This is a genomic window from Mesorhizobium hunchu (assembly GCF_040081975.1).
Classification (GTDB): Bacteria; Pseudomonadota; Alphaproteobacteria; order Rhizobiales; family Rhizobiaceae; genus Mesorhizobium; species Mesorhizobium hunchu.
Window position 1 is genome coordinate 57,672 of sequence record NZ_JBEBMG010000004.1, and the last position, 57,671, is coordinate 115,342.

At 64.6% G+C, this 57,671-nt stretch carries 47 protein-coding genes and 1 tRNA gene (2 of these 48 cut by a window edge); 28 read left to right on the forward strand and 20 right to left on the reverse strand.

The features are described from left to right. Positions 1 to 134, reverse strand: partial view of a sugar ABC transporter ATP-binding protein gene (locus ABMA46_RS08800; RefSeq protein ID WP_348998969.1) — the beginning only. 1,462 nt of this gene lie to the left of the window's left edge; the window shows 134 of its 1,596 coding nt (coding positions 1-134); its start codon is at positions 132 to 134; its stop codon lies off the left edge, out of view. A 16-nt stretch (positions 135 to 150) separates the two neighbouring features. Next, positions 151 to 1,191, reverse strand: coding sequence for a sugar ABC transporter substrate-binding protein (locus ABMA46_RS08805; protein ID WP_348998970.1), 1,041 nt, complete (start codon positions 1,189 to 1,191; stop codon positions 151 to 153). Between the two features lie 350 nt (positions 1,192 to 1,541). On the opposite strand from ABMA46_RS08805, the gene ABMA46_RS08810 reads away from it, so the two are divergent. The 4 genes from ABMA46_RS08810 (at position 1,542) to ABMA46_RS08825 (ending at position 6,188) form a co-directional block, all read left to right on the forward strand. Beyond that, positions 1,542 to 2,426 (forward strand): sugar phosphate isomerase/epimerase family protein, encoded by an 885-nt coding sequence (locus tag ABMA46_RS08810; protein ID WP_348998971.1) that lies wholly within the window; start codon positions 1,542 to 1,544, stop codon positions 2,424 to 2,426. 205 nt (positions 2,427 to 2,631) lie between these two features. Continuing rightward, positions 2,632 to 3,834 (forward strand): ROK family transcriptional regulator, encoded by a 1,203-nt coding sequence (locus tag ABMA46_RS08815; RefSeq protein WP_348998972.1) that lies wholly within the window; start codon positions 2,632 to 2,634, stop codon positions 3,832 to 3,834. Positions 3,835 to 3,924: 90 nt separating this feature from the next. Continuing rightward, complete coding sequence (locus tag ABMA46_RS08820) at positions 3,925 to 4,920, forward strand: tagatose kinase (protein WP_348998973.1); 996 nt, start codon at positions 3,925 to 3,927, stop codon at positions 4,918 to 4,920. After that, a complete protein-coding gene (locus ABMA46_RS08825) occupies positions 4,920 to 6,188 on the forward strand; it encodes a D-tagatose-bisphosphate aldolase, class II, non-catalytic subunit (RefSeq protein ID WP_348998974.1) in 1,269 nt (422 codons plus the stop codon). Before ABMA46_RS08820 ends, ABMA46_RS08825 begins: the two co-directional genes overlap by 1 nt. 30 nt (positions 6,189 to 6,218) lie before the next feature. On the opposite strand, the gene ABMA46_RS08830 is transcribed toward ABMA46_RS08825, so the two are convergent. Then, the gene (locus ABMA46_RS08830) at positions 6,219 to 6,575 is read right to left on the reverse strand and encodes a hypothetical protein (RefSeq protein WP_348998975.1); all 357 of its coding nucleotides are present in this window, start codon (positions 6,573 to 6,575) and stop codon (positions 6,219 to 6,221) included. 175 nt (positions 6,576 to 6,750) lie between these two features. Here ABMA46_RS08830 and ABMA46_RS08835 point away from each other — a divergent pair, with 175 nt between their 5' ends. Together ABMA46_RS08835 and ABMA46_RS08840 are read left to right on the forward strand one after the other, a co-directional pair. Beyond that, positions 6,751 to 8,379 (forward strand): long-chain-fatty-acid--CoA ligase, encoded by a 1,629-nt coding sequence (locus ABMA46_RS08835; RefSeq protein ID WP_348998976.1) that lies wholly within the window; start codon positions 6,751 to 6,753, stop codon positions 8,377 to 8,379. Between the two features lie 79 nt (positions 8,380 to 8,458). Continuing rightward, positions 8,459 to 9,247, forward strand: a complete 789-nt coding sequence (locus ABMA46_RS08840; protein WP_348998977.1) for a DUF1499 domain-containing protein — start codon at positions 8,459 to 8,461, stop codon at positions 9,245 to 9,247. A 16-nt stretch (positions 9,248 to 9,263) separates the two neighbouring features. On the opposite strand, the gene ABMA46_RS08845 is transcribed toward ABMA46_RS08840, so the two are convergent. Continuing rightward, a complete protein-coding gene (locus tag ABMA46_RS08845) occupies positions 9,264 to 10,172 on the reverse strand; it encodes an MBL fold metallo-hydrolase (protein ID WP_348998978.1) in 909 nt (302 codons plus the stop codon). Between the two features lie 112 nt (positions 10,173 to 10,284). On the opposite strand from ABMA46_RS08845, the gene ABMA46_RS08850 reads away from it, so the two are divergent. Beyond that, the gene (locus tag ABMA46_RS08850; protein ID WP_348998979.1) at positions 10,285 to 10,881 is read left to right on the forward strand and encodes a biotin transporter BioY; all 597 of its coding nucleotides are present in this window, start codon (positions 10,285 to 10,287) and stop codon (positions 10,879 to 10,881) included. 90 nt (positions 10,882 to 10,971) lie between these two features. Then, on the forward strand, positions 10,972 to 12,006 hold the full coding sequence (locus tag ABMA46_RS08855; protein WP_348998980.1) for an NAD-dependent epimerase: 1,035 nt from the start codon (positions 10,972 to 10,974) through the stop codon (positions 12,004 to 12,006). Positions 12,007 to 12,036: 30 nt separating this feature from the next. Here the strand turns inward: ABMA46_RS08855 and ABMA46_RS08860 are convergent, their stop codons facing one another. From ABMA46_RS08860 to ABMA46_RS08870, 3 genes are all read right to left on the reverse strand, one after another. Then, complete coding sequence (locus tag ABMA46_RS08860) at positions 12,037 to 13,176, reverse strand: DegT/DnrJ/EryC1/StrS family aminotransferase (protein WP_348998981.1); 1,140 nt, start codon at positions 13,174 to 13,176, stop codon at positions 12,037 to 12,039. A 242-nt stretch (positions 13,177 to 13,418) separates the two neighbouring features. Then, complete coding sequence (locus tag ABMA46_RS08865; protein ID WP_348998982.1) at positions 13,419 to 14,342, reverse strand: carbohydrate kinase family protein; 924 nt, start codon at positions 14,340 to 14,342, stop codon at positions 13,419 to 13,421. A 165-nt stretch (positions 14,343 to 14,507) separates the two neighbouring features. Further along, the gene (locus tag ABMA46_RS08870; protein ID WP_348998983.1) at positions 14,508 to 15,656 is read right to left on the reverse strand and encodes an ROK family transcriptional regulator; all 1,149 of its coding nucleotides are present in this window, start codon (positions 15,654 to 15,656) and stop codon (positions 14,508 to 14,510) included. Between the two features lie 283 nt (positions 15,657 to 15,939). Here ABMA46_RS08870 and ABMA46_RS08875 point away from each other — a divergent pair, with 283 nt between their 5' ends. From ABMA46_RS08875 to bglA, 10 genes are all read left to right on the forward strand, one after another. Then, positions 15,940 to 16,968: a sugar ABC transporter substrate-binding protein gene (locus ABMA46_RS08875; RefSeq protein WP_348998984.1), complete on the forward strand. Its 1,029-nt coding sequence runs from the start codon at positions 15,940 to 15,942 to the stop codon at positions 16,966 to 16,968. Positions 16,969 to 17,373: 405 nt separating this feature from the next. Further along, positions 17,374 to 18,450, forward strand: coding sequence for an ABC transporter permease (locus ABMA46_RS08880; protein ID WP_348998985.1), 1,077 nt, complete (start codon positions 17,374 to 17,376; stop codon positions 18,448 to 18,450). Continuing rightward, a complete protein-coding gene (locus ABMA46_RS08885; protein WP_348998986.1) occupies positions 18,447 to 19,229 on the forward strand; it encodes an ATP-binding cassette domain-containing protein in 783 nt (260 codons plus the stop codon). Before ABMA46_RS08880 ends, ABMA46_RS08885 begins: the two co-directional genes overlap by 4 nt. A gap of 159 nt (positions 19,230 to 19,388) precedes the next feature. Beyond that, the gene (locus tag ABMA46_RS08890) at positions 19,389 to 21,857 is read left to right on the forward strand and encodes a glycogen/starch/alpha-glucan phosphorylase (RefSeq protein ID WP_348998987.1); all 2,469 of its coding nucleotides are present in this window, start codon (positions 19,389 to 19,391) and stop codon (positions 21,855 to 21,857) included. A 52-nt stretch (positions 21,858 to 21,909) separates the two neighbouring features. Next, a complete protein-coding gene (glgB, locus tag ABMA46_RS08895; RefSeq protein ID WP_348998988.1) occupies positions 21,910 to 24,123 on the forward strand; it encodes a 1,4-alpha-glucan branching protein GlgB in 2,214 nt (737 codons plus the stop codon). 27 nt (positions 24,124 to 24,150) lie between these two features. Further along, positions 24,151 to 25,416, forward strand: a complete 1,266-nt coding sequence (glgC, locus tag ABMA46_RS08900) for a glucose-1-phosphate adenylyltransferase (RefSeq protein ID WP_348998989.1) — start codon at positions 24,151 to 24,153, stop codon at positions 25,414 to 25,416. Positions 25,417 to 25,593: 177 nt separating this feature from the next. Further along, positions 25,594 to 27,042: a glycogen synthase GlgA gene (gene glgA, locus ABMA46_RS08905; protein ID WP_348998990.1), complete on the forward strand. Its 1,449-nt coding sequence runs from the start codon at positions 25,594 to 25,596 to the stop codon at positions 27,040 to 27,042. A 3-nt stretch (positions 27,043 to 27,045) separates the two neighbouring features. Continuing rightward, a complete protein-coding gene (locus ABMA46_RS08910) occupies positions 27,046 to 28,674 on the forward strand; it encodes an alpha-D-glucose phosphate-specific phosphoglucomutase (protein ID WP_348998991.1) in 1,629 nt (542 codons plus the stop codon). Between the two features lie 215 nt (positions 28,675 to 28,889). Continuing rightward, on the forward strand, positions 28,890 to 30,881 hold the full coding sequence (gene glgX / locus ABMA46_RS08915; RefSeq protein WP_348998992.1) for a glycogen debranching protein GlgX: 1,992 nt from the start codon (positions 28,890 to 28,892) through the stop codon (positions 30,879 to 30,881). Between the two features lie 3 nt (positions 30,882 to 30,884). Then, complete coding sequence (bglA, locus tag ABMA46_RS08920) at positions 30,885 to 32,516, forward strand: beta-galactosidase BglA (RefSeq protein ID WP_348998993.1); 1,632 nt, start codon at positions 30,885 to 30,887, stop codon at positions 32,514 to 32,516. Positions 32,517 to 32,525: 9 nt separating this feature from the next. Here the strand turns inward: bglA and ABMA46_RS08925 are convergent, their stop codons facing one another. Beyond that, the gene (locus ABMA46_RS08925; protein ID WP_348998994.1) at positions 32,526 to 34,289 is read right to left on the reverse strand and encodes a pilus assembly protein TadG-related protein; all 1,764 of its coding nucleotides are present in this window, start codon (positions 34,287 to 34,289) and stop codon (positions 32,526 to 32,528) included. Beyond that, complete coding sequence (locus tag ABMA46_RS08930) at positions 34,289 to 34,744, reverse strand: TadE/TadG family type IV pilus assembly protein (RefSeq protein ID WP_348999270.1); 456 nt, start codon at positions 34,742 to 34,744, stop codon at positions 34,289 to 34,291. Before ABMA46_RS08930 ends, ABMA46_RS08925 begins: the two co-directional genes overlap by 1 nt. A gap of 297 nt (positions 34,745 to 35,041) precedes the next feature. Here ABMA46_RS08930 and ABMA46_RS08935 point away from each other — a divergent pair, with 297 nt between their 5' ends. The 6 genes from ABMA46_RS08935 to ABMA46_RS08960 all read left to right on the forward strand — a co-directional run bounded on the left by ABMA46_RS08935 (position 35,042) and on the right by ABMA46_RS08960 (position 41,380). Continuing rightward, positions 35,042 to 36,634, forward strand: coding sequence for a peptide ABC transporter substrate-binding protein (locus ABMA46_RS08935; RefSeq protein ID WP_348998995.1), 1,593 nt, complete (start codon positions 35,042 to 35,044; stop codon positions 36,632 to 36,634). 57 nt (positions 36,635 to 36,691) lie between these two features. Then, positions 36,692 to 37,615, forward strand: coding sequence for an oligopeptide ABC transporter permease OppB (oppB, locus tag ABMA46_RS08940; protein ID WP_348998996.1), 924 nt, complete (start codon positions 36,692 to 36,694; stop codon positions 37,613 to 37,615). Beyond that, positions 37,608 to 38,741, forward strand: coding sequence for an ABC transporter permease (locus tag ABMA46_RS08945; protein WP_348998997.1), 1,134 nt, complete (start codon positions 37,608 to 37,610; stop codon positions 38,739 to 38,741). Before oppB ends, ABMA46_RS08945 begins: the two co-directional genes overlap by 8 nt. Before the next feature lies 1 nt (position 38,742). Next, positions 38,743 to 40,389 carry an ABC transporter ATP-binding protein gene (locus tag ABMA46_RS08950; protein WP_348998998.1) on the forward strand — a complete coding sequence of 549 codons (1,647 nt, stop codon included), beginning with the start codon at positions 38,743 to 38,745 and terminating at the stop codon, positions 40,387 to 40,389. Positions 40,390 to 40,713: 324 nt separating this feature from the next. Continuing rightward, positions 40,714 to 41,184 (forward strand): hypothetical protein, encoded by a 471-nt coding sequence (locus ABMA46_RS08955; RefSeq protein WP_348998999.1) that lies wholly within the window; start codon positions 40,714 to 40,716, stop codon positions 41,182 to 41,184. 119 nt (positions 41,185 to 41,303) lie between these two features. Then, positions 41,304 to 41,380 (forward strand) — tRNA-Pro (locus ABMA46_RS08960). A 72-nt stretch (positions 41,381 to 41,452) separates the two neighbouring features. Here the strand turns inward: ABMA46_RS08960 and betB are convergent. Genes betB through betI form a run of 4 tightly spaced genes read right to left on the reverse strand, consistent with a single transcriptional unit; the run spans position 41,453 to position 46,748 of the window. Next, complete coding sequence (gene betB / locus ABMA46_RS08965) at positions 41,453 to 42,916, reverse strand: betaine-aldehyde dehydrogenase (protein WP_348999000.1); 1,464 nt, start codon at positions 42,914 to 42,916, stop codon at positions 41,453 to 41,455. 52 nt (positions 42,917 to 42,968) lie between these two features. Beyond that, a complete protein-coding gene (gene betA / locus ABMA46_RS08970; RefSeq protein WP_348999001.1) occupies positions 42,969 to 44,630 on the reverse strand; it encodes a choline dehydrogenase in 1,662 nt (553 codons plus the stop codon). Between the two features lies 1 nt (position 44,631). Beyond that, positions 44,632 to 46,158 (reverse strand): choline-sulfatase, encoded by a 1,527-nt coding sequence (gene betC, locus ABMA46_RS08975; RefSeq protein ID WP_348999002.1) that lies wholly within the window; start codon positions 46,156 to 46,158, stop codon positions 44,632 to 44,634. Continuing rightward, positions 46,155 to 46,748 carry a transcriptional regulator BetI gene (gene betI / locus ABMA46_RS08980; protein WP_348999003.1) on the reverse strand — a complete coding sequence of 198 codons (594 nt, stop codon included), beginning with the start codon at positions 46,746 to 46,748 and terminating at the stop codon, positions 46,155 to 46,157. Before betI ends, betC begins: the two co-directional genes overlap by 4 nt. Positions 46,749 to 46,937: 189 nt before the next feature. Between betI and ABMA46_RS08985 the strand changes: the two genes are divergently transcribed. Then, complete coding sequence (locus tag ABMA46_RS08985; RefSeq protein WP_348999004.1) at positions 46,938 to 48,104, forward strand: acetyl-CoA acetyltransferase; 1,167 nt, start codon at positions 46,938 to 46,940, stop codon at positions 48,102 to 48,104. Positions 48,105 to 48,199: 95 nt separating this feature from the next. Next, the gene (locus ABMA46_RS08990) at positions 48,200 to 49,204 is read left to right on the forward strand and encodes an asparaginase (protein ID WP_348999005.1); all 1,005 of its coding nucleotides are present in this window, start codon (positions 48,200 to 48,202) and stop codon (positions 49,202 to 49,204) included. A gap of 2 nt (positions 49,205 to 49,206) precedes the next feature. On the opposite strand, the gene ABMA46_RS08995 is transcribed toward ABMA46_RS08990, so the two are convergent. Continuing rightward, positions 49,207 to 50,625 (reverse strand): TIGR03808 family TAT-translocated repetitive protein, encoded by a 1,419-nt coding sequence (locus ABMA46_RS08995; protein ID WP_348999006.1) that lies wholly within the window; start codon positions 50,623 to 50,625, stop codon positions 49,207 to 49,209. Positions 50,626 to 50,695: 70 nt separating this feature from the next. On the opposite strand from ABMA46_RS08995, the gene greA reads away from it, so the two are divergent. Next, a complete protein-coding gene (gene greA, locus ABMA46_RS09000; protein WP_348999007.1) occupies positions 50,696 to 51,160 on the forward strand; it encodes a transcription elongation factor GreA in 465 nt (154 codons plus the stop codon). Here the strand turns inward: greA and ABMA46_RS09005 are convergent, their stop codons facing one another. The 6 genes from ABMA46_RS09005 to ABMA46_RS09030 form a co-directional block, all read right to left on the reverse strand. Continuing rightward, the gene (locus ABMA46_RS09005) at positions 51,161 to 51,547 is read right to left on the reverse strand and encodes a type II toxin-antitoxin system death-on-curing family toxin (protein WP_348999008.1); all 387 of its coding nucleotides are present in this window, start codon (positions 51,545 to 51,547) and stop codon (positions 51,161 to 51,163) included. Beyond that, positions 51,544 to 51,774 (reverse strand): AbrB/MazE/SpoVT family DNA-binding domain-containing protein, encoded by a 231-nt coding sequence (locus tag ABMA46_RS09010; RefSeq protein ID WP_348999009.1) that lies wholly within the window; start codon positions 51,772 to 51,774, stop codon positions 51,544 to 51,546. Before ABMA46_RS09010 ends, ABMA46_RS09005 begins: the two co-directional genes overlap by 4 nt. 65 nt (positions 51,775 to 51,839) lie before the next feature. Continuing rightward, on the reverse strand, positions 51,840 to 53,960 hold the full coding sequence (scpA, locus tag ABMA46_RS09015) for a methylmalonyl-CoA mutase (RefSeq protein WP_348999010.1): 2,121 nt from the start codon (positions 53,958 to 53,960) through the stop codon (positions 51,840 to 51,842). Then, positions 53,957 to 55,399 (reverse strand): methylmalonyl-CoA mutase family protein, encoded by a 1,443-nt coding sequence (locus tag ABMA46_RS09020; protein WP_348999011.1) that lies wholly within the window; start codon positions 55,397 to 55,399, stop codon positions 53,957 to 53,959. The genes scpA and ABMA46_RS09020 overlap by 4 nt, the downstream gene beginning before the upstream one ends. A 266-nt stretch (positions 55,400 to 55,665) precedes the next feature. Further along, positions 55,666 to 56,469: a L,D-transpeptidase gene (locus tag ABMA46_RS09025; RefSeq protein ID WP_348999012.1), complete on the reverse strand. Its 804-nt coding sequence runs from the start codon at positions 56,467 to 56,469 to the stop codon at positions 55,666 to 55,668. A gap of 163 nt (positions 56,470 to 56,632) precedes the next feature. Beyond that, positions 56,633 to 57,286 carry a haloacid dehalogenase type II gene (locus tag ABMA46_RS09030; RefSeq protein WP_348999013.1) on the reverse strand — a complete coding sequence of 218 codons (654 nt, stop codon included), beginning with the start codon at positions 57,284 to 57,286 and terminating at the stop codon, positions 56,633 to 56,635. 134 nt (positions 57,287 to 57,420) lie between these two features. Between ABMA46_RS09030 and ABMA46_RS09035 the strand changes: the two genes are divergently transcribed. Further along, positions 57,421 to 57,671 carry the 5' portion of a branched-chain amino acid aminotransferase gene (locus tag ABMA46_RS09035; protein WP_348999014.1) on the forward strand. The gene runs 628 nt beyond the window's last position, so 251 of the gene's 879 nt are visible here — the first part of the coding sequence; the start codon lies at positions 57,421 to 57,423; its stop codon lies beyond the right edge, outside the window.

The window sequence follows — 57,671 nt, forward strand, 5'->3', positions numbered from 1 at the left end:
AGCGCCGTCACTTCGCCATAGCGGAACGACAGGGTCACGTCCTTCAGCGCCTGCACGGCGCCGAAGGATTTGCCGAGATCCGCGACCGACAGGGCGTCGGTCGTGGAAGGCGAGGGACTTGTTCCGCCCGTCATCGAGCCAGACCGGCGATCAGAGTTTCGGCACGGCGCCGATCGGCAGCTTGGCCGGATCGAGCTTGTCGACATTGTCCTTGGTCATGAACGGGCTGATCGCCGGCTGCAGCACCTTTTCAGGCTTCTGCTTTGCGACGACGGCGTTGAACAGCGTGATCGCCACATTGTAGCCCTGGCCGAATTCGTCCTGGCCGGTCGCACCATACATGCTGCCGTCCCGGATCGCCGCGATGTTCTCGGGCGTGAAGTCGTAGCCGATGACCTTGATGCTGTCCTGCTTGCCGGCGGCCTTGACCGCCTGCGCCGCGCCGAAGGGGCCACCCGCCGTGGCGTAGAGGGCGACGAGATCGGGCGTCGAGGTGATGAAATCCTTGGCCGCGGCAAAGGTCGCGCCGGCCGAATCCTTGGCTTCGACGCCTTCGTTGACCGGCGTAAGCTTGCTGCCCTTCAGGCCTTCGACGAAGCCCTTGCGGCGCTGCTCGGAGCCCGGGGCGGTGAACTGGCTGACGATGATGCCGACCTTGCCTTCCTTGTCGCCGACCGCCTTGATCAGTTCCGCGGCGGCGTTCTTGCCGGCGGCGACCTGGTCCTGGGCGTAATCGATCACGCCGCCCGAGGCCTCGACGCAGGGGAACAGCGTGTTGTAGGCGCCCATGGCGACGTCCTTGGCGACCATCTGTTTGACGAGGGTGCAGTTGCCTTCGCCGGCGATGAAGAAGCCGATGCCGTTGTAGCCCTGGGTGGCTGCGGCGCGGATCGCCTGGTCGACCGTGGGCACGTCGATGTTGGCGCCGGCCACGATCCACTTCACCTCGCCGCCGCGCGAGGACAGCACCTCGTTGGCGGTATCGACGCCTTTCTGCACCGAGACCCAGTAAGGATTGTTGGCGAAGCCGATCATGGCGATCCTGGCTTTCGTGCCGTTGGCATTGTCCACCGGCTGCGGGCGATCGGCGATGGGATCCATCGCATAGGCCTGGCCGACGCCGAAGGCGGCAGCCATGGCGATGAGCGAAATGCGGGCGGTCGAGCCTGCCCAGCGAGCGAGATTGGTCATGCGTTCCTCCAGATGTCGGACCTCCGGGGCCGCGTCTGCCCTTCGGTCGGATTGGTTTCCTGCCCTGAACGGCGCGCCAAGCTCCGGTTCTGTTCCTCCGGCCGGCAGCTCCTCCAAGCGATTATGTAGTTATAGTACCAATATTGGTCTAGCAAGCTCCTCAGCGGATCGTTATCGTGTGAAAACTAGCCGTTTTCAACCATATTCCTGACTTTCATTTTGCCAAGGCCGATACATGATGTAGCAAAGATACAAAATAGAGTGCTTTCTGTCGTCAGCGCTTGACAGAGGGCACTTTGAGGCATTTTGTTGCGACAGTCAACATTTGTCGTGACGCCAAGGAGGATCTCTTGAAAAAACTCGGCATTCATTCATTCGTCTGGACCGACGGCGCCACCGAATCCGGCATCGAGCAGGCGATGGAAAAATCCAGCGCCTGCGGCTATCGCCTGATCGAACTCGCCTATCTGCGGCCGGAGAAGTTCAATCTCGACAGGCTGGCGAAAAAGGCGAAGTCGCTTGACCTCGATATCGCCGTCACCATGGGGCTGTCGCCCGACGCGGACGTGTCCAGCGAGGACGCCGCGGTGGTGAAGAAGGGCGAGGAGACTCTTGCCAACGCCGTCAAGGCCGTGCGTGACATCGGCGGCAGCAAGCTGGGCGGCATCCTTTATTCCGCCCATACCAAATATTCGACCATGCCGACCGATCGCGGCCGCAAGAACAGCATCGCGGCTATCGCCCGGACCGCCGATATCGCCAAGGCGGCCGGCGTCGACCTTGTCCTCGAAATCGTCAACCGCTTCGAGAGCAATCTGCTCAACACCACCGCGCAGGGACTGGATTTCATCGAAGCGACGGGGTCGGACCATGTGCGCCTGCACCTCGATACCTTCCACATGAACATCGAGGAAGCGAATCCCGCCGCCGCCCTGCGTCTCGCCGGCGACAAGGTCGGCTACTTCCATATCGGCGAAAGCAATCGCGGCTATCTGGGGGACGGCGTCATCGATTTCGACCTGATGTTCGATGCGCTGCTCGACATCGGCTACCAGCGCGACATCACCTTCGAATCCTTCTCGACCAAGGTCGTCGACCAGGCGCTCTCGCTCGCCTGCGCGATCTGGCGCGATACCTGGAACGACAGCGTTCCGCTGGCCGAGCACGCCAAGCTGTTCATCGAGACCAAAATGGCCGAGGCCAGGCGTCGCCGCGCCACCAACGCGCGGCCTTGATCAGTCACTTCGGGTCGGAGACTGTCCGGTCTCCGATCTGCCCGGACCGCGCAGCATGCCGGACACGCCAACTGGCCGTTTACCGGTCCCTGCGCGCTCCTGCTGGTGGACGAAAGATTCCGGTAAATTCATTCCCTGGCTGAAAAGGATTACGCTGACTGCGAATCGGATTCCACTGTTTGCCCCATAAAAACGAGATATCCTCGTGAACGACGCCTTGCAGACCGCCAGTTCGCCTCGCCGGATCCGGCAGCGCAATGAGATCGCGGTCCTGCAGGCGCTTCACCATTTCGGTTCTCTGACACGGGCCGACCTGGCCCGCCGTCTGCGCGTCAACCGCTCGTCGTCTGGCCATATCATCGAAGCCCTTGCAGGCGACGGCCTGGTGCGGGAGGTTGAAAGCGCCGGGCGCGGCACGGCAAATCGTGCCGGCCGGCCAGGCGTCCATCTCGAACTGGTTCCCGACGCGCTCGGCTTCGTCGGGATCGAAATCGGCGTCGAGCACATGGGCGTGGTCGAGATAGACCTCGCCGCCAATGTGGTCGCCAGCGAAATCCGTCCGTTCGCGGGCGCATCGAGCGATGTCAGGGTCGCTGCAAGCGAGGCCGTCAGGCTCGTTCTCGACGTCGTGCCGCCGGAGCGGCTGCGGCGGTGCGAGGGCGTCGGCGTGGCCACGCCCTCGCAGATGGACGGGCAGGGCAGGGTGCGCCTGGCGCCTTTGCTCGGATGGCGCGAGGTCGATCTCGCCGATCTCGTGCGGGCGCAGCTTCCGGTCCGGGTGCCTGTATTGGCGGACAACGATGCGAACGCCTTCGCCATCGGCGCGACCTACCATGGACAGGAGCCGCCTTCCGGCGTCACCCTGTTCCTCGTCATGGAGAGCGGCGTCGGCGGCGGTATCGTTTTTGACGGCAAACTGTTCCGTGGCGGCAATGGCGTTGCGGGCGAGGTCGGGCATCTGCTCGTCCCCGACACCGACGGCGAATACCGGGCGCTGGAGCGGATCGTCGGGCTGGAGGTGCTGCTCGACCGCTACTGTCGGCTCGCCGGCGGAAACCCCTTGCTGCCCGACCTCCTTTCCGACGTCGCCGCCGGCAAGCTGGCCGCGCTTGGCGTTGCCCGGGACTGGGCGCGGGCGCTGGCCTTCGGTCTCGTTCAGGCCTGCCGCATCATCGACCCCGACCGCATCGTGCTTGGCGGTTCGGTGGCCGCTCTTTACGCGCCGATGGCCGGCCATGTCGTCGATGCGATGGCCGCCCTGCAGGACAGCGCCTTCCTGCTGCCGGAGATCGTCGTGACGGAACTGGAGGGAAGCGGGCCGGCGTTCGGTGCGGCCTGCATGATGCACCAGCGCTATCTTTCGCTCGAAAGCCAGCGCCTTTCGGAAGCGGCTGACGACGACGGCTGATATGCTGCGGCGCGGCGTTCAATAATATGTTGCACAAACATACAATTCAATTTATGCCGGTTCTCATCGTTGTCTGACGGTCGGTTCGGGATGCCAGCCAGATCCTCCTCCCAAGCTCTAGCTCCGGATAGTCTCGGCCCGACCATCACGGTCGGCGAAATCCTCGTCGAGATCATGGCCACTACCCGCGGTGAGGGTTTTCTCGAACCGATCGACCTGACGGGTCCCTATCCGAGCGGTGCGCCGGCGATCTTCATCGACCAGTGCGCCAGGATCGGCGGCAGCGCAGGGATCGTCGCCTGTGTCGGCAATGACGACTTCGGCCGCATCAATGTCGAGCGATTGCGCCGCGACGGCGCCGACGTCTCGGCCGTCGCCGTCAGCCCCGATTACCCGACGGGCAGCGCCTTTGTCCGCTACCGTGACGACGGGTCGCGCGACTTTGTCTACAACATCGCCAAATCCGCGTCCGGGCTGGTCAGTCTCACGCGCGAGGCCAAGACGCTGATCGGCAGGGCCGGACATCTGCATGTGATGGGCACCGCGCTCTCCATCGCCGAGATATGGACGATCCTCGAATACGCCGTCGAAGTGATCCGGGGCCGGGGCGGGAGCATCTCCGTCGATCCGAACATGCGCAAGGAACTGCTAGGTGAAGGCACGGTCGGCGAGCGTTTCGCGCGGATGCTGGACATATCGGACCTGGTCCTGCCTTCCGGCGAGGAACTGTTCACCGCGACGGGAACGACGACGGAACAAGACGCGCTTGCCTCGCTGTTTTCGCGCGGCGCTGGCGAGGTGGTGGTGAAGCGCGGCGCGCAAGGCGCCAGCTTCTTTTCCGCTGCCGGGGAGCGGGCCGACGTGCCTGCTTTCGCCGTCGAGGAGGTCGATCCCACGGGCGCGGGCGACTGTTTCGGGGGCGCCTATATCGCCTGCCGGCGGCTCGGCATGCCGCCGCAGACGGCTCTGGATTACGCCAACGCCGCCGGCGCGCGCAACGTCACCCGGCTGGGGCCGATGGAAGGTGCCGGCACAAGGGCCGAACTCGACCGCTTCATGGCCGATACGCCGAGGAGGCCAGCCTGATGGACCCACTGCTCGATCTCGCGCCGTCTCTGCGCGCCGGCAAGCCGAAAGGTATCGTTTCGGTGTGCTCCTCGCATCCGCTGGTCATCAGGGCGGCGATCCGCGACGGCGTCCGGCACGACCATCCGGTCCTCGTCGAGGCGACCTGCAACCAGGTCAACCAGTTCGGCGGTTACACCGGCATGCGCCCGGCCGATTTCCTGGCGATGACGCTCGACATCGCGCGCCGCGAAGGCCTGCCGGCCGACCGTGTGATCTTCGGCGGCGACCATCTGGGACCGAACCCGTGGCGCGCCGAGAGCGCGGAGGTTGCCTTGGCCAAGGCGGAAGACATGGTCGCCGCCTATGTCGAGGCTGGGTTCCGCAAGATCCATCTGGATGCGTCGATGGGATGCGCGGGCGAGCCTGCCGCGCTGAACGACGCCACCATCGCGCGGCGCGCGGCCCGGCTCGCAAGGCGCGCGGAGCAGGCGGCTTCGGCTGCGGGGGCAAAGCCGCTGCTCTACGTGATCGGCACGGAGGTTCCGCCGCCGGGCGGCGCGGATCACGTCATCGACGCGATCGAGCCGACCAGGCTCGAGGCGGTTCGGCGGACTTGGGAAATCCATCGCGAGGTCTTCGAGGAAGCGGGGTTGAAGGACGCCTTCTCGCGCGTGATCGCCATCGTGGTGCAGCCGGGCGTTGAGTTCGGCAACGAGAACGTCGTCTACTACGACCGCGGCAAGGCGCGGCATCTCGCCGGGCTGCTCGATCAGGAAAAGGCTCTCGTCTATGAGGCCCATTCGACCGATTACCAGACCGCCGCGGCACTGCGCGAACTGGTCGAGGATGGTTTTCCCATTCTGAAGGTCGGCCCGCAACTGACATTCGATCTGCGTCAGGCGCTCTACGGCCTGGACCTGATCGCGTCGGACATGCTCGCGGACTACGGGTCGCGCCCGCTCTATGAGGCGATGGAGGCGCTGATGGTCGAGGAGCCGAAATGGTGGAGCAGCCACTACCACGGAACCGCGGCGCAGCAGCGCGTTCAGCGGCACTACTCGTTGTCAGACCGGATACGGTACTACTGGAACCATCCCGCCGCCGCCGCTGCCGTCGAAAGGCTCGTTGCCGCCCTGTCCGGCAGGACGGTACCCGCGCCGTTGTTACGCCAGCACCTGCCCGCATTCGAATCCTTCGCGGGAGCGCCGCTGGATCCCGAGAAACTGCTCATCCGTGCAGTCGAAGCCAGCCTGGAAGGCTATCGGTCGGCGGCGGGCTTGCGCTAGTTCGCCTCGAACTGGTTTAGCGCCGTTCGTTCAGGCGGCGACCTTCAGCACGTCCATCAGGCCGGCATAGGCCGCCGTGATCCCCGCAACGGGATTCTGGCTGCTGGTCGCCGTTTCGACCTTGAGCGAACCGCCTTCGACCGGCAGGGTCAGGAGTAGGAACTGGCGGCTTTCGCCTTCGCCCAGCGAGGCCGCGGCGACATGCAGCCGCTCGCCCTCCGGCCCGGTCTGCATCTTGAACAGCAGCCGGCCGCCGACGGCGTCCAGCGCGCCTTCGACCACTTCGGCGAATTCTTCCTGGGATACGGTCCTGTCCTCGGGCACGAGGTCGGCCAGTCCTTCGGCCAATGAGTCTTCAAGCGCCTTTTCATCGAGTTGCGTGTCCATGCGAACCTCATCACACTCGCTTGCACGCCCTGCCCGGAGAAAACGTTAACATATCTGATGGCCGGATTATGGCATTTTCGACTTCTACCTTCGTCGCATCCTCCCGGCGCTGTCGCGTTCATGCTGGACAAGGCGCATGTTCCTTACAAAATGTGCAAAAAAGGGGAGGAACACCATGCTCGGATTGATGCAGGAGTGGCCGCTGCTTTGCCACAAGCTGCTGGACCATGCGGCCGCCCAGCACGGTGCGCGCGAGATCGTGTCGCGTTCGGTGGAAGGACCCGTCGTCCGCACGACATACGCGGACATGCGCCGGCGGGCGCTCAAGCTGGCAAGCCGGCTGGAGGCCGACGGCTTCGGTGCAGGCGACCGCATCGCCACGCTCGCCTGGAACACCGCGCGCCACCTGGAGGCCTGGTACGGCATCATGGGCATCGGGGCCGTCTACCACACGCTCAATCCGCGCCTGTTCCCCGACCAGATCGCCTGGATCATGAACCATGCCGAGGACAAGGCCGTCTTCGTCGACCTCACCTTCGTTCCGCTCCTGGAAAAGATCGCCGGCTCGGTGAAATCCCTCAGGCGCGTCGTTGTCCTGACCGACAGCGAACATATGCCGGAGACCCCGTTACCCGGCGCGGTCTCTTACGAAGAGTGGCTGGCCGAAGGCAGCTATGATTTCCGCTGGAGAAGCTTCGACGAGAACACGGCGGCCGGCATGTGCTACACGTCCGGCACGACCGGCGATCCGAAGGGGGTGCTCTACAGCCACCGTTCGAATGTGCTCCACGCCGTGATCGCGGCCATGCCGGACGCGATGGGCCTTTCGGCGCGCGATGTCGTCATGCCGGTGGTGCCGATGTTCCACGCCAATGCCTGGGGGTTGGGGCAGGCCTGTCCGATGGTCGGGGCGACGCTGGTGATGCCCGGACCGAAGCTCGACGGCGCTTCGATCTACGAACTCCTCGATACCGAAAGGGTGACCTTCACGGCGGCCGTGCCGACGGTATGGCTGATGCTTTTGCGGCATCTGGAGGAAACCGGCGGGAAGCTGCCGCATCTCAGGAAAGTGGTGATCGGTGGGTCGGCCTGCCCGCGCTCCATGATCGCCAGGTTCCAGGACGACTACGGCGTGGAGGTGGTCCACGCCTGGGGCATGACGGAGATGTCCCCGCTCGGTTCGCTGTGCACGCTCAAGCCGGAATATGCGGCGCGTGCCGGTGACGCACGGCTGGATGTCCTCCAGACCCAAGGCTACGCGCCGTTCGGCGTCGAGATGAAGATAACCGACGACGAGAACAATGCGCATCCGTGGGACGGCAGGACCTTCGGGCGACTGAAGGTCCGCGGCCCGGCTGTGGCGCGCGCCTATTACGGTGGCGCCGGCGCCGAGCAGTTCGATGCGGAAGAATGGTTCGACACCGGCGACGTCGCCCATATCGATCCCAACGGCTACATGCAGATCACCGACCGCGCCAAGGATGTCATCAAGTCCGGCGGCGAGTGGATTTCCACCATCGAGCTTGAAAACATGGCCGTCGGCCATCCCGACGTGGCGGAAGCGGCGGTGATCGGGGCACGGCATTCCAAATGGGGCGAAAGGCCCTTGCTGGTGGTTGTGCGAAAGCCTGACCGCGACCCGTCAAAGCAGGATGTCCTGGCTTTCCTCGACGGCAAGATTGCCAAATGGTGGATGCCCGACGACGTGGTCTTCGTGACGGACATTCCCCATACCGCTACGGGCAAGATCCAGAAGTCGGTCTTGCGCAAGCAGTTCAGGGACTATCGACTGCCGACCGACTGACGGGTAAGGAAACACCGGGAAGGGAACTCGAAGGGGACCGGGCCGGCCGTATGCAACCGGCGCCGACGGCAGCGTGACGATGACCGAAACTCCCGAACAGCGCAGGTCGCGCGCGACAGGCTGGTGCCGACGCATGGCGGGCTTCGCCGTGGTCCTGCTCGCGGTCGTGTGGGTGGGGCACCACTACGGTCTCGTCGAGTCGCAGGGCTATCTGTGGGTGCTTGCGCTGGTTCCCGTGTTTGCGGCGCTCGCCCTGGTCTTCGGCGCTTTTGGGTTTTCGCGCATATGGACCTACGGCGATCTGGGCGGTCGCGACCTGACCGCCGGTTTGCTGATGGCTTTGCTGGTCCTCGCTCCCTATGGCGTGGCGGCCAGCCTCATGATCCTCGATCCGCCGCTTCGCGATGTCTCGACCGACCTGGATACGCCGCCCGCCCTGCCCACAGCGACCAGCCGTACCGCCCGGATGAACGACCTGATACCGCAGAGCCCCGGGGAGCAGCGGCTGCAGGTTGAGAATTATCCGCTGGTGACGGGGCGGCGCTACCAGTCTTCGATGGACGAGACCATCGCGGCGGTCGAGGCGGTTCTGGCCAAACAGGGCTGGCAACTCGCAGCTTCTCCCGATCCGCAGGATATCGCGGCGGGCGAGGTGACCATCGGCGCGCTGGCCCGCAGCTTCGTCCTCGACCTGCCGGTCGATGTCGCCGTCCGCATCACGGCGGACGAGGATTCGACATTGGTCGACATGCGTTCGGCCTCGCGCTACGGGCGTCATGATCTCGGCGACAACGCCCGGCGCATCGCGGCGTTTCTGGCCGCTCTCGATGCCGAGGTGGCCGGTCAGGCCGGAGCGGCGGCGCAGTAGGCCGGGCCGGGTGCCTTCAGGCGGCAGGCCTGTAGATGCCGTCGATCGCCGGCATGCCGTCCGTTTCGACGACGCCTCGCTCCACCAGGTCCTCGAGATGCGCCAGCACGGACAGGCCGGCGGCTGCGTGGAGACGCGGATCGGTGTCGCGATAGATCGCCTCGACCATCGCCCTGATGGTGCGGTCGCCCTTGCGCACCCGCTCCAGCACCGCGCGCTCGCGCATCTTGCGGTGCGTTTTGAGGCCCCGCATGAAGGTCTGCGGCGTCGTCACCGGGCCGCCGTGACCGGGCAGGAGCAATCGGTCGCCGCGCGCGATCAGCTTGTCCAGCGAGCGCATATAGTCGGCCATGTTGCCGTCGGGCGGCCCGACGATCGTTGTCGCCCAGCCCATGACGTGATCGGCCGAGAACAGGATCCCCGTCCCCTTGAGGGCGAAGGCGGCGTGATTGGCGGCGTGGCCCGGCGTCAGCACCGTTTCGATCGCCCATCCTTCACCCTTGACGATCTCGCCGTCGGCCAGTGTCCTGTCGGGCCGGAAGTCGATGTCGCCGCTGGCGTCCAGCACCCCTGCCTTGCCGCCGACAGAAGGCTTTGCGGGCCGGTGCGGCCCCTCGGCCAGCACCGTGGCGCCCGTTTCCGCCTTCAGGTGCGCGGCCAGCGGCGAGTGGTCGCGGTGGGTGTGGCTGACGAAGATATGGCTGACCGGACGGCCGGCAATGGCTTTCAGCAAGGCGCCGAGATGCGCATCGTCCTCCGGTCCGGGATCGATCACCGCCAGCGAATCGCGGCCGACGATGTAGCTGTTGGTGCCGTGGAAGGTGAACGGCGAGGGGTTCGGCGCGGTGAGCCGTAGGACATCCGGGGCGATTTCCACCGCCTCGCCGTAGCGCGGGTCGAAATCGACATTGAATTTCAGCGCCATCGAGAACCCAGACCTGTCAGTTCGGCCAAAACCGATTGCCGCTTAGCACGGAAGCCAATATAGGAAAAACGCCGGCGCGATCTTCGCGCTTCGAACCGAAATGGGGAAAACCATGGCAACTGCTACCACGATGCGCCCGCTGATCTCGCTCGCCCTGCCTGAGAAAGGCGCCATGCGTCTGGCCTCGCAGATATTCCTGGCGATTGCGGGCACGCTGATCCTGACGGTGTCGGCGAAAACCAAGGTGGTGCTGGGGCCGGTGGATATCTCCCTGCAGACGCTGGCCGTCATGCTGATCGCAGCCGCTTTCGGCCTGCGCCTCGGACTGGCGACGCTCCTGCTCTATATGGCCGAGGGCGCGGCCGGCCTGCCCGTCTTCCAGAGCACACCCGAAAAGGGCATCGGCATCGCCTACATGCTGGGCACGACAGGTGGCTATCTGGCGGGCTTCGTGGTCATGGCGGCAATCGTCGGCTGGGCGGCGGATCGCGGCTGGGACCGCAATGTCTTCAAGATGCTGGGCGCGACGCTGACCGCCGAGATCGTGATGATGGCGATGGGCTTCGCCTGGCTCGCCGCGCTGATAGGCGCCGACAAGGCCTGGCAGTTCGGCGTGCTGCCTTTCGTCGTCGGCGACCTGATCAAGGTCGCTCTCGCGGCCAGCCTTGTCCCGGCGGTGTGGAGCCTCGGCCTGTTCCGCGGCAAGTAGGCCCTTCGAGCACCCCATCGGAACGGCCGCAACTGCGGCCGTTTTTCGTTTATGGTGGCGAAATAGGCGAATGCCCAGCAGGATGACGCAATGAAAGTCCTCGTGACCGGCAATGCCGGGTTCATCGGATTCCACGTCGCGAGACGGCTGATCGAGCGCGGCGACGAGGTCGTCGGCATCGATGTCGTCAACGATTATTACGATCCGGCGCTCAAGGAAGCGCGGCTGGCCGTGCTGGACGAGGTCGCGGCCCACCAAGGGGCCAGCTATCGTTTCGTGCGCGGCAACATCGCCGATAGGGCGATCGTGGAGTCCTGCTTCTCCGGCCGGTCCTTCGACCGGGTCATCCATCTCGCCGCGCAGGCCGGCGTCCGCTACAGCCTTGAAAATCCGCTCTCCTATGTCGAGAGCAACATCCTCGGCTTCACCAATATCCTGGAAGCCTGCCGTCACAATGGCATCGGCCATCTGACCTACGCGTCGACGTCGAGCGTCTATGGCGCCAACAGCCGCATGCCGCTCAGCGAGCATACGCCGGCCGACCATCCGCTTCAGTTCTATGCCGCGACCAAGCGCGCCAACGAATTGATGGCGCACAGCTATTCGCACCTATTCGGCCTGCCGACCACGGGCCTGCGCTTCTTCACCGTCTACGGGCCGTGGGGACGACCCGACATGGCGCTGTTCAAGTTCACTCGCGCGATCCTCGACAAAGAGCCGATCCCGGTGTTCAACAACGGCAACCACACGCGCGACTTCACCTATATCGACGACATCGTCGAGGGCGTCGTCAGGGCGAGCGACGCGGTCGCCGCGCCAAATCCCGGCTGGAACGGCGAGAATCCGGACCCGGCCACCAGCAGCGCTCCTTTTCGCATCTACAATATCGGCAACAGCAGTCCCGTCAGGCTGGCGGACTATATCGGCGAACTGGAAGCGGCCCTCGGGCGCAAGGCCGAGAAGGAGTTGCTGCCGCAACAGCCGGGCGACATGCTCGACACCTTCGCCGATGTCGGCGATCTGGCCGCCGACCTCGGCTACAGGCCGATCGTCCCGGTGCACGAGGGCGTGCGGCGCTTCGTCGAGTGGTATCTCGATTTCTACCGGCCGCAAGGCGCGGCCTGATCCCTGCCGCGCCGCGGCAGGCGAGGGCGGCTATTCCGCCGCCCGTGCCGAGTTCGAGCCGATATAGTTGCGGATCGTCTCGATGATCCGGTCCTGATCGTCCTTGCCGAGATAGGGGTGCATGGGCAGGCAAAGGATGCGGCCGGGCAGCTCTTCCGACACTTTTAGGCCGGCCGGCGTGCGCGGATAGTGGCGATAAGCCACCTGCTCGTGCAGCGGCTTCACATAGTAGATGACCGACGGGATGCCCTTTTCCTGAAGGTGCGCCCTCAGCCCGTCGCGCTTCGGCGTCTCGATGGCGTATTGCGCCCAGGCCGAGCGGTCGCCGCCGGGATTGCGCGCGGCCTTGACCACGTCGCCGAGCCCCTCTGCATAGCGGTCGGCGACCGCATGGCGGGCTTCCATTTCCTCTTCGAGGATGGCGAGCTTCTCGATCAGGATCGCCGCCTGCAGCGTGTCGAGACGCGAGTTGATGCCGACATGGACGTTGTCGTACTGCGTCTCGCCCTTGCCGTGGAACGCGAAGGAGCGGAGCTTTTCGGCGAACGCTGCGTCATTGGTGAACATGGCACCGCCGTCGCCGTAGCAGCCCAGCGGCTTGGCCGGGTAGAAGCTGGTGCCGGCGACATGGCCGAAGGCGCCGCACATCGTGCCGCCGGCTCTGGCGCCGATCGCCTGCGCGGCGTCCTCGATGACGAGCAGGTTCTCGCGCTTCGCAATGGCCATGATCGCGTCATAGTCGGCGGCGAGGCCGAACAGGTCGACCGGAATGATCGCCTTCGGCTTCAGCCTTCCTTCCTTCTTGACCATGTCGATCGCGGCTTCGAGGCTGGCGATGTCGATGTTGTAGCTGTCGGCCTCGACGTCGACGAAAACCGGTTCGGCCTTTGCCAGCGCCACGACCTCGGCGGTCGCGGCGAAGGTAAACGACGGCACGAAGACGGCGTCGCCCGCACCGATGCCTGAAGCGTAGAGCGGCAGGAGCAGCGCATCGGTGCCGTTGGCGCAGGCCACCACATGGTCGACGCCGATATAGTCCGCCAGCTTCTTTTCGAACTCGGCGACCTGCGGGCCGAGAATATAGCGTCCGTCCTCCACCACGCGCTGCATGGCAGCCGTAAGCCTGTCGCCGATGCGCGCCCTTTGCGCGCCGAGATCGATGAATTGCATGTCGCTTCCAGAAATTCTTTCGTTTTATGCGCCGCTGGTATCAGAGTTGCCGCATATGCGAAAGCGCGGCGGCATTGCGCCAGCCGCCCGGCATCTGCGTCCGGATCACCGCAACGCCGGAAAATTCGCCTGCAGGCCCCGAAACGCAAGGGTTGCGGCAGACAATCCAAGGTTCATCTTCGCCTCGAACAATGGAATGCAACACAATGTGATCGCCGGCGTGATCGCGAGCCGCAAGGCGTTCAGTCGATCTCGTGCCGCCAGGGCGGGTTGGCGCCGGCGCGCGACACCGTGACGGCTGCCGCCTTTGCGCCGAGCGAAAGCGCCTGCTGGATCGCATCCTGCGAAAGCGCGGCGATGGCCGCCTTGGACAGAAGGCCCTGTTCGTCGAGAGACGCCAGGACGCCCGCGTTGAAGGTGTCGCCCGCGCCCACCGTATCCACGACCTCTACCTTTTGCGGCTCGACCGTGACGGTGTGCTCGCGGCTGTAGGCGATCGCGCCCTTGCCGCCGCGCGTCATGACGATGAGCTTCGGACCGCGCTCCAGCCAGGAACGTGCGATGTCTTCCGGAGAGCCGGCTTCCCCGAACCAGGCTAGGTCCTCGTCGGACACCTTGACGATGTCTGCCATCGCGACCATGCGCAGGATCCGCTCGGCGTGGCGGGCGCGGTCGGGAATGAATCCCGGACGGATATTGGGATCGAGCATGGTCACGCGGGTCTTGTGTTCGCGCGCCATCAGCGCCTCATAGGTCGAGCCGCAGGGTTCCGGGATCAGGCTGATCGCGCCGAACAGCAGCGCATCGACATCGTCGGCGAGGTTGGGCAGGTCTTCCGGCGAAAGCATCCGGCCGGCCGTGCCCTCGTCATAGAAGACGTAGGTGGCGTGCCCGTCCTTGAGGTCGACGAAGGCCAGCGTCGTCGGGCGCGCCGAGAAGTGGGCGTAGCGCGTTCCCGCCCTGCTTTCCGCCAGCACGCGCATGAGCTGCTGGCCGAAAAGATCGGTGGAAATGCCGGAAAAGAATTCCGTCGGAGCGCCCAGCCGTCCGAGCGCGATGGCGGTGTTGAACAGGGCGCCGCCCGCATAGGGAGAAAAAGCCGGCTCGTCCGCCGTGGTGCGGCGCGGCAGCATGTCGATCAGAGCCTCGCCGCAGCAAAGGATCATGGCCTGGTTTTCTCCCCGGGATGGATGACGCCCATGCGGACGATGCTGCTGCCATAGAGTGTCGGATCGCTCGTGGCAACGGCAGCAATCCCTTCACCGCGGCCGGTTGTGGATTGACCGGTCAGAAACGGGGGGTCGGACCAAGGCGGAATGCCGGTCGGCATGTCACGCGCTTCCGGCAAGCAGGTTCGAGCCGACGAGGAAGCGCTCGGAAAGCGGCAGGCTGGCGCCGCCGAGCGCGCGTGCATGAATGCCCACCGTCCCTTCGCGGATCGCCGGCAGCGTCAGCCCCTCGGCGTCGATTGCCGCGATCGCGCGCTCGACCGCCTCGACCAGCCGCTTGCGGACGGCGAGCGGCATCCAGCCGTCGATCACCGCCGCCTCGAAGTCGATGACCGAGGTTGCTCCGACGATGGCATAGGCGAGCGCATGCGCGGTCTGTCCGACCCAGCGGTCGAGATCGGCGCCGAGGTCGCCCCAGTCCAGTGGCGATGTCCACAGATGCGAGGCGTCGAAGCCGCGCGCGGCGAGCGCCTTCTCCAACATGGCGATGGAGGCGATGTCGATGAGCTGCGTCGGCCGGTTGTCCGGCCCGGGCACCGGCATGGAACCCAGCGCGCCGGCATTGCCGGTAGGCCCGCCGTAAAGACGTCCGTCGAGCACGATGCCGCCTCCCACGAAGGCGCCGATGTAGAAATAGAGGAAGTCCCGCAGGCCGCTCGTCTTGCCGAACACCAGTTCGGCGCCGCAAGCCGAAGTGGCGTCGTTCTGCAGATAGACGGGAAAATCGCACAGCGCCTGGATTTCGGTCCGGATATCGAGATCGCGCCATTCCTCCATGACGTCTCGAGGGGCGCCGGCTGCGTCTGCCCAGTTCCACAACTGGAACGGCACCGCGATGCCGAGACCGGCAATTCTTTGTCGTTGCGCTTCGGACAGGCCGTCGCGCATCTCCTTCATGCTTTCGGCAACGAAGTCCACGGTTTTGCGCGGGGCAGGGTACCGATAGGAGTGCTGTTTCATCGAGCGGATCGCGCCGAGGAAATCGATCAGCACCAGTTCGGCGCTGCGCCGGCCGACCTTGAGCCCCATGAAATAGGCGCCGTCCGGATTGAGCGACATGGGGATAGATGGCTGCCCGACGCGCCCGCGCACCGGCTCTTGCCGCAAAAGCAGGCCGTCCGTCTCCAGTTCGCGCATGATGACGGAAACGGTCTGCGCGGAAAGGCCGGTGAGCCGGGCGATGTCGGATTTCGACAGGCTGCCGTGCTCGCGCACCAGCGACAGCACGATGCGCTCGTTGTGATCGCGCATGCCGCTCTGGTTGGTTCCGCGATGAAACCGGCTCGCGGCGAACTCCGATGGACCACCGTGCTTCGTCACGTTCGCTTTCACCCCTCCCGCATACGGTCGCTTTTTCCTCAGGATGGGCGGAGCGCGCAAGCCTGTCAATAATAAATAAGAGTGATTTAATTATTGACAGGCGCCGCCGACTGATGTCTGTTTGAGGGTAGCGGACGGCCGGACTGGGAAGAGCGGCCGGAGCCTGCTGGGTCGCCGGTTGTGCCGGCTCTTTGTTTGATCGGGAGGAGAGTTCATGAGCAAGTTGACGTTCCTGAAGGCCGCGCTCGCGGGCCTTGTGATGACCGGCGCCATGACCGGCGTTTCACATGCGGCCGACATCGTCGGGCTGATCACCAAGACGGAAGGAAACCCCTTCTTCGTCAAGATGCGCGAGGGCGCGCAGGCCAAGGCCAAGGAACTCGGGCTCGACCTCAGGACCTTCGCGGGCAAGTTCGACGGCGACAACGACAGCCAGGTCGCCGCGATCGAGAACCTGATCGCCGCCGGCGCCAAGGGCTTCGCCATCGTGCCGAGCGATTCCACGGCGATCGTGCCGACCATCAAGAAGGCGCGCGACGCCGGTCTGCTGGTGATCGACCTCGATACGCCGACCGATCCGATCGACGCGGTCGACGCCACCTTCGCCACGGACAATTTCAAGGCCGGCAATCTGATCGGCGAGTGGGCCAAGGGCACGCTCGGCGACAAGGCGAAGGATGCCAAGATCGCCTTCCTCGACCTCGCCACCAATCAGCCGACCGTCGACTACCTGCGCGACCAGGGCTTCATGAAGGGCTTCGGCATCGACATCAAGGATCCCAAGAGATACGGCGACGAGGACGACGCGCGTATCTGCGGCCATGAAATGACCGGCGGCGCCGAGGATGGCGGACGCACCGCCATGGAGACGCTGCTGCAGAAATGCCCGGACGTGAACATCATGTACACGATCAACGAGCCGGCCGCGGCGGGTGGCTATCAGGCCCTCAAGGCCGCCGGCAAGGATGACGGTTCGGTGCTGGTCGTCTCCATCGACGGCGGCTGCCCGGGCGTGAAGAACGTGCAGGCCGGCGTCATCGGCGCGACCTCGCAGCAATATCCGCTCAAGATGGCGGCGATGGCCATGGAGGCGATCGAGAAGTTCGCCAAGACCGGCGAGAAGCCGAAGCCGACCGAAGGCAAGGACTTCTTCGATACTGGCGCGCAACTCGTCACCGACAAGCCGGTCGAGGGCGTCCCTTCCATCACCACCGAGGAAGGCCTCAAGCTCTGCTGGGGGTGAGAAGCCGGTTCGCGTAGCGAATTCGTCGTGCCGGTGGCACGACGAAAGGCTTCGAACGCCTGGGAGCTGCCGAAGGCAGCGGGACCCGGGCAGGAAGCCGGTCCGCGAAGCGGACGAAAAGCCCCGAAATGGGCTTTTCGAGCGACGAACGCCCGAGGCCATAGCCGAGGGCAGGGCCGGTTCGCGTAGCGAATTCGTCGTGCCGGTGGCACGACGAAAGGCTTCGAACACCGGGGAGCTGCCGGAGGCAGTGGGACCCGGGCCGTAGCCTGAGCGGGACGCTATGCACGCCAGTCAATGTGAGCGCAGAGATATCGTCCCTGCGCTTCGCCGTCCGCTCTTCTCAGTTCGGGCGGGACATGGCAGGCTCAAGCTGCCGACACTTCAATCCCGGGAGGGGATGCGATGAGTGACGATTCCATCGGCTCGACGACGGCCGAGCGTGGTCTTGAAGGCCACGACAAGGCGGTCGCCAGCTTCGACGAAGACAGGCGCTCGGGCCTGCGGCACGTGCAGCGCTTCCTGCACGAATATCCCACGGCCGTTCCCTTTATCGTGCTGCTGGCGGGCGTGCTGATCTTCTCCGTCATCGTCGGCGGGCGTTTCTTCGCGCCCTTCAACCTCTCGCTGGTGCTGCAGCAGGTGACGATCATCGGCGTCCTCGGCATCGCCCAGACGCTGGTCATCCTGACGGCGGGCATCGACCTTTCGGTCGGCGCCATCATGGTGCTGTCGTCCATCGTGATGGGACGGCTCGCCGTCGTCGCCGGCTTTCCGCCGGATATCGCCTTCGCGCTCGGCCTGCTGACGGGCCTCGTCTGCGGCTTCATCAACGGCGTGCTGGTGGCGATCGTCAACCTGCCGCCGTTTATCGTCACGCTCGGCACCTGGAGCGTCTACGGCTCGATGGTCATCTACGTCTCGCATTCGGAAACGATCCGGGCGCAGGACATCGAAACCATCGCGCCGATCCTGCAATGGACGGGCAACACCATCCGCCTCGGCGGCGGCGCGGTGCTGACCTATGGTGCGATCCTCATGATCCTGCTCGCGGTCGCCGTCTGGTACATCCTCAACCGGACCGCCTTCGGGCGGCACGTTTACGCGACCGGTGATGATCCCGAGGCCGCGCGGCTGGCCGGCATCAACACGCGCAACACGCTGATCGCGGTCTATGCGCTGGCGGGCTTCATCTGCGCTATCGCGAGCTGGGTGCTGATCGGCCGCATCGGCGCGGCGTCTCCGCTCGGCAACCAGACCGCCAACCTCGACGCCATCACCGCCGTCGTCATCGGCGGAACCTCGCTGTTCGGCGGGCGCGGATCACTCGTCGGCACGCTGTTCGGCGCGCTGATCGTCGGCGTCTTCCGCAACGGACTGGCGCTGGCCGGCTTCGAATCGCTCTGGCAGGAATTCACTGTCGGCATTCTCATCATCCTGGCCGTCACCATCGACCAGTGGATCAGGAAGATTTCGGCATGAGCACGCAACCGATCCTGGAAGCGAAGGGCCTCACCAAGCGCTATGGCCGCGTGGTGGCCCTCGACAATGCCGATTTCGACCTGATGCCGAATGAAATCCTCGCGGTGATCGGCGACAACGGCGCCGGCAAGTCGACGCTCATCAAGGCGTTGTGCGGCGCCGTCGTGCCGGACGCCGGCGAGATCCGGCTGGACGGCAAGCCCGTGCATTTCCGCTCTCCGATGGAGGCGCGGATGGCCGGCATCGAAACTGTCTATCAGAACCTCGCTTTGTCGCCCGCGCTCTCCATCGCCGACAACATGTTCCTTGGCCGCGAAATGAGGAAACCCGGCCTGACGGGAACGCTGTTTCGCCGGCTCGACCGTGCGGGGATGGCCAGGATCGCCCGTGAAAAACTCTCCGAACTCGGCCTGATGACCATCCAGAACATCAGCCAGTCGGTCGAGACGCTGTCCGGCGGCCAGCGTCAGGGCGTCGCCGTCGCGCGTGCCGCCGCCTTCGGCAGCCGCGTCATCATCATGGACGAGCCGACCGCCGCGCTTGGCGTCAAGGAGAGCCGGCGGGTGCTCGAGCTGATCCTCGACGTGAAGCGCCGCGGCCTGCCCATCGTGCTGATCTCGCACAACATGCCGCATGTCTTCGAGGTGGCGGATCGCATCCACATCCACCGCCTTGGCCGTCGTCTCGCCGTCATCGATCCGAAGCAATATTCGATGTCGGACGCGGTCGCCTTCATGACCGGCGCCAAGAAACCGCCGGAACTGGAGCAGGTTGCTTGACGAGAGAGCATTTGCTCATATAGTGAGCAAATATCCGAATAGCAGCCATGCAGCGCCGGACCTCTAAATCGATTGAGCCGCAGCGCCGCCTTGGTTAGCATCCCTTCGCCGGAACGTTGCGATGGCCGGTGAAGGATGATGCACAGCGGGGACGGCGGCATGAAGAGCGCGACCAAGGACAAGACCCCCGCGGCCTTTCCTCCCAATCCGGGATCCGAGGCGCTCGCCGCGGAAATCCTCGAGGTGCTGAAGTACCGTGTCGGCAAGGACACGACGGTCGCCACGCCCTACGACTGGCTGACGGCGTCCATCAAGGCGGTGCGCGACCGCATCATCGACCACTGGATCAGCGCCACCAAGGAAGCCTACGAGCAGCAGGAAAAGCGCGTCTACTACCTGTCGCTCGAATTCCTCATCGGGCGGCTCATGCGCGATGCCTTCTCGAATTTTGGCCTGATGAACACGGTTCGCGAGGCGCTGGCGTCGCTCGGCGTGGACTTCGACGTCATCGCCGCTTTGGAGCCTGACGCCGCGCTCGGCAATGGCGGTCTCGGACGGCTCGCCGCCTGCTTCATGGAATCGATGGCGACCGTCGACATTCCCGCCCACGGGTACGGCATCCGCTATGCCAACGGCATGTTCCGCCAGGAAATCCAGGACGGCTGGCAGGTGGAGCTTCCCGAAACCTGGCTCGATCACGGCAATTCCTGGGAGTTCGAGCGCCGCGAGCGTGCCTTCGAGGTGGGCTTCGGCGGATCGGTCGAATCCGTGACCGACAAGGAAGGCCGGCTTGAGCGCCATATCTGGAAGCCGGGCGAGCGCGTGCTGGCGGTCGCCTACGACACGCCCGTCGTCGGCTGGCGCGCCAACCGCGTCAACACGCTGCGGCTGTGGTCGGGCATGCCGGTCGACCCGATCCTGCTCGACAAGTTCAACGCCGGCGACCACATCGGCGCGCTGGCCGAGAGCAACAAGGCCGACGCGCTTTCACGCGTTCTCTATCCGGCCGATTCCCACATGGCCGGCCAGGAACTACGGCTGCGGCAGGAGTATTTCTTCTCCTCCGCCTCGCTGCAGGACATATTGCAACGGCATCTGAGCCAATATGGCGAACTGGAGTCGCTGCCGGACAAGGCGGCGATCCATCTGAACGACACCCATCCGGCGATCGCCGTGCCCGAACTGATGCGGCTGTTGATGGACGTCCACGGCATGGACTTCGACCGGGCCTGGAGCATCACCGGGCGCACCTTCGGCTACACCAATCACACGCTTCTGCCGGAGGCGCTGGAAAGCTGGCCGGTGCCGCTGTTCGAGCGGCTGCTGCCGCGCCATATGCAGCTCGTCTATGCCATCAACGCGCAGGTGCTTCTGGAGGCGCGCGCCACCGGACGTTTCAACGACGAGCAGATCGCGCGCATCTCGCTGATCCAGGAAAACGGCGACCGCCGCGTGCGCATGGGCAACCTTGCCTTCGTCGGTTCGCACTCCATCAACGGCGTGTCGGCCCTGCACACCGATCTGATGAAGAAGACGGTGTTCGCCGACCTGCATAGCCTCTATCCCGGCCGCATCAACAACAAGACCAACGGCATCACCCCGCGCCGCTGGCTGTTCCAGTGCAATGCCGGCCTGACGGCGCTGGCGCGCGAGGCGATCGGCGACCGCTTTCTCGACGATATCGAGGCTATCCGCGACCTCGATGGCTTCGCCGGCGATGCCGCCTTCCGCGAGAAGTTCGCCGCCGTCAAGCGCGCCAACAAGGTGCGCCTCGCCGAACTCGTCGCGCGCCGCCTCGGCATCCGCATCGATCCGTCGGCCCTGTTCGACATCCAGATCAAGCGCATCCATGAATACAAGCGCCAGCTTCTGAACATCCTGGAGGCGGTGGCGCTCTACGACCAGATTCGTTCCCACCCCGAGCGCGACTGGGCGCCGCGCGTGAAACTCTTCGGCGGCAAGGCTGCGCCCAGCTACCATAATGCCAAGCTGATCATCAAACTGGCCAACGACGTGGCCAGGGTCATCAACGGCGATCCGGCCGTGCGCGGCCTGCTGAAGGTCGTGTTCGTCCCCAACTACAATGTCAGCGGCGCCGAGGTGATGATGCCGGGCGCCGACCTGTCGGAGCAGATCTCGACCGCCGGCATGGAGGCGTCGGGAACCGGCAACATGAAGTTCGCGCTCAACGGCGCGCTCACCATCGGCACGCTGGATGGCGCCAATGTCGAGATCCGCGAGCGGGTCGGCGACGACAACATCTTCATCTTCGGGTTGAAGGCCAACGAGGTGGCGGAGCGCCGCAGCGGCGGCTATCAGCCGCGCGCGGTGATCGAAGGCTCGCCCGAGCTTTCGCAGGCCCTGTCGGCTATTTCGTCGGGCGTCTTCTCGCCCGGCGATCCCGACCGCTACCGCGATCTCGTCAGCGGGCTCTACGACAGCGACTGGTTCATGGTCGCGGCCGATTTCGACGCCTATGCCGCAGCCCAGCGGACGGTGGACGATGTCTGGCGCGACCCGCACGACTGGAACGCCAGGGCCATCCGCAATGTCGCCCGCGTCGGCTGGTTCTCGTCCGACCGGACCATCCGCGAATATGCGAAAGATATCTGGAACGTGCCTGCGTGATGTGATTGCATGAGGTCTCGGCAACGGGGCCGGTGCCCAGGGAGGATGCCGATTGAAGAAGCCGCGCGCGACCGCTGCGACGGACGGAACGGATGGCCGGGCATCGGCCGGCGATGTCTCCGCCATTGTCGCGGGAACGCATGGCGATCCGTTCGCGGTTCTGGGCATCCAGCAGGTCGGCAAGGGGTTCGTCGCCCGCTGCTTCATTCCGAATGCCGAGGACGTTTGCGCCTTCACGCTGGACGGCAAGGAGATTGGCCAGCTCGAAAGGTGCGACCCGGCAGGGTTCTTCGAGGGAAAGCTCACGCTTCGCAAGCGCCAGCCCCTGCGCTATCGCGCGCGCAACAACGGCGGCGAGTGGTGGGTCACCGATCCTTATTCCTTCGGGCCTGTGCTGGGGCCGATGGATGATTACTACATCGCCGAAGGCTCGCATCTGCGCCTGTTCGACAAGCTCGGCGCGCACCTGATCGACCACGAGGGGGCGAGCGGCGTGCATTTCGCCGTCTGGGCGCCCAACGCGAAACGCGTGTCGGTCGTCGGCGATTTCAACGACTGGGACGGCCGCCGCCATCCCATGCGCGACCGGCGCGACACCGGCATCTGGGAAATCTTCATTCCCGATATCGGCGCAGGTCGGCCCTACAAGTTCGAGATCGTCGGCGCACAGGGCGTTCGCCTGCCGCTCAAGGCCGATCCGTTCGCCTTCAAATCAGAACTGCGCCCGGCCAACGCCTCGGTCACCGCCTCGCCGCTGGCCCACGAATGGGGCGACGAAGCGCACCGAAACTTCTGGCGCGGCGCCGACATCAGGCGCGAGGCGGTCTCGATCTACGAGGTCCACGCAGGATCATGGCGGCGCCATGACGATGGCTCGTTCCTGACCTGGGACGAACTGGCCGAGCGGCTGATCCCCTATGTCGTCGATACCGGCTTCACCCATATCGAGTTCCTGCCGATCTCCGAGCACCCTTTCGATCCCTCCTGGGGCTACCAGACAACCGGGCTTTACGCGCCGACCGCGCGCTTCGGCGACCCGGCCGGCTTCGCCCGCTTAGTCGACGGCGCGCACCGGGCGGGCGTCGGCGTCATCCTCGATTGGGTGCCGGCGCATTTCCCGGTCGACGAGTTCGGCCTCGTGCGCTTCGACGGCACCGCGCTCTACGAGCACGCCGATCCGCGCAAGGGCTTCCACCCCGATTGGAACACGCTGATCTACAATTTCGGCCGCCGCGAGGTCGCCGAGTTCCTCGTCAACAACGCGCTCTACTGGGCCGAGAAATATCACGTCGACGGGCTGCGCGTGGACGCGGTGGCCTCCATGCTCTACCTCGATTACTCGCGCAAGGAAGGCGAGTGGATCCCCAACGAGAAGGGCGGCCGGGAGAATCTCGAGGCCGTCGCCTTTCTCCAGCGCATGAACAAGGAGCTATACGGCCATCATCCCGGCGTCATGACAATCGCCGAGGAATCGACGTCGTGGCCGAAGGTCTCGCAACCGGTGCACGAAGGCGGGCTGGGCTTCGGCTTCAAGTGGAACATGGGCTTCATGCACGACACGCTGGAGTATTTTTCCAGGGAGCCGATCCATCGCAAGCACCATCATAACGATCTCACCTTCGGCCTGATGTACGCGTTCTCGGAAAACTTCGTGCTGCCGCTCAGCCACGACGAGGTGGTGCACGGCAAGGGGACGCTGATTGCCAAGATGGCGGGCGACGACTGGCAGAAATTCGCCACGCTGCGCGCCTTCTATGCCTTCATGTGGGGCTATCCGGGCAAGAAGCTGCTGTTCATGGGTCAGGAATTCGCTCAACGGCGCGAATGGAGCGAGGCGCGCCCGCTCGACTGGGAGCTTCTGCAATACAAGCCGCACAGCGGCATGCGCCAGATGGTCCGCGACCTGAACTATCTCTACCGCTCGCGCCCCGCCCTGCATGCGCGCGACTGCGAGCCGGACGGCTTCGAATGGCTGATCGTCGACGACAGTGAGAACTCCGTCTTCGCCTGGCTGCGCAAGGCGCCGGGCGAGAATCCGGTGGCCGTCGTCTCGAATTTCACGCCCGTGCCGAGGCAGGGTTATCGCATTCCCCTGCCGCATGCAGGCGCCTGGCGCGAGATCATCAACACCGATGCCGCGGACTATGGCGGCTCGGGCATGGGCAATGGCGGCGAGGTCGAGGCGCGCCGGGAAGGCGAGGGGGGCGCCGCTTCGCTGACCTTGCCGCCGCTGTCGACGATCATGCTGGAATTCCTGGGCGGTTAGACGCCGGGAGCGTTTTGGGAGGGTAACATGGCAGACTTGAAACGAACCCAGCCTCTGGCCCGCGACGCCATGGCCTATGTGCTCGCGGGCGGGCGCGGCAGCCGGCTGAAGGAATTGACGGACCGGCGCGCCAAGCCGGCCGTCTATTTCGGCGGCAAGACCCGCATCATCGATTTCGCGCTGTCGAATGCGCTCAATTCCGGCATCCGCCGCCTCGGCGTCGCGACCCAATACAAGGCGCATTCGCTGATCCGGCACCTGCAGCGCGGCTGGAATTTTTTGCGCCCCGAGCGCAACGAGAGCTTCGATATCCTGCCGGCTTCCCAGCGCGTTTCCGAAACGCAGTGGTACGAAGGCACGGCCGACGCCGTCTACCAGAACATCGACATCATCGAGGCCTACGGGCCGGAGTTCATGGTCATCCTGGCGGGCGACCACATCTACAAGATGGACTACGAACTGATGCTGCGCCAGCATGTCGACGCCAATGCCGACGTGACCGTGGGGTGTCTCGAAGTGCCGCGCATGGAGGCGACCGGCTTCGGCGTGATGCACGTCGATGCGAAGGACAACATCATCGCCTTCGTGGAGAAGCCCGCCGATCCGCCCGGCATCCCCGACAAGCCGGATTTCGCGCTGGCGTCGATGGGCATCTACGTGTTCCGCACGAAATTCCTGATGGACCTCCTGCGCAAGGACGCCGCCGATCCCAATTCGAGCCGCGACTTCGGCAAGGATATCATTCCGGCCATCGTCAAGGACGGCAAGGCGATCGCCCACCGCTTCGCCAAATCCTGCGTACGTTCCAGCCAGGAGGCGCAACCCTACTGGCGCGACGTCGGCACGATCGACGCCTATTGGGAGGCCAATATCGACCTGACAGACGTGACGCCCGAGCTCGACCTCTACGACCGCGACTGGCCGATCTGGACCTATGCCGAACTGAAGCCGCCGGCCAAGTTCGTGCACGACGACGACGGCCGGCGCGGCATGGCCGTCTCGTCGCTCATCTCGGGCGACTGCATCGTGTCCGGCGCGTCGCTCAGGCACAGCCTCGTCTTCACCGGCGCGCGCATCAACTCCTATTCGACGCTCGATCACGTCGTCATGCTCCCCGACTGTCACGTCGGTCGCAACGCGCATCTGAAGAACGTCGTCATCGACCATGGCGTGAAGATACCCGAGGGGCTGGTCGTGGGTGAGGATCCGGTCGCGGACGCCAAGCGCTTCCGCGTGACGGAAAAGGGGATATGCCTGATCACCCAGCCGATGATCGACAAGCTGGGGGCTTGAGTTGAAAGCCCGGCGTACCCCCACCCCTAACCCCTCCCCGCAAGGGGGAGGGGGACCCGCCTGCCTTTCCTTCTATGCGGAAGCAGTCGGTATTAGGGCACAGGCCGAATCCCCCTCCCCCTTGTGGGGAGGGGTCAGGGGTGGGGGTGAATGTCGCGCGACGCAGGAAGTCTTTTGATGCAAGTCCTCTCCGTCGCCTCCGAGATCTTTCCGCTGGTCAAGACCGGCGGGCTGGCGGATGTCGCCGGTGCGCTGCCGATCGCGCTTGCCGGCAAGGGCGTGGCCATGCGCTCGCTCCTTCCCGGTTACCCGGTGGTGATGGAGGCTTTCAGGAAAAGGAAGGCCGTCCTGCAATACCCGTCGCTGCATGGCGGCAAGGCGGCGGTCCACGCCGTGCGGATCGGCGATCTCGATCTCTTCGTGCTGGACGCGCCGCATCTCTTCAACCGTCCCGGCGGTGGTCCGTATGGCGATCCGGCCGGGCGCGACTGGCCGGACAACTGGCGCCGCTTCGCCGCGCTCTCCCAGGTCGGCGGCGACATCGCCGCCGGCGCAATCGCCGGTTACAGGCCCGATGTCGTCCACGCCCATGACTGGCAGGCGGCGATGACGCTGGCCTATATGCGCTACGGCAAAGCGGTGGCGACCCCGACCGTCATGACGGTCCATAACCTCGCCTTCCAGGGCCAGTTCGGCGCCGGCGTCTTCGGCGAACTCGGCCTGCCGGCGGAGGCGATGACGGTGGACGGCGTCGAATATTACGGCGGCGTCGGCTTCCTCAAGGCCGGCCTGCAGGCGGCGTGGGCCATCACCACCGTCAGCCCGACCTACGCGCAGGAAATCCGCTCGCCCGAATTCGGTATGGGCCTGGACGGGCTGATAAATATGCGTGCCGACGACCTCTACGGCATCGTCAACGGCATCGACACCGACATCTGGGATCCCGCGAAAGACAGGCATCTCGCCGCGACCTACGATGCCGCCGATCTGACGCTGCGGCGCAGGAACAGGGCGGCGATCGAGGAGCGTTTCAACCTCGAAAGGGACGAAAGCCCGATCATCTGCGTCGTCAGCCGCCTGACCTGGCAGAAGGGCATGGACATGCTGGCGGGCGCCGTCGACGGCATCGTCTCGGCCGGTGCGCGGCTGGCGGTGCTGGGGTCGGGCGATCCGGGGCTGGAAGGCGCGCTGCTGGCCGCTGCCGCCCGTCATCGGGGTCGCGTCGGCACGCTGATCGGCTATGACGAGGCGCTTTCGCACCTCATGCAGGGCGGCTGCGACGCCATCCTCGTTCCGTCGCGCTTCGAGCCCTGCGGCCTCACCCAGCTTTACGGGCTCCGCTACGGGTGCGTGCCGGTCGTGGCGCGCACGGGCGGCCTGGCAGACACGATCATAGACGCCAACGAGGCCGCGCTTTCGGCGGGGGTTGCCACCGGCTTCCAGTTCACGCCCAATAGCGGCGATGCCCTGCTGCACGCCCTGCATCGCGTGATGCGCGCGCATGGTAACGCAGAAGTGTGGTCTTCCATCCAGCGTCAGGGGATGAAAGCCGATGTTTCCTGGAACCGCAGTGCCGAACGCTATGTTGAACTCTACCGTCTGTTGCTTTCCCGGAAGGTCGCCTGAGTCATGATACGAACCGTCGCAACCAAACCTTTTTCCGACCAGAAACCCGGCACGTCCGGCCTGCGCAAGAAAGTGCCGGTGTTCGAGCAGGCGCACTATTCGGAAAACTTCATCCAGTCGATCTTCGACGCGCTCGACGGCTATCGGGGCAAGACGCTGGTGATCGGCGGCGACGGCCGCTACTACAACCGCGAGGTCATCCAGAAGGCGCTCCGCATCGCCGCCGCCAACGGCTTCGGCAAGGTGATGGTGGGGCAGGGCGGCATCCTGTCCACGCCCGCCGCTTCCAACATTATCCGCAAGTACAAAGCCTTCGGCGGCATCATCCTGTCGGCCAGCCACAATCCCGGCGGACCGCACGAGGACTTCGGCATCAAGTACAATGCCGAGAACGGCGGGCCTGCGCCCGAGAAGCTGACCGACGCTATCTTCGCCAAGTCGAAGGCGATCAAGGAATACCGGATATCGGATGCAGGCGAGATCGATATCGATACGCTGGGCACGTCCAGGATCGAGGACATGACCGTCGAGGTCATCGATCCGGTGAAGGACTATGCCGAACTGATGGAAAGCCTGTTCGATTTCGAGGCATTGCGAAAACTCTTCAAGTCCGGCTTCCGCATGGCCTTCGATTCCATGCACGCGGTGACCGGTCCCTACGGCAAGGAGATACTGGAAAACCGCCTCGGCGCACCGGAAGGAACCTGCCGCAACTTCAAGCCGCTGCCCGACTTCGGCGGCCATCATCCGGATCCGAACCTGGTCCACGCCAAGGCGCTCTACGACGATGTGATGAGCGCGTCCGGTCCCGATTTCGGCGCGGCCTCCGACGGCGACGGCGACCGCAACATGATCGTTGGCAAGGGCATGTTCGTGACGCCGTCCGACAGCCTGGCCCTTTTGGCGGCCAATGCCAAGCTGGCGCCGGCCTATGCCAAAGGCATCGCCGGCGTCGCGCGATCCATGCCGACGAGCGCGGCGGCGGACCGCGTGGCCGAAAAGATCGGCGTCGATTGCTACGAGACGCCGACAGGCTGGAAATTTTTCGGCAACCTGCTCGATGCCGGCAAGGTGACGCTGTGCGGCGAGGAGAGCTTCGGCACCGGCTCCAACCATGTGCGCGAGAAGGACGGGCTGTGGGCTGTGCTGTTCTGGCTCAACGTCATCGCCGCGCGCGGCGAGAGCGTGAAGGACATCGTGACGAAGCATTGGGCCACCTACGGCCGCAACTATTATTCGCGCCATGACTATGAGGAGGTCGAGAGCGAAAAGGCCGACGCGCTGATGCGGGACCTGCGCGCGAAGTTGCCGTCGCTGCCCGGCACTAGGGTGCGCGGCCTGACCGTCGCCAAGGCGGACGATTTCGCCTATCACGATCCCGTCGATGGCTCGGTGAGCGAGCATCAGGGCATTCGCGTCATGTTCGAGGGCGGCGCGCGTGTCGTCTTCCGCCTGTCTGGCACGGGCACGTCCGGCGCGACGCTGCGCGTCTACATGGAACACTATGAACCGGATGCGGCCAAGCACTGCATCGACACGCAGGAAGCCCTTGCCGACCTGATCGCCGCCGCCGAGGACATTGCCGGCATCCGAAAACATACCGGCCGCGACAAGCCGAGCGTGATCACGTGATCCGCATCGGCGGATAAGCAGATTCAGATGAGATTCCTGCCGAGGTTTGTGGGCTTGATACCCCCACCCCTAACCCCTCCCCTCAAGGGGGAGGGGGACTTTGTAGCCGCCCGGGCCAGAACCTTCGAGGATGTGCGCCGGTTGACCGCGTGGGTGGTCCCCCTCCCCCTTGAGGGGAGGGGTTAGGGGTGGGGGTAAGCTCGTCTCATCGGCATTTGCTGCAAGGGGAAGCAAAAAATCCCCTCGGCGCAACCGTCTCCTCTAAAGGTATCCATTTCGCCGTCTGGTCGGGCGCGGCGGAGCGCGTCTGGGCCTGCCTGTTCGATGGCGAACGTGAGACGCAGCGACTGGAATTGAAGACGGACGGCGAAGGTATTCACGCACTTTTCGTGCCAGGCCTGAAAGCCGGCCAGCGCTACGGCTTCCGCGCCGACGGTCCTTATGATCCCGGCAAGGGCCAGTGGTTCGATCCCGACAAGCTGCTGGTCGATCCCTACGCGGTCGAGATCGACCGGCCTTACGTCTATGACCCGCGCCTGGCCGCACGGCGAGGGGAGGGCGGCGATACCGCCGCGCTCGTGCCCAAGGCTATCGTGCGAGTTCTTCCTGATGCCGGTCCCAAACAGCCCCCGCTCTTCGAGCCCGGCGGCCTGATTTACGAACTGCCGGTCAGGGCGTTCTCGATCCGCCATCCCGACGTGCCGGAGCCGGATCGCGGCACCTTGCGCGCGCTGAAAGCGCCGGCCGTCATCGAGCACCTGAAAAAGCTCGGCGTGTCGGCCGTCGAGCTGATGCCGGTCGCCGCCTGGATCGACGAGCGCCATCTGGCGCCGCTGGGGTTGACCAACGCCTGGGGCTACAACCCCGTCACCTTCATGGCGCTCGATCCACGTCTGGCGCCCGGCGGTCTGGCCGATCTGCGCGAAGCGGCGGACGCGCTGCACGAGGCCGGCATCGGCATCATCCTCGACGTGGTCTTCAATCATACGGGCGAGAGCGACGCGCTGGGTCCGATCTTGTCCCTGCGCGGGCTGGATGCGCGGACCTACTATCGGCATGACGCGGACGGAAAGCTCATCAACGACACCGGCACCGGCAACACGCTGGCCTGCGATCGGCCTGTCGTCCAAGACCTGATCCTCGACAGCCTGCGTCATTTCGTGCGCCATGCCGGCATCGACGGTTTCCGTTTCGATCTGGCCCCGATCCTCGGCCGCGACGAAAATGGCTATCACAAGGATGCGCCGCTGCTGGAAGCCATGCGCGCCGACCCGTTGCTCTCCGACCGCGTGCTGATCGCGGAGCCTTGGGATATCGGCAGGAACGGCTACCAGCTCGGCAATTTCCCTCCGCCTTTCCTCGAATGGAACGATCGCTTCCGCGACGATGTGCGCCGTTTCTGGCGCGGCGATGCCGGCGCAGTCGGCGCGCTGGCGACGCGGCTTGCCGGTTCGTCCGACGTGTTTGGAGGGTCTGCCGCCGACACCCGCACCGTGAACTTCATCGCCGCTCATGACGGCATGACGCTGGCCGATCTCACCGCCTATGCGAAGAAACACAACGAGGCCAACGGCGAGAACAACCGAGACGGCCACGACGAGAATTTTTCATGGAACGACGGTGTCGAGGGCGAAACCGACGATCCGGCCGTTCGCGCCCGCCGCAAGGCCGACATGCGCGCGCTGCTTGCGACCCTGTTAGCCTCGCGCGGCGCTGTCATGCTGACGGCGGGCGACGAATTCGGCCGCAGCCAGCATGGCAACAACAACGCCTATGCGCAGGACAACGAGACGACCTGGCTGGACTGGGCCGGCCGCGACACCGAACTGGAGGATTTCGTGGCGGCGCTATCGGCGCTGCGGCGCGCGACACCCGCCCTGGGGGCGGTCGGCTTTCTCACCGGCGGGCCTGTCGACGGCTCGATACCGGACGTCGAATGGCTGACCGAGACCGGTGCCGTTCTCGACGATGCGGCGTGGCGGGATCCGGCCCGTCATCGCCTCGCCATGATCCTGCGCGACGCCGATGGCGGCCGGCTGGCCGTGCTCCTCAACGGCGACCGGCGTGCCTCGACATTCGCCTTGCCGAGCCGGGTGGGCTATCGCTGGATTTCCGCCTTGGCAGACCAGCCGGATTCCGGCGCCGCGGTCGCGGGGCGCAGCGTGGCTTTCATGGTTGATCGCAGGACGGGTTCGGAGGCGGGATAGACGATGGCCGAGGCGACGACGGGCGAATGGTGGCGCGGCTGCGTCATCTACCAGATCTATCCGCGCTCCTATCAGGACACGACCGGCGACGGCAGCGGCGACCTGAAGGGCATCACCCGCCGGCTCGGCCATGTCGCGTCGCTCGGCGCAGACGCCGTCTGGCTGTCGCCCTTCTTCAAGTCGCCCATGGCCGACATGGGCTACGACGTGTCGGACTACCGCGCCGTCGACCCGATGTTCGGCACGATGGCCGATTTCGACGCACTGGTGGCCGAGGCGCATCGGCTTGGCCTCAAGGTCATCATCGACCAGGTCCTGGCCCACACGTCCGACAAGCACGACTGGTTCGTGGAAAGCCGTTCCAGCCGCGACAACGCCAAGGCCGATTGGTACGTCTGGGCAGACACGCAACCCGACGGTACGGCGCCCAACAATTGGCTCTCGGTCTTCGGCGGCCCTGCCTGGGAATGGGACGCGACGCGCCGGCAATATTACCTGCACAATTTCCTTGCCGCCCAGCCGGCGCTCAATTTCCACAATAAAGCCGTGCAGGACGCTCTGCTCGACGCCGTGCGCTTCTGGCTGGATCGGGGCGTCGACGGAATCCGTCTCGACACGGTCAACTACTATTTCCAGGATCGCTGGCTGCGCTCCAACCCGCCGCTGCCCGAAAGCATCGCCGGCACCATCGACCAGAACAGCACCTACCTCTACCAGGAGCACCTGTTCGACAAGACGCAGCCGGAAAACCTTGATTTTCTTCGCCGTCTGCGCGCCGTGCTGGACGATGCGGGCGACCGGGCCGCCGTTGGCGAGATCGGCGACGAAGACCGTTCGCTGCAAACGCTCGCGGCCTACACGTCCGGCGGCGACAAGCTCAACATGTGCTACACCTTCGACATGCTGGGCGGCGATTTTTCCGCGGCATATGTCCGCGGTTGCGTCGAGGCGTTCGAGCGCGGCGCGCCGGACGGCTGGGTCTGCTGGGCTTTCTCCAACCACGACGTCGTGCGCCATGTCACGCGCTGGACCCGGCCCGGCGGTGATCCCGGCGCGGTGGCCAGGTTCGCCATCGAGCTTCTCGCCTGCCTGCGCGGCTCGATCTGCCTCTACGAAGGCGAGGAACTGGGCCTGGAGCAGGCCGAGCTTGCCTATACGGATTTGCGCGATCCCGTCGGCATCCGCTTCTGGCCCGGCAACAAGGGGCGCGACGGCTGCCGCACGCCGATGGTCTGGGAAAAAGATGCGCCCAATGCGGGCTTCTCGACCGGCAGGCCGTGGTTGCCGGTGCCGGACAGCCAGCGCGCCCGTGCCGTCGACGTCCAGGCGCCGGACGTGAATTCGGTGCTGACCCACTACCGCGCCGTGCTCGGCATCCGCCGTGCGCATCCGGCGCTGGTCTGCGGCTCGATCCGCTTCCTCGAAGCCGAAGGGAATCTGCTCGCCTTCATCCGCGAATGGCAGGACGAAAAACTGCTGTGCGTCTTCAATTTCGGTGACGGAACGGCCGATTGGCCGATGCCCTGCGATCTCGGTCCGGTCGAACCGGTGGATTTCGCCGGCTACGGCGCGTCGCAGCGGCAAGGCGTCATTTCCCTTGCCGGCCTTCGCGCCTTCATCGGCCAACTCGGCTGACCGCGCCGCTCACTGCACCAGCACGGCGCGGCCGCAGGTTGCGCCGGTCACGCGCACATCCGCCTGGCCGATGCCGATGCCCAGCATGGCGAGTGTGTTATAGAGCAGCGTATCCACCGGTGCCGTAACGGAGGTCAGTAGGGCAGTCACCGCGGGCTTGACCGTGCCGAGCAGCGCGGTGACGTCGATGCCGAGCCCGAGCGCGCTGACGGACAGCGACAGATTGTTGACCAGCGACAGCGGGAGCGACTGGGTGATGTTCCTGGTCGAGACGGTCTTCGTCTTCGCGGCCGCGATCTCAGTACTGTCGAATGTCAGCGTCGTCGGCGTGAGATTGGCGACCTCGACGGCGGCTTGGCCGTTCACCTTCAAGAGATCGAGGTTCAGGAGGAGCAGCTTGAGGCTGACCTCCGCGATGGTGGCGTCATGAAAGCTCTGCGGCCTGCTGAAGTCGGCAAAGCCGCTGTCGGGGCTTTCGGCCAGCCGCAAGGTCGCCACGCCTGGCTGTGCCGCGATCGTGACGCGCGGCCTGTCGGGCCGGCCCGCGGCGCAACTGATGTCCGTGAGCCGGGCTTCGGCATGGGCGATCTCGACATGCAGCGGCAAGGTGACGGACAGGAGCTTGACGCCGCCGCCGGCTGCGGGGTTCGGAATGCTGACGGAAGCCGTCAGCCTGATCCTGGTCTGGGCCGTCCGCACCACGGTTCCGATCTCGCCGACGGAGAGCCACGGTGAGGATTGCGGGGGCTCGCCGATCGCAATGGCCAATCTGGCTGAGGTCAGTCCCGGAATGGTCGCGCCGAGATCGACCTCCACCTGGTGCGCCCTGTTCGCCAGCGCGGCCGACGCCGAAACGAGGCTCATGATGCTGGCCTCGACCGGCAGGCCGGGTGAGCGCTGCCCCAGCGCAAGACGACCGAGCGAACCGAGATCGACAAGGTGGCTGAGCGGGATGGAAAGATCGTTTGTCGCACCGGCCGCCATGCTTTGCAGGGTAAGGCGGTTCCTGGCGTTTGTACCGGGCACTTTCGCCAGCGCCGCCACGATCTGCCCGACGGTGGCGTCGGCATCCAGCACGTCGTCGTAGCTCCCTGCCGTCAGATCCAGTTCCGTCGCAAGAGCGTCGAGAAAGGACAGCACGTCGACGTCGGCGGAGATCAGGGAATTGTAATCCATGACGTCGAGGGAAAGGGTGGTGCCGAGCAGGCTGCCCAGCACCGCGTTCAGCATGCCGCCGTCGAGCCTGAGGAGGCGGGTGCCGATCGAGAAAGCCGCCTGCGCGCTCGTGCTTGCGATGGCCGTGGCCGCGATCGTCGGCGGTGCCATAAGGGCACTGCCGAAGAACAGTTGCCCCCGCTTCTGCAACCGCACTTCGACGGCGTTGTAAGGCGTCTTGTCCGGCTCGAACCTGTCGGAGGCGGCAATGGATGGATCGGCCGTGTAACGGCCGCGCACGACGCGCAGCCGTGGCGTGCCGGGGTTCGTATCCGCCGTGGCCGGGTCGTCCGTATCTGCCGCGACAAGGCCGTTGTCGCTTAGCGCCGTGCGGGCGGCGTCTTCCGCCGTTTCGATATTGGCCGCGGCCGTGATTGCCGCCAGGTCGGCCAGCGCCTGGACCTCGCGGCGCTCGGTGTAGAGCGAGCCTTCGTCGACCGCGACGGCGGCAAGGCACACGGCAACCGGCACGCATAGCGCCGTCATGACCGCGAAATTACCGCGGCGATCGCGCAGAAACGAGCGCCAGGGCCGGGCATCGGGTGCTGAACGCCGCATCACAGTCCCCCGATTCGGATTGTCGAGCTTCTGGCGATAATCACGTCGGGCATCGGCAGGCCGGAAAGCAGGTCCCAGATCGGCAGGTTGCGGGCGTCGTAGCGCACCGAGACGACGAACTGGGAACCGTCGGCGGTGCTGTCCTGCGCGCTCACCGTCAATCCTGCGATGTCCACGAAAGGATAGTCGCCGGCGTTTTTCTGGACGAAGCTGTTGACCAGTTGCTGTCGTTCCTGCTGGTCGAGGCCCGATATTGCGGTCCGGGCGGCATCCGCGGCAATCTGCTGGACGGAATGGCTTGCCCCGAAATAGATGCCATATGCAACCATGCCGAGCAAAAGCAGGATGAACAGCGGTGCCAGCATGGCGAATTCCACGGCGGACGTTCCCCGCCGGTCGAAGAGGAAAGCGCGCCTGTGGCGGCATGGTGTCCAGAATTGCAGGTCCTTGGCCATACGCATAGTGTGGCGCGCGTCCATCGACAAAGATCAAAGCAGAAATGCAACTTGAGGTTTTGTAACGGTTGTAGTGCCGGCAGGCGCATCGTCTCCAGGGACCGGAAGCCGATGGTTGTAGGACTTGCCCCAAGGGCAGACGGGACGATGTTGAAATAAGATTTCCGCCTGTCTAGTGTCCTCTCACCAGCCGCGGATGGGAACCGACGGCTCGCTCACAGAAACCGGAGGAACCGGTTCCTGGGCGTCAACACTCGTATGGCGTGTCTGAGGGGGCGGCGCCACAGGGAGAACCAGATGCTTAAAACCCTGCTGAAGGCGACCGTGTTCGCCGCTACCCTTGCTGTTTCCGTCGGCGCGTTCCATGCGCCAGCCTTCGCGGATACGGTCTACAACCGGGGTTCGGCCGCCGAGCCGGAATCGCTCGATCCGCACAAGACCTCGACCATCTACGAAGCCGACATCCTGCGCGATCTCTTTCAGGGGCTTGTGATGCAGGATGCCAAGGCGAACGTCGTTCCAGGCGCAGCCGAAAGCTGGACGGTTTCCGACGACGGCACGGTCTATACGTTCAAGCTGCGCAAGGACGGCGTCTGGTCCGATGGCTCGCCCGTGACCGCGGAAGACTTCGTCTATTCCTTCCGCCGCCTGGAGGATCCGGCCACGGGCGCCGAATATGCGTCCATGCTCTATCCCATAAAGGGCGCCGAGGACGTCAACACCAAGAAGGGCAAGCTCGAGGACATGGGCGTCAAGGCTATCGACGACCATACGCTCGAGATCACGCTCAACGCGCCGACGCCGTACTTCCTCGAAATGCTGACGCACCAGGCGAACTATCCGGTCAACAAGGCGTCGATCGAAAAGCTGGGCGCCGACTGGATCAAGCCGGGCAAGCTGGTTTCGAACGGCGCCTATACATTGGCCGAATGGGTGCCCAACGACCACATCAAGCTGGTCAAAAACCCGAAATTCTGGGATGCGGACACGGTCAAGCTCGACACGGTCAACTATATCACCACCGAGGACCGCTCCTCGGCGATGAAGCGTTTCGAGGCGGGCGAGCTCGACAGCTACAACGACCTGCCGACCGAACAGCTTGCCGACCTGAAGGCCAAGTTCGGCGACAAGATCCACATCGGTCCCTATCTCGGTACCTTCTATTTCGCCATCAAGACCGACAAGGCGCCGTGGGACAACGTCGAGCTGCGCAACGCTATCTCCATGGCCATCGACCGCGACTTCCTGGCCGAGAAGGTGTGGCAGAATTCGATGCTGCCGGCCTATTCGATGGTGCCTCCCGGCATCGAGGGCTACACGCCTTCTATGGCCAAGTTCGCTGACATGGCCCAGATCGACCGCGAGGACGAGGCGACGAAGATCCTCTCCAAGCTCGGCTACGGACCGGACAAGCCGCTGAAGATGCAGATCCGCTACAACACGTCGGAAAACAACAAGAACACCGCGGTGGCGATCCAGGAGCAGTTGAAGCCCCTCGGCGTCGACGTCAGCCTGATCAACACCGATACCAAGACGCATTACGCTTTCCTCGAGCAGAAGGGCGACTACGACCTGGCACGCGCCGGCTGGATCGCCGACTACAAGGATCCCGAGACCTTCCTCGGCATCTCGCGGGCGGCCAGCGGCAACAATTATTCGCGCTACAACAGCCCCAAATTCGAGGAGGCGATGAACAAGGCGGCCGCTGACGGCGGACAGCCCGAAAAGCGCATGAAAGACCTCGCCGACGCCGAGCAGATCATGATCGACGACGTCGGCAACATTCCGCTGCTCTACTATTCCTACAAGGACATCGTGTCTCCGAAGCTGCATGGCTTCGTCGACAACGTGATGGACGTGCATCCGTCGCGCTTCATCAGCAAGGATTGAGGCCGGAAGGCCGCTGCCTGACCGGGCGGCGGCCTGTCCACTTGCTGGAGGGCGACCATGCTGCTCTACGTCTTGCGGCGGTTGTTGACCGCCATCCCCACGCTGTTCGTCATCGTGACGCTGGCGTTCTTCCTGATCCGCGTCGCGCCGGGCGGGCCGTTCAACCAGGAGCGAGGCCTCAGTCCCGAGATCAAGGCCAATCTGGAAGCGGAATACGGCCTCAACGACCCGCTGTGGCTGCAATATGGCCACTATCTGAAGAACCTGTCGCACGGCGACTTCGGGCCGAGCTACAACCTCCCGGACTTTACTGTCGGGGAACTGTTCGCCCGGGGCCTTCCCATCTCCATACAGCTCGGCGCATCCGCTCTGGTTCTGGCGTTGCTGCTCGGCTGCCTGCTCGGTACTGTCGCGGCCCTGAATCAGAACAGATGGGGCGACTATGCGGTGATCGCGCTGGCGACGGCCGGTTCCACAATTCCAACCTTCGTCATCGCGCCGATCATCCAGCTCGTCTTCGGCCTGAGCTGGAAGCTCCTGCCGGTGGGCGGCTGGGGCGGCGGGGCGATGCTCAACAAGATCGGGCCTGTGCTGACGCTTGCCCTGCCGCAGATCGCGATCGTCGCACGCCTCATGCGCGGGTCGATGATCGAGGCGCTGCGCTCGCACCATATCCGCACCGCACGGGCGCTTGGCCTTTCCGACTGGTCCGTGGTGGTGCGCCATGCGCTGCGCGGCGCCATATTGCCGATCGTGTCGTTCACGGGGCCGGCGGCCGCGGCGCTGCTGACCGGCTCGATCATCGTCGAAACCATCTTCGCCATTCCGGGCGTCGGGCGCTATTTCGTCGATGCCGCGCTCAACCGCGATTACACGCTGGTGATGGGCACGGTGGTGGTCATCGCGATCTTCACCATCGTCTTCAATCTCATCGTCGACATCATGTATGCCGTGGTCGATCCGAGGGTGCGCTATGACTGACGCTGCCGTCGATAACGAACCGGCCGCCAATGTGGTCGTCGGCCGCTCGCTCTGGGGAGATGCGTGGGCGCGGCTGAAGGCCAATCGCGCCGCCATGTTCAGCCTGTTCTACCTCGGCCTGATAGCGCTTGTATGTATCGCCGGTCCCTGGTTCGTGCCGCACGACTATACGACGATCTACTCGGATTACGTGCGCACGCCGCCCAGCACGGAGGCCTATCCCAGGGCCGACATGGTGAAAGGCGCACTGGATGACGTGCTCAAGCGCATGCGTGTCGATCTCAAGGACTGGAAGCTCGAGGACGGAAGGGCAACCATCACGGTGGCGGGAACGCGGCCGATCGACGAGCGCTACCTGCGCTATGTCGACCGTTCCGACACGTTCGACGACGCCAGGATGGAAGCAAAGTCGCCGGATGGGCTGGAGATGACCTTCAGCGCCGCCGTCAAGCAGCAGTATTTCCTGTTCGGCACCGACAATGTCGGCCGCGACCTGCTGTCCCGAACCCTGGTTGCGGGGCGCATATCGCTGGCGATCGGCCTGCTGGCCGGCGTGGTGGCCGTCACCATCGGCGTTGTCTACGGCGCCACCGCCGGCTTCCTCGGTGGCAAGGTGGACGAGGTCATGATGCGCATCGTCGATGTGCTCTATTCGCTGCCCTTCATCTTCTTCGTCATCATGCTGGTGGTGTTCTTCGGCCGCAATTTCGTGCTGATGTTCCTGGCGGTCGGCGCGGTCCTGTGGCTCGACATGGCACGCATCGTGCGCGGCCAGGCGCTGTCGATCAGGCGTCACGAATATGTCCAGGCGGCCGAAGCGCTCGGCGTGCGCCAGAGCGGCATCCTCAAGCGCCACGTCATCCCGAACCTGCTCGGCCCGGTCGTCATCTACATGACGCTGCTGGTGCCGCATGTCATCATCCTGGAGAGTTTCCTCTCCTTCCTCGGCCTTGGCGTGCAGGAACCGATGACGAGCTGGGGCGTGCTGATTTCCGTCGGCGCGCACAACATCGGCAGCGCCAACTGGATGCTTCTGTTCCCGGCGTTCTTCCTCGTTTCCACGCTGTTCGCCCTGAACTTCGTCGGCGACGGCCTGCGCGACGCGCTCGACCCGAAGGACCGCTGACATGACGGCACGCGAAACCATACTGGACGTGAGGGACCTGAAGGTCCGCTTCCGAACGCTCGACGGCGACGTCGAGGCCGTGAAGGGCGTCAATCTTCATGTCGGTGCCGGCGAGACTGTGGCGGTGGTGGGCGAATCGGGGTCCGGCAAGAGCCAGACCATGATGGCCGCCATGAACCTGCTGGCATCGAACGGCGAAGCCACCGGCGCGGTCGACTATCGTGGCCGCAACCTGCTCGGTCTGTCGAAGGCGGAGGTCAACACCATCCGCGGCTCCAGGATCAGCATGATCTTCCAGGAACCGATGACCTCGCTGGACCCGCTCTACACGATCGGCAGCCAACTCATCGAGCCGATCCGGCGTCATCGCGGGCTTTCCCGTTCCGCTGCGCACGAGCACGCGCTCAATCTGCTGCGGCTCGTGCATATTCCCGAGCCCGAGCGACGGATGAAGTCATACCCGCACGAGCTGTCGGGTGGCCAGCGCCAGCGCATCATGATCGCGATGGCGCTGGCCAATGATCCCGACATCCTGATCGCCGACGAACCGACCACGGCGCTCGACGTCACCATCCAGGCGCAGATTCTGTCGCTTCTGGCCGAGTTGCAGAGCAAGCTCGGCATGGCCATCGTCTTCATCACGCATGATCTCGGCATCGTGCGCCGCTTCGCGGACCGCGTCTATGTGATGCGCCGGGGCGAAGTGGTGGAGGAAGGCGAGGCCGAAGCGGTTTTCACCAAGCCGCAGCACCCCTATACGCGAATGCTGCTCGCGGCCGAGCCGACCGGCCGCAAGGCGCCGCCGCCCGCCAATGCGCCCATCCTGCTCGAAGGCCGCAACATCGATGTGACCTTCAGCATCGGTGGCGGTTTTCTCTCCGGCGAGACCTTGATGCTGCGCGCCGTGGACCACATTTCGGTCCGGCTGAAGCGCAACCAGACCATCGGCATCGTCGGCGAATCGGGGTCCGGCAAGTCCACCCTCGGCCGCGCGCTGCTCAGGCTGCTGCCGAGCGACGGTGTGATCCGCTTCGATGATCATGACATCTCCCATTCAGACGTCTCGGCGATGCGGCCGCTGCGGCGCGAGCTGCAACTGGTTTTCCAGGATCCGTTCGGCTCCCTGTCGCCGCGCATGACGGTCGGCCAGATCGTAACCGAAGGACTGCTGGTGCATGAACCGGCCCTGACCGCCAAACAGCGGGACCAGCGCGCCGTGGCGGCGCTGACGGAAGTCGGTCTCGACCCCAATGCGCGCAATCGCTATCCGCACGAATTCTCCGGCGGCCAGCGCCAGCGCATCGCGATCGCCCGAGCCATGATCCTGAAGCCCAAGGTCGTGGTTCTGGACGAGCCGACGTCGGCGCTCGACCGTTCGGTGCAGAAGCAGATCGTCGACCTGCTGCGCAACCTGCAGGCCGACCACGGCCTGTCCTATCTGTTCATCAGCCATGACCTCGCCGTCGTCCGCGCCATGGCCGATTACATCATTGTCATGAAGGAAGGCCGGATCGTCGAGGAGGGGCCGACCGAGGCGATCTTCGACGCGCCTCGCGACGCCTACACGCAAACGCTGATGGCGGCCGCGCTCGACACGGCGCGGTTCCGGTCGGATCACGGGAGCCTGCTTCCGGTCTCAAGACTATGATATTGGCTGGCAAGATTTCGAATGCGATTTGGTACAGCCCGCTTTATGGGAAGAGTATGCGTGACCGTGTCATGGTTGCTGCTTCCATCGAAATCATACGTGCTGCGAAAAGCTGTACTTGCAAGCGCCGCATTCATTAAGTGGCAAAAGAAGATTTTTCCTTCACCTAAAGTTTACGGGTTTTAAGGTTTGTAATTTACCAAACTGAATATTCATGCTGGACAATTTTGCCGAGGATATTGCATACCGGTCATCGGGATTCGGGCGGGTTATGAAATGTCAAATATTAGCGATGGCGAATATATAGGCGCCCACGATAGATATTTGCCGAACTTCTCGGAAATCGTGGCGGCCTTTCCGGAACTCCAGAACCCTGACGGCAGGGTGTGGATACCAACGCGGTTCCTCCGCTTCCTCCTTTCACAATTGGCCGATGCGTTGCCGGTTGATGAACACCTCTATGCTGCGGACAATCCGGATGTCGCCGCGGCGCACGAGGCCGGGCAACTGGCCTCCCTTCGGGAACATTTCACGCAGACCGGCTACTTTGAAGCTCGGCCCCTGCCGGTGCGGCTTGTCGATGAGCATTGGTATCTGACGGAATACCCGGATGCAGGAAATGCGGTTGCCCGGGGGACGGTCACTGACGCTGCCCAGCACTACGCCTTGCGCGGCCGAACCGAGGGCCGGGTTGGCAGCGCTTCCCAACGCGAGCAGCAGGCGCGGTGGCGAACTGAATTGGAAGAGTTGTTCCGCGCATGCGATGGTGTGTGGCCGCTGCAAAAACACATGTGAACCTGGGGCAGGATATCTGAATCCGATATTCTGGCGGGTGCGGCGATTTGAGTTTTGCCCACTGCCTCTTATAGGCTTGCAGGAACGAAATGCGGCGGCTATAAGCCGCCGTCTGGTCGCGGAGTGTAGCGCAGCCTGGTAGCGCACATCGTTCGGGACGATGGGGTCGCAGGTTCAAATCCTGCCACTCCGACCAGTCGAATTTCTTTCGGACAACAACTGTTTCCGGCATGTGACGATCTCTCAGGGAACATCACATGATGATCGTTCAGTATGGGCTCGCGACGTCGCCCGTCTCCACATAGACGGTCTTCACCTGCGAATAGTGCTCCAGCGCGGCCAGCGAATTCTCCCGACCGATGCCAGACTGCTTGTAGCCGCCGAAGGGCACTTCCACCGGCGTCAGATTGTAGGCGTTGATCCAGCAGGTTCCGGCCTGTAGTTCGCCGATCACACGATGGCCGCGCGCAAGGTCACGGGTGAACACGCCGGCTGCCAGGCCGAACGCGGTGGCGTTGGCGCGCTCGACCACCTCGTCCTCGGTTTCGAAGGTCAGCACGCTCATCACCGGGCCGAATATCTCCTCGCGGGCGATTCGCATCGTATCGGTCACGCCGGTGAACACTGTGGGTTCGACGAAGAAGCCGTTCTCGAAGCCTTGCAGCGCAGGCGTCTTGCCGCCGCAGGCGAGCGTGGCGCCGTCGCGCTGGCCGATTTCGATGTATTCCATGACCTTGTCGTGCTGTGCCTTGTTGACCAGCGGCCCCATCTGCACCTCCGGGTCGAGCGGATCGCCGATGCGGATGGTCTTGGTGCGTTCCAGCAGGCGGTCGACGAAACGGTCGTGGATGCCCTTCTGCACGAAGACGCGCGTGCCGTTGGAGCAGATCTGGCCGGACGAATAGAAATTGCCGAGCATGGCGCCGCCGATGGCGTTTTCAATGTCCGCGTCATCGAAGACAATCAGCGGCGACTTGCCGCCCAGTTCCATCGTCGCGTGCTTCATCAGCGAGCCGGCGAGGCCGAGCACCTTGCGCCCGGTCGGCACGGAGCCGGTGACGGAAACCTTGGCGACGGCTTCATGTGCGACCAGCGCGCCGCCGACATCGCCGAAACCTTGCACCACGTTGAACAGCCCGTCCGGCAGCCCTGCCTCGGTGTAGATCTCGGCCAGCGCCAGCGCCGACAGCGGCGTGTTTTCTGATGGCTTGAACACCATGGCGTTGCCCATGGCCAGTGCCGGCGCGGACTTCCAGCCGGCGATCTGGATCGGATAGTTCCACGCGCCGATGCCCACGCACACGCCGAGCGCCTCGCGCCGCGTATAGGCGAAGGGACCGCCGAGATCGACGAAGTCTCCATTGAACGCCGCCACCGCGCCGCCGAGATATTCGAGGCAGTCGGCTGCGGACGGCGCGTCGGCCACCAGCGTTTCCTGCAACGGCTTGCCTGTGTCCAGCGTCTCCAGCCGCGCCAGTTCGTCGTTGCGGGCGCGCAGGAGGTCGGCCGCCCGGCGCAGGATGCGGCCCCGCTCGACCGGCTTCAGCCGCGCCCAGGCGGGTTGCGCCTCGCGCGCCGCCTCGACCGCCAGTTCGACGATGTTGGGCGTCGCCGAATGCAGTGTCGCGATCGTCTCGCCGGTGGCCGGATAGATCACGGCCAGCGGCGCGCCCTGTTCGTCCTCGACGAAACGGCCGTTGATGTAATGCGAGGCTTTCGGCTGGGCTTTCATGGGCGTCTCTCTTGCTGCGACGATGCGATGGTAGCGGAAGGGGGCGGAAAACTCACCTGTCGCTTTCCTGCCAGCGTGGATTGATCCATGGCTCCTGGTTCGAGGGCGCGAGCGGCGTGCGGCCGAGGATATGGTCGGACGCCTTCTCCCCGGTCATGATCGACGGGGCGTTGAGATTGCCGTTGGTGATGCGCGGGAAGATCGAGGAATCGGCGACGCGCAGGCCATCCACTCCGATCACCCGGCATTCGGGATCGACCACGCTAGTCGGGTCGTCGGCGCGGCCCATGCGGCAGGTTCCGCAAGGATGATAGGCGCTCTCGACGTGGTCGCGGATGAAGCCGTCGAGTTGTTCGTCGGATTGCACATCCTTGCCCGGCGAAATCTCCTTGCCCCGGAACGGATCGAAGGCGGCCTGTCCGAAAATCTCGCGCGTCAGCCGGATACAGTGGCGGAAGTCGCGCCAGTCGTCTGGATGCGACATGTAGTTGAACTGGATCATCGGCTTTGCCCAAGGGTCGGGCGAGCGCAGCGTCACCGAGCCCCGCGATTTCGAGCGCATCGGCCCGACATGGGCCTGGAAGCCGTGGCCCATCGCAGCTTTCTTGCCGTCGTAGCGCACGGCGGCGGGAATGAAGTGGTACTGGATATCGGGGTAATCGACGCCGGCGGCGGAGCGCACGAAGGCGGCTGCCTCGAAATGGTTGGTGGCGCCGAGGCCGCTCTTGAAGAACAGCCAGCGCGCGCCGATCAACGCCTTGGAGAGCGGGTTGAGGACGGAGTTCAGCGTGATCGGCCGCGTCGATTCCTGCTGGATATAGAGTTCCAGATGGTCCTGCAGATTGGCGCCGACGCCGCGTCTGTCGGCGACCACCTCGATGCCGTTTGCCTTCAGGTGCGCAGCCGGCCCGATGCCCGACAGCATCAGGATTTTGGGCGAGTTGATGGACGAGGCGGCGACGATGACCTCGCGCTTCGCCTTAACGAGTTGAATCTGTTTGCGAGCTTCGATCTCGACGCCGACGGCGCGTTGATTCTCGATCACCACCCGCCGTGCGAAGCCCTTGAGAAGACTCACATTCGGCCGTTTCAGCGCGGGGCGCAGATAGGCGTTGGCGGCGGACCAGCGGCGGCCGTCCTTGATCGTCTGCTCCATCGGCCCGAAGCCTTCCTGCTTTGCGCCGTTGTAGTCATCGGTCAGCTCGAAACCGGCTTCCTTGCCTGCTTCGACGAAGGCCGCGTAGAGCGGATTGCGGCGCGCGCCGCGCTGCACATGCAGGGGACCACCCCTGCCGCGCCATCCGGCTTCGCCGCCGTCGCTGTCTTCCATGCGCTTGAAGTAGGGCAGCACGTCCGCGAAGCTCCACCCCGAGGCGCCTTCTTCAGCCCAATGGTCGAAGTCGCGCGCATGGCCGCGCACATAGACCATGCCGTTGATGGAGGAGGAGCCGCCGATCACCTTGCCGCGCGGCGTGGCGAGAACCCGACCGTTGAGGTGAGGCTCCGGCTCGCTGGCGAAGCCCCAGTCGTAGAGCGGCATGTTGAGAGGGATCGACAGCGCCGACGGCATCTGGATGAGCGGCCCGGCGTCCGTGCCGCCATATTCGATGACGATCACGGAATGCTTGCCGTCCTCCGACAGCCGGTAGGCCATGGCCGAGCCGGCCGAGCCCGACCCGATGATGACGAAATCCGCTTCGGCGATAGGCTGCATGTCACTCGCCCCGTGGGAAACGCTTCTCGGTCTCGAGCGTGTCGAGGTTCATGTGGTTGCGCATGTAGCGCTCGGAGGCCTGCCGGAGCGGCTGGAAGTCCCACGGATAATAGGCGCCGTTGCGCAGCGCCTCGTAGACCACCCAGCGGCGGGCCTGGCTTTCGCGCACGGCGCTGTCGAAACCCGCCATGTCCCAGCGCCCGCGAACCATCGCCGCGTAGCGTTCGACCAGATCGGCGTGGGCCGGATCGGCGGCAAGGTTGGTCTGCTCCAGCGGATCGGATTCAAGATCAAACAGTTGCGGCGGATCGATCTCGCAATGGACGAACTTGTACCGTTCATCGCGGATGGCGACCATCGGCGCATAGGACCCTTCCGCCGCATACTCCATCAACACCGGTTCGCCGCGGGTCTCGCCACGCGTCAGCGGCAGCAGCGACTGTCCGTCTGTCCACGGCATGACCGCGCTCATGTCGATGCCGGCGATGTCGCAGAGCGTCGGGCAGAGATCGAGATTGGAGACAGGCGTTGAGACGAGGCCGGCGGCAATGTCGCCCCCCGCGAACATCAGCGGCACGCGCGCCGATCCCTCATAGAAATTCATCTTGAACCACAGGCCGCGCTCGCCCAGCATCTCGCCGTGGTCGGAGCAGAAGACGACGACCGTGTCGCCGGCCATGCGCGTGCGCTCGAGTGTATCGAGCAGTTCCCCGAGCTTGTCGTCGACATAGGAGACGTTGGCGAAATAGCCGCGCCGCGAGCGGCGCACCTGCTCGGGCTGGATGTCGAAGGAAGCGTAGTCGCTGGCCTTGTAAAGCCGCTGCGAATGTGGGTCCTGCTTCTCGTAGGGAATGAAGCCGACGGCTGGCTCCAGCGCCGGGCAATCTTCATAGAGATCCCAGTATTTGCGGCGCGCCACGAACGGATCGTGCGGATGGGTGAAGGAAACCGTCAGGCACCACGGGCGCCGTTGCGGGTCGTCGGATACGCGCGACAGTTCATAGAGCTTCTGGTTGGCGAGGAAGGCGACTTCGTCGTCATATTCCATCTGGTTGGTGATCTCGGCCACGCCCGCGCCGGTGACGGAGCCGAGGTTGTGATACCACCAGTCGATCCGCTCGCCGGGCTTGCGGTAGTCTGGCGTCCAGCCGAAGTCGGCGGGATAGATGTCGGTCGTCAGCCGCTCCTCGAAACCGTGCAACTGGTCCGGTCCGACGAAATGCATCTTGCCGGAGAGGCAGGTGTAGTAGCCTCCGGCGCGCAGGTGATGCGCGAAGGTGGGAATGGAGGAGGCGAACTCCGCCGCATTGTCGTAGACGCCGGTGCGCGACGGCAATTGCCCGCTCATGAAGGAGGCGCGGCCCGGCGCGCACAGCGGCGAGGCCGTATAGTTGTTGGCGAAACGCGCGGATCGCGCGGCAAGCGCCCTGAGATGCGGTACATGCAGGAAATCGGCCGGCCCGTCGGGGAACAGGGTTCCCGTCATCTGGTCGACCATGACGATCAGGAAATTGGGGCGGGAGGTCATAGGCGGGTCACCTGTCGGGAAAGCTTGGCGTCGACATAGTCCTCGACGAGCGCCGTGGCGCTGGCCGGGTTGGGCAGGCCGTCGCGCAGGGCGCGGCGGATATAGAGGCCGTCGATCATCGCCGCGATCGCCTCGGCCACGCGCGCCGCCTCCGCGCGGTCGACCAGATCGGCCAGCGCGCTGGCGAGATTGGAATGCAGCCGTCGCGCATAGACCCTGAGCAGTCGCCGCAGATGCGGGGAGTTCTGCGCCTCGACATAGAAGGCGAGCCACGCATGCACCGTTTCCTCGCGGAACTGTCCGGTGTTGAAGTTGACGGAAATGATCGCCGAGACACGCTGGCGCGGCGTCGCAGCCTTCTTGAGCGCGGCCACGCAGTCGCTGCCGAGGTCGGCGAGGAGCTGGCGCATGGTCGCGAACAGCAACTCTTCCTTCGGCCCGAAATAGTGATGCGCCAGCGCCGAGGAGACGCCGGCGCGCGAAGCAATCTCCGAAACCGTTACGTTGAGCGTGCCGCGCTCGCCCACGGCGGAAATCGCCGCATCGATCAGCGCCCTGCGGCGCACCGGCTCCATTCCGATCTTCGGCATTGGTCAAGCCCTCCTGTAGTACCTTTTATTTTTTATTGACTGATCAATCAATAACCGACGGGCTGGATCAATCGATTTGAATTTCTTCGCAGATGCAAAACATCTTTACGCAGGCGCGAAGAAGGTTCAGATTTGAACAAAGGCCTGCCTCAATCGGCGGGCGAGAAAATAGGACGGGAAGGAACGGCCATGACCGCCTGTATCGTGGGATGGGCGCATTCGCGCTTCGGCAAGCTGGAAGGCGAGACGCTGGAAGGCCTCATCACCAAGGTGGCCGCCGAAGCGATGGAACACGCCGGCATCGGCCCCGATGACGTGGACGAAATCGTCCTCGGCCATTTCAACGCCGGCTTCTCGCCGCAGGATTTTACCGCAAGCCTCGTCTTGCAGACCGACGACCGGCTGCGTTTCAAGCCCGCGACAAGGGTCGAGAACGCCTGTGCAACAGGCTCGGCCGCGGTGCGGCAGGGCATCCGCGCCGTCGAATCCAACGCCGCCCGCATCGTCCTGGTGGTGGGCGCCGAGCAGATGACGACGACGCCCGGCCCCGAGATCGGCAGGAACCTGCTCAAGGCTTCCTACCTGCCCGAAGAGGGTGACACCCCGGCCGGCTTCGCCGGGGTCTTCGGCCAGATCGCGCAGGCCTATTTCCAGCGCTACGGCGACCAGTCCGACGCGCTGGCGATGATCGCTGCCAAGAACCACCTGAACGGCGTCGACAACCCCTATGCGCAGATGCGCAGGGATTTCGGCTACGATTTCTGCCGCCAGGAGAGCGAGAAGAACCCCTATGTCGCGGGTCCGTTGAAGCGCACCGATTGCTCGCTGGTATCGGACGGCGCCGCTGCTCTTGTGCTGACCGACGCGACCACGGCACTCGGGATGCGCCGTGCCGTCGCCTTCCGCGCCAACGAGCACGTGCAGGATTTCCTGCCGATGTCGAAGCGCGACATCCTGCTCTTCGAGGGCTGCGAAGCGGCCTGGGAGAAGGCGTTGAAAAAGGCCGGGGTGACGCTGGACGACCTGTCCTTCGTCGAGACGCATGACTGTTTCACCATCGCTGAACTGATCGAATACGAGGCGATGGGGCTGGCGAAAAGGGGCGAGGGCGCGAAGCTGGCGATGGAAGGCTACACCGCCAAAGACGGCAAACTGCCGGTCAATCCGTCTGGCGGCCTGAAGGCCAAGGGCCATCCGATCGGCGCAACCGGCGTCTCCATGCATGTGCTGACGTCGATGCAGTTGACCGGCGAAGCGGGCGGCATACAGGTGCCGGGCGCGAAGCTCGGCGGCATCTTCAACATGGGCGGCGCGGCCGTGGCGAACTACGTATCGATCCTCGACCGCATACGCTGACATCTCCTAAGACGCTGGATCAACGCCGGCTGCTTGCCAGCCGGCGTTGGCCGCAATAGTCGTTTTCAAAAGGCAGCGATCTGGGCGGTGATGGGATGACGAATCCGGTTGTGGTCGAGGTGACGCGCGGCGCGGTGGTGGAAAGCGCCCATCGCGGCGCGGTCGCCGTCTATGATGCCGACGGCGGGTCCGTTGTAGAGATCGGCGATACGGACCGGCCGGTCTTCCCGCGGTCCGCCGTCAAGGCGATCCAGGCGCTGCCCTTCGTCGAAAGCGGCGCGGCCGATGCTTACGGCTTCGGCGAGAAAGAACTGGCGCTGGCCTGTGCCTCCCATTCCGGCCAGCCCGAGCATGTCGAACTGGCGCGCGCCATGCTGGCCAAGGCCGGATTGGATGAAACCGCGTTGGAATGCGGCACGCATTGGCCGTCCAGCCACGACGCGACGGTCGCGTTGGCGCGCTCCGGCGGTTCGCCCAACGCCCTGCACAACAATTGCTCGGGAAAACATTCGGGCTTCCTGTGCACCTGCCGTCACCTCGGCATCGACCATCGCGGCTACGTCAAGGCTGGCCACCAGGAGCAGGAGATGGTTCGCGAGGCGATGGAGGCGGTGACCGGCCAGAAGCACGATGCGGATCATCGCGGCACCGACGGGTGTTCCATCCCCACCTATGCCGTACCGTTGAAGAGCTTCGCGCAAGGCTTCGCGCGCATGGCGACGGGGCAGGGGCTTGGGCCGAAACGCGCGGCTGCCGCGAAACGGCTTCTGAACGCCTGCATGGCCGAGCCCTTCCTGGTTTCCGGAACGGGCAGGGCCGATGTGACGCTGATGCAGGCCGCACCCGGACGCATCTTCGTCAAGACGGGTGCTGAGGGCGTCTATTGCGCGGCTGTGCCCGAATTGGGGCTTGGCGTCGCCATCAAATGCGACGATGGCGCGGGGCGGGGCGCGGAAGTCATGGTCGCGGCGGTGCTGGCGAAATTGCTCAAATCCGATACGGCGCTGGCGGCGCGGCTGATTGAAATCGCCGGGCCGGCTATTGAAAGTCGCGCCGGTGCGAAAGTCGGCGCACTCAGGCCGACGGTGGCGCTGGCCTGAATTCAGCTCGCGTGGTTGCCTTCGATGGTGAGGTGCGCGTAGCCGGCGTTTCCGAGCGTTGCCAGGTCGGCGGTCACCGGGTCCGACCAGCGGTGTCCGACGATGGCGCCGTTTCTCGTGCCGTCGAAGATGTTGTTTGCAATGATCGTGGGGCCGACGCCTTCGACGACGCTCACGGCAATGCCGGTGCCCGCCTTGCGGATGACGTTGCCGGTCACCGCCACGTTGCGCAGATAGGGCCCCCAGCCGAGTTGCATGCCCCAAAGCGGCGCGTTCTCGATCACATTGCCCGTCACCGTCGTGTCCGCCTCGACGCTGATGCCTGTGCCGAAACCGGCGTTTTCGGCAGGGTAGGGGCCGGTCGTGGACAGGTTGCGCACGATGTTGTTCGAGCAGACCGCCATGCGGCCGCCCTCGTTGAAGTTCACGATGGAAATGCCGTTGGCGGCGCCGTCGACCAGATTGCTGGAAATGATGGCGCCCTCGAAGGCGAACTCCGAATAAAGCGCCGTCTCGCCCGACCGCAGGCAGGTGTTTCCGGCGATCTGCAGGTTGCTGGCGCTGTTGGCGCGGATCGCCGAAAAGGCGCAGTCGGAGACGATGTTGCCGGAAATGACGACGTTGCCGGCGCGGAAGGCGTTGATGCCGTTGCCGTTCTGTCCCGTGCCGCCGGATGCCGCGCCGATGCGCTCGACCCGGTTGCCGCTGACGATGGTGCCGTCTTCCGCCGCCTTCCAGCGGTGAACCAGAATGCCGCCGTTGCCGCAATCGGATACCGTATTGCCGGTGATGGAAAGACCGCCGCCTTCGACGGACCATAGCCCCGCATCGGCAGCGCCCGAGATTGTCGAACGTTCGATGCGGCCAGCCGCGCGCTCCAGCGCGACGCCGTTCTTGCTGCTTGCCGATACCAGGCAATTGTCGATGACCAGATGCCGGACGCCTTTCAGGTCGAGAAGCGCCTGCGTGCCGTCCGCGATCCATTGGTTCGCCCCGTCGAAAACGAGGCCGGTGAGTTCGATATGCTCCGCATTCGCGCCGACGAGGAATTGCCCGCCGCCGACATAGACGATGCGGCTTGCGCCCGGCATGCCGACGAGCCGCACTCTCGCGGGCAGCGAGAGCTTCGAGACGACATAAGTGCCGGCGGGAAGGAAAACCTGCGCATTCTCTCGCGAAGCCTTGTTCAGCATCTTCCCGAAGGCACGACTCTGGTCTTCGCCGCTGCCGGTCCGCACGCCGAGATCCGTTGCGCTGATCGATCCGCGCAACGCTGCGTTTTCGATGCCGGAAAGGCTGGCCGACAGGGCGCGGCCGATCGACAGGCCTGCCACCGCGAAGCCGGCCGTGGCGGTCAGGAGCGTGCGTCTGTTCAGCTTCGGCGCAATGTCCATCATCTCCTCCCGGCGCAGCAGGATCATGCCGTCGCCAGGCCGGGCGGCGAGCCGGCGCGGGGTTGTGCGGCATCTGCCGGCAGCCTACCTTCATTTGATGAGCAGAGCCTTTACACGCGAGGAGGACAATGAAAGCGCCATCGCCGGGATCGGCGAACGGCCGGTCAGTCCGCATCGCAACCTGGTGACGAAGAATGGACTGGCGGCGATCGACGCCGAGATTTCCGCATTGCGCACGACGCTGGCGGCCGCCGAACCGGGTGAGCGGGAAAAGATCGCGCTGGCTTCCCGTGACCTGCGTTACTGGCTTTCCCGCCGCGAAAACGCGGAACTGACCATCCCCGAAGCCGGCAGCGACGTAGTGCGCTTCGGCATGACCGTCACGCTGGAAGGCGAGGACGGCAAGGGCGTTGCGTGGACGATCGTGGGCGAGGACGAGGCCGACCCGTCGAAAGGCACCATCTCGCACGTCTCGCCGATGGCGCAGGCGCTGTTCGGCAAGGCGGTCGGCGACGTGGTGACCGTCAACGGCAGGGAATGGGAGATCGTGGGGTTGAAGTAACTACTCTACGATCTCGGTCGAGTTCTCCCCAAAGAAAGCCGTGGCCCCTTCTTCGTCAATATCGCCGGCGGCAACCAACACGACCAACTGGTAGAGATCGTCCTTATCCGCCTCAAGGCTCCAGCCGTTGTCGGCCAGGAAAACGTCGGCTGCTGCCAGAGCCGTTCGCTTGTTTCCGTCGACAAAAGGATGGTTTTTTACGATGCCGAAAAGATACGCAGCCGCAAGTTCGAAAAGGCTCACTTCGCCATAGGCCGCTTTGTTAAGCGGGCGAGCCAGGGCCGACTCCAGCATTCCAATGTCCCGAACTCCGCTTGCGCCGCCATGCAGGCGCAACTGTTCCGCGTGCATGGCTTCGACAAACTCGCGAGAATGATACCGGATCATTTCGCGAGGGCGCGATAAACCGTCTCGTATTTTTTCATCCGCTCGCGCGCCAGCTTCATCTTGCGCTCGAACTCTTCCGCAGTGTCTTCGATTCGCCGCAGGCGCACTTCGTCGCCTTCGCGAATGAGGGTCACGCTGTCGCCCGCCCGAAGGTTCAAGCCAGCCAGAAGCTCCTTCGGCAGAATGATGCCCTCGGAATTCCCGATTTTGCGAATGACGGCATTCATGACGCTATCTCCTATTGCAACTATTGTTATAACTTCCAAAGGAAGGTTGCAACAGGAATTATAACTCAGTTTGCCAGCAGCCGCTCCAGCAGCCTTTCCGCCGCTTCGGGGATGACCGTACCGGGCGGGAAGATTTCGGCGGCGCCGGCTTTCAGAACGGCGTCGAAATCCTGGGGCGGGATGACGCCGCCGGCGACGATCAGTATGTCTTCGCGGCCGCGTTTCTTCAGCGCGTCCCTGAGTTCCGGCACCAACGTCAGATGCCCTGCGGCGAGCGAGGAAGCGCCGACGATATGCACGTCGTTGTCGACGGCAAGCTGGGCGATTTCCTCCGGCGTCTGGAACATCGCGCCCACCGTCACGTCGAAGCCCAGATCGGCGAAGGCGGTGGCGATCACCTTCTGGCCGCGGTCGTGGCCGTCCTGGCCCATCTTGGCGACGAGGATGCGCGGCTTCGAGCCGGACTTCTTCTCGAACGCCGCCAGTAGCTCTTCGATCCTTGTGACTGCCGCGGTCTCGCCCAACTCCTTGCGATAGACGCCGGAGATGGTCTGGACGGAGGCGACGTGGCGGCCGAAGGCCTTTTCGAGCGCCATCGAGATTTCGCCGACCGTTGCCTTGGCACGGGCCGCGCGGATGGCGAATTCGAGCAGGTTCTCGTTGCTTCGGGCGGCCCGTGTCAGCGCATCGAGCGCGCTTTCCACCGCGCCGACGTCGCGCGTGCCCTTGAGTTGCTGGAGCTTCGCCAGTTGCCGCGCCCTGACCTCCGCATTGTCGATCTTGAGGACGTCGACCTCTATATCCTGCTCGGGCTGGAAGGCGTTGACGCCGACCAGCATCTGTTCGCCGGCATCGATCCGCGCCTGCGTGCGCGCCGCCGCCTCCTCGATGCGAAGCTTGGGAATGCCCTTTTCGACGGCGGCGGCCATGCCGCCCAGGCTCTCGACTTCCTCGATATGGCTCATGGCGCGCCGGGCGAGATCGTGCGTCAGCCGCTCGACATAGGTCGAGCCGCCCCAGGGGTCGATGATGCGCGTGGTGCCCGATTCGCGTTGCAGCAGGATCTGCGTGTTGCGCGCGATGCGCGCCGAATGGTCGGTCGGCAGCGCCAGCGCCTCGTCGAAGGAATTGGTGTGCAGCGACTGCGTATGACCCTGCGTCGCCGCCATCGCCTCGATCATGGTGCGCATGATGTTGTTGTAGGGGTCCTGCGCAGTCAGCGACCAGCCGGAGGTCTGGCAATGGGTGCGCAGGGACAGCGAGCGCGGATCCTTCGGCGAAAAATTCTTCTCCATCAGTTGCGACCAGATCAGCCGCGCGGCGCGCAGCTTCGCCACTTCCATGAAGAAATTCATGCCGATCGCCCAGAAGAACGACAGGCGCGGCGCGAATTTGTCGATGTCGAGGCCAGCCGCGACGCCGGCGCGGGCATATTCGATGCCGTCGGCGATGGTGTAGGCGAGTTCGAGGTCTGCCGTCGCGCCGGCTTCCTGCATGTGGTAGCCGGAGATCGAGATCGAGTTGAACTTCGGCATGTGCTGCGACGTATAGGAGAAGATGTCCGACACGATCCGCATCGATGGTTTCGGCGGATAGATATAGGTGTTGCGGACCATGAACTCCTTGAGGATGTCGTTCTGGATGGTGCCGGCGAGATCCTTCTGCGCCACGCCCTGTTCCTCGGCCGCGACGATATAGAGCGCCAGAACCGGCAGCACCGCGCCGTTCATCGTCATCGATACGGTCATCTGGTCGAGCGGAATGCCCTCGAAAAGCTGGCGCATGTCGAGGATGGAATCGATGGCGACGCCCGCCATGCCGACGTCGCCGGCGACGCGCGGATGGTCGCTGTCGTAGCCGCGATGGGTGGCGAGGTCGAAGGCGATCGACAGGCCTTTCTGCCCGGCGGCGAGATTGCGCCGGTAGAAGGCATTGGATTCTTCCGCCGTGGAGAAACCGGCATATTGCCGGATCGTCCAGGGCTGCTGCACATACATGGTCGGATAGGGGCCGCGCATGAAGGGCGGCAGGCCCGGCCATGTATCGAGACCCGGCAATCCGCGGATGTCGTCCTGGCTGTAGAAGCGCTTGACCGCTATGCCTTCCGGCGTCTCCCAGGCCCCGATCGGCTCCGGTGCGGTCCGATCGGAAGCAAACCAGTCGATATGGCTGAAATCAGGTATCATTCCGGTGTTCCGGCGAGCTCTTCGGCGCGGCAGGGCAGGATCGGTTCACAATGCACGATCCCGTCGGTCGGCAGCGGGCGTTTTTGTGCGGCAAGCGTCTCGGCCGGACGCTCGTCCCGCAACGGATGCAAAGTCGCGCCGAGGATGACGCGGCGCCCGGTGCGATAATCCTGCGCCAGCTTCTCGCGGGCCTGCATGACGCGGGCCTGTATATGGCCGTCGCGAAGGCTTGCCAGCGCGCCGCCCTCGGCCTCGATGCGTTGGAATTCGGTCCAGGCCGCGGCGCATAGGCCGTCGGTGAGCGCCTCCAGGCTTCCGGACCCATAGGCAGGGTCGGCGACATGATCCAGATGGCTCTCGCGGGCCATGATGACCTGCGTGTTGCGGGCGATGCGGCGCGCGAACGCGGCCGGAAGGCCGTGAACGATCGTATGGGGCAGTACCGTGACCGAATCGGCTCCACCCACCGCCGCCGCGAAACCGGCCACGGTGTTGCGCAGGATATTCGTCTCGGCGTCGGCCGCGGCCAGCATGCGGTAGGATGTTTCGGCGTGGATGGTGGCCGCGGACGGCGGTATCGAGCAGACATCCTGAACGCGCGCCCACAGGCGTCGCAACGCGCGGATCTTGGCCATGGAAAGAAACTGGTCCTGATCGACGCTGACGGCGAAGCCGATATGCGGCGCGGCGTAGATGAGCGCCTGCCGCGCCTGTTGGAAAAGCCTCAGATGCGCCACCGCCGAGGCCAGCATGAAGCCCAGTTCCTGCGCCTCGGTCGCGCCGGCGTTGTGCAGCACCCGCCCGTTCGCCTCAAGCAGGATGCCCGGGACGTCGAGCGCGAAGAAATGCGCCAGCGACTGCGGCATGGACGCCTGCAGCGCCTCGATCGACATGCGCAGCCGCCCCGTGCCGGCAAAGATCGCCGCCGGATCGATGCCGAAGGAAAGGCTGAGCCTTGCGGGGTCGGCGCGCCGCCGCGCCAGCAGCGCGACCAGCCAGTCCGCCATGGCACGGCTGGCCGGATGGACGTCGATGCGCAGATGGACCTGGTTGAGCGAGACGCCCTCCAGCACGGCCTCGAGCGTTTCGGCGCCCAGCGGCAGGCCGTAGCCGAAAGCATTGGGCGCGCCCTCGAACACCAGCGACAGCCCGGTGGCGCCCTGCGCCAGGTCTTCGGCCACCTGCCTGCGGGCGCGCTCGACGTCCGGATCGTCGATCCGCTGGCAGACGATCCAGGGTTGCGCCGGATTGGCGCGAAGGCAGGGCCGGGGCTCCGTCGCGCGTTCAGTCAGCGGTTCGATTCGGATGCCGTCGCTGGTTCGCGAAACCAGTGTGTCCTCGAACGACCGGCCGCCGAGCGATTTGGCGACGAGGCCCAGCCAGCGCTCTCGCTCCGGATTCTCCGTTTCCGATGTATCGTTCAAGGCTCCGGCGCCCATCCACGGTCCTCTCGCAAGCCGGCCGCACCAGCCTCATACATACTCTAAGGTTCGTTCCGACATACCGCAATGCAACGAATGGATTGTGATCCGGACGTTGCGCCTCTGCCGGAAGCCGGAGCTTCTCCTACTCCACCACGGCAACTGCCACGGGCTGATCACCCGCGCGGCCGGCATCGGCAAGGCCTCAGCCATCGGTCGCATCATTCCGGGCAGTCTTTCCGGAAGACGACGAGCCCTGCCTTGCCGATTGCTCCGGTCCGACCTTACTGCGCCGGGCCGAGCAGTTCGGCGTCCTGCGGCACGCCGGCATCGATCGCGATGGCGCGGTGGAAACGGCCTGACACGGCCATCGGCTGTCCGATATCGCCGGTGACGATGACGGGGGTCTTGGCGGGCACGCGGCTGTAGAGGTCGATGATGTCCTGGTTCATCAGCCTGACGCAGCCTGACGAAACCGACTTGCCGATCGAATTCCACTCCGGCGACCCATGCAGGCGATAGAGCGTATCCTTGCCGTTCTGGAACAGGTAGAGCGCGCGTGCGCCAAGCGGATTCATCAGTCCGCCGGGCATGCCGCCGTTCTTGGCGCTGTATTTCGTCAACTCCGGCTGGCGTGCGATCATCTCGTCCGGCGGCGTCCATTTCGGCCATTTCTGCTTCCATTGCACGACCGCGTCACCGGACCATTCGAAACCGGCGCGCCCGAGCCCCACGCCATAGCGGATGGCCCGGCCACCCGGTTGAACCAGGTACAGGAAGTGTCCCGTCGTATCGACCACGATCGTTCCCGGCGCCTGGCCGGTGGGATCGTCGACGATCTGGCGAAGGAATTGCGGATCGATCTTCTGGATCGGCACTGCCGGAATCTCGAATCCCTCGTCGACGACCGGCCCGTACATTGTGGCATAGTCCGGCAGCGCCGGTTCGACGGGCTCGTTGTATTGGGGAGACGGCGGGCCACCGACGCTGGCACAGCCGGCCATCGTCATCGAAACCGCTCCCAATGCGGCCACGGTCAACAGGTCACGGCGATTGACGACGCCGGGAGCGAATAGGTTCTTGGGCATACTGGCCTTTCCGATTGCAAGTGCCGGGACAGGCACGTCGCGCCGGTCCGGAGAAGATGGACGCCTTATGCTTCTTCAAATCGGGCAATAAGGTGAACGGTTCCTGAAAGCCGTGGAGATGCCGGCCGTCCTGTGGCCGATCGGCAACGGTCCGCCCGCACCTTCAGGCCAGGCCTTCCAGCGAAGGCAGGATCACGGCGGGCGGCAGGTCCGCATATTCGTCGGGCATGCCGCTGCGATTGATCCAGACGGTCCGGAAACCCGCTCTTGTGGCTCCGGCGACATCCCACCGGTTGGACGACTGGAAGGAGACGGCGTCCGGATAGAGCCTCCAGGCGCTCGTCACCATCTCGTAGACCGATTGGTCGGTCTTGAAGCGCCTGATCCCGTCGACCGAGAATACCTCGTCGAGCAAGGTGTCGAGGGCGGCCGCGCGCACGATCGGCTCGAGCATGGCCGGCGATCCGTTGGAGAGAATCGCCAGCTTCGCGCCGGATGCCTTGAGGGCTTTGAGAACCGATGGAACTTCCGGATAGCAATCTAGCTTGAGATAGGCATCCAGAAGGTCGCTGCGCAGTGCGCGGTTCGCGGACGGCACACGGGCATAAGCGAAATCCAGCGCCTGTTCCGTCAGTTGCCAGAAATCGGCGTAAGCGCCCATGAGCGTCCGGACCCAGGAATATTCCAGTTGCTTGGTTCGCCAGATCTCCGACAGAAGCTGGCCATCCGGGCCGATCGCCTCCGCGTGCCGCCGCACCGCGGCATGCACGTCGAAAAGGGTTCCGTAGGCGTCGAAGACATAAGCGGGATATTGCATCGCGAATTTGTGAAACGCATTTGCGCCGGAAGCAAGGGGAACGCGACGCTGGCCTCACCGAAACCGCGCCATGCCGGTTGACGGAGCGGGACGAATTTCTCCAATAGCCTGTGATCAGTTGAGGAGCCGCTACCATGACATTGGCCGTTGCCGCGCAGTCGCTCACCTGGACGTTCGTCGATGGAGACTGGCACGAGGGCAATGTGGCCCTGGTCGGTCCGCGAAGCCATGTCATGTGGCTGGGGTCGAGCGTTTTCGACGGCGCCCGCTGGTTCGAGGGCGTCGCGCCGGACCTCGACCTTCATGCGAAGCGGGTCAACCAGTCGGCCGTGGCGCTCGGCCTGAAGCCGACCATGACGCCCGAGGAAATCGTCGCCTTGACCTG

Bases quoted from the DNA above. Each gene is read 5' to 3' on its own strand.
- betC (WP_348999002.1), bottom strand. From the start codon at position 46,158: ATGACCTCCCGCCCCAATTTCCTGATCGTCATGGTCGACCAGATGACG.
- ABMA46_RS08890 (WP_348998987.1), top strand. From the start codon at position 19,389: ATGAAGAGCGCGACCAAGGACAAGACCCCCGCGGCCTTTCCTCCCAAT.
- ABMA46_RS08805 (WP_348998970.1), bottom strand. From the start codon at position 1,191: ATGACCAATCTCGCTCGCTGGGCAGGCTCGACCGCCCGCATTTCGCTC.
- bglA (WP_348998993.1), top strand. From the start codon at position 30,885: ATGGCCGAGGCGACGACGGGCGAATGGTGGCGCGGCTGCGTCATCTAC.
- betI (WP_348999003.1), bottom strand. From the start codon at position 46,748: ATGCCGAAGATCGGAATGGAGCCGGTGCGCCGCAGGGCGCTGATCGAT.
- ABMA46_RS08850 (WP_348998979.1), top strand. From the start codon at position 10,285: ATGGCAACTGCTACCACGATGCGCCCGCTGATCTCGCTCGCCCTGCCT.
- ABMA46_RS09020 (WP_348999011.1), bottom strand. From the start codon at position 55,399: ATGGGCGCCGGAGCCTTGAACGATACATCGGAAACGGAGAATCCGGAG.
- ABMA46_RS08835 (WP_348998976.1), top strand. From the start codon at position 6,751: ATGCTCGGATTGATGCAGGAGTGGCCGCTGCTTTGCCACAAGCTGCTG.
- ABMA46_RS08845 (WP_348998978.1), bottom strand. From the start codon at position 10,172: ATGGCGCTGAAATTCAATGTCGATTTCGACCCGCGCTACGGCGAGGCG.
- greA (WP_348999007.1), top strand. From the start codon at position 50,696: ATGAGCAGAGCCTTTACACGCGAGGAGGACAATGAAAGCGCCATCGCC.
- betA (WP_348999001.1), bottom strand. From the start codon at position 44,630: ATGCAGCCTATCGCCGAAGCGGATTTCGTCATCATCGGGTCGGGCTCG.
- ABMA46_RS08930 (WP_348999270.1), bottom strand. From the start codon at position 34,744: ATGGCCAAGGACCTGCAATTCTGGACACCATGCCGCCACAGGCGCGCT.
- ABMA46_RS08985 (WP_348999004.1), top strand. From the start codon at position 46,938: ATGACCGCCTGTATCGTGGGATGGGCGCATTCGCGCTTCGGCAAGCTG.
- betB (WP_348999000.1), bottom strand. From the start codon at position 42,916: ATGAAAGCCCAGCCGAAAGCCTCGCATTACATCAACGGCCGTTTCGTC.
- ABMA46_RS08820 (WP_348998973.1), top strand. From the start codon at position 3,925: ATGCCAGCCAGATCCTCCTCCCAAGCTCTAGCTCCGGATAGTCTCGGC.
- ABMA46_RS09005 (WP_348999008.1), bottom strand. From the start codon at position 51,547: ATGATCCGGTATCATTCTCGCGAGTTTGTCGAAGCCATGCACGCGGAA.
- ABMA46_RS08945 (WP_348998997.1), top strand. From the start codon at position 37,608: ATGACTGACGCTGCCGTCGATAACGAACCGGCCGCCAATGTGGTCGTC.
- ABMA46_RS08825 (WP_348998974.1), top strand. From the start codon at position 4,920: ATGGACCCACTGCTCGATCTCGCGCCGTCTCTGCGCGCCGGCAAGCCG.
- ABMA46_RS09030 (WP_348999013.1), bottom strand. From the start codon at position 57,286: ATGCAATATCCCGCTTATGTCTTCGACGCCTACGGAACCCTTTTCGAC.
- ABMA46_RS08925 (WP_348998994.1), bottom strand. From the start codon at position 34,289: ATGCGGCGTTCAGCACCCGATGCCCGGCCCTGGCGCTCGTTTCTGCGC.
- ABMA46_RS08855 (WP_348998980.1), top strand. From the start codon at position 10,972: ATGAAAGTCCTCGTGACCGGCAATGCCGGGTTCATCGGATTCCACGTC.
- ABMA46_RS08950 (WP_348998998.1), top strand. From the start codon at position 38,743: ATGACGGCACGCGAAACCATACTGGACGTGAGGGACCTGAAGGTCCGC.
- ABMA46_RS09010 (WP_348999009.1), bottom strand. From the start codon at position 51,774: ATGAATGCCGTCATTCGCAAAATCGGGAATTCCGAGGGCATCATTCTG.
- ABMA46_RS08880 (WP_348998985.1), top strand. From the start codon at position 17,374: ATGAGTGACGATTCCATCGGCTCGACGACGGCCGAGCGTGGTCTTGAA.
- ABMA46_RS08935 (WP_348998995.1), top strand. From the start codon at position 35,042: ATGCTTAAAACCCTGCTGAAGGCGACCGTGTTCGCCGCTACCCTTGCT.
- ABMA46_RS08870 (WP_348998983.1), bottom strand. From the start codon at position 15,656: ATGCGCGATCACAACGAGCGCATCGTGCTGTCGCTGGTGCGCGAGCAC.
- ABMA46_RS08860 (WP_348998981.1), bottom strand. From the start codon at position 13,176: ATGCAATTCATCGATCTCGGCGCGCAAAGGGCGCGCATCGGCGACAGG.
- ABMA46_RS08885 (WP_348998986.1), top strand. From the start codon at position 18,447: ATGAGCACGCAACCGATCCTGGAAGCGAAGGGCCTCACCAAGCGCTAT.
- ABMA46_RS08840 (WP_348998977.1), top strand. From the start codon at position 8,459: ATGACCGAAACTCCCGAACAGCGCAGGTCGCGCGCGACAGGCTGGTGC.
- ABMA46_RS08830 (WP_348998975.1), bottom strand. From the start codon at position 6,575: ATGGACACGCAACTCGATGAAAAGGCGCTTGAAGACTCATTGGCCGAA.
- oppB (WP_348998996.1), top strand. From the start codon at position 36,692: ATGCTGCTCTACGTCTTGCGGCGGTTGTTGACCGCCATCCCCACGCTG.
- glgC (WP_348998989.1), top strand. From the start codon at position 24,151: ATGGCAGACTTGAAACGAACCCAGCCTCTGGCCCGCGACGCCATGGCC.
- glgA (WP_348998990.1), top strand. From the start codon at position 25,594: ATGCAAGTCCTCTCCGTCGCCTCCGAGATCTTTCCGCTGGTCAAGACC.
- ABMA46_RS08875 (WP_348998984.1), top strand. From the start codon at position 15,940: ATGAGCAAGTTGACGTTCCTGAAGGCCGCGCTCGCGGGCCTTGTGATG.
- ABMA46_RS08990 (WP_348999005.1), top strand. From the start codon at position 48,200: ATGACGAATCCGGTTGTGGTCGAGGTGACGCGCGGCGCGGTGGTGGAA.
- ABMA46_RS08995 (WP_348999006.1), bottom strand. From the start codon at position 50,625: ATGATCCTGCTGCGCCGGGAGGAGATGATGGACATTGCGCCGAAGCTG.
- ABMA46_RS09025 (WP_348999012.1), bottom strand. From the start codon at position 56,469: ATGCCCAAGAACCTATTCGCTCCCGGCGTCGTCAATCGCCGTGACCTG.
- ABMA46_RS08865 (WP_348998982.1), bottom strand. From the start codon at position 14,342: ATGATCCTTTGCTGCGGCGAGGCTCTGATCGACATGCTGCCGCGCCGC.
- ABMA46_RS08910 (WP_348998991.1), top strand. From the start codon at position 27,046: ATGATACGAACCGTCGCAACCAAACCTTTTTCCGACCAGAAACCCGGC.
- scpA (WP_348999010.1), bottom strand. From the start codon at position 53,960: ATGATACCTGATTTCAGCCATATCGACTGGTTTGCTTCCGATCGGACC.